Source organism: Streptomyces sp. SAS_270 (assembly GCF_052543295.1).
The window spans coordinates 12608-68672 of record NZ_JBMNDS010000023.1; the positions used below are offsets into that span (position 1 = coordinate 12608).

General features: G+C 71.2%; 54 protein-coding genes (1 of these 54 only partly in view). 21 read left to right on the forward strand and 33 right to left on the reverse strand.

Annotation, left to right across the window (positions count from 1 at the left end; genetic code table 11):
• Positions 1-39 precede the first annotated feature (39 nt).
• Positions 40-2565 (reverse strand): ABC transporter ATP-binding protein/permease, encoded by a 2526-nt coding sequence (locus ACN6LB_RS17725; protein WP_356149408.1) that lies wholly within the window; start codon positions 2563-2565, stop codon positions 40-42.
• Positions 2566-2804: 239 nt separating this feature from the next.
• Between ACN6LB_RS17725 and ACN6LB_RS17730 the strand changes: the two genes are divergently transcribed.
• Positions 2805-4703 (forward strand): streptophobe family protein, encoded by a 1899-nt coding sequence (locus ACN6LB_RS17730; protein WP_445026759.1) that lies wholly within the window; start codon positions 2805-2807, stop codon positions 4701-4703.
• A gap of 143 nt (positions 4704-4846) precedes the next feature.
• The gene (gene serB, locus ACN6LB_RS17735) at positions 4847-6058 is read left to right on the forward strand and encodes a phosphoserine phosphatase SerB (protein WP_356140337.1); all 1212 of its coding nucleotides are present in this window, start codon (positions 4847-4849) and stop codon (positions 6056-6058) included.
• Positions 6059-6159: 101 nt separating this feature from the next.
• Here serB and ACN6LB_RS17740 read toward each other — a convergent pair whose 3' ends face one another.
• The 4 genes from ACN6LB_RS17740 to ACN6LB_RS17755 form a co-directional block, all read right to left on the reverse strand.
• Positions 6160-6678, reverse strand: coding sequence for a SixA phosphatase family protein (locus ACN6LB_RS17740; protein WP_356140338.1), 519 nt, complete (start codon positions 6676-6678; stop codon positions 6160-6162).
• A gap of 118 nt (positions 6679-6796) precedes the next feature.
• Positions 6797-7012, reverse strand: a complete 216-nt coding sequence (locus ACN6LB_RS17745; RefSeq protein ID WP_356140339.1) for a hypothetical protein — start codon at positions 7010-7012, stop codon at positions 6797-6799.
• A 167-nt stretch (positions 7013-7179) separates the two neighbouring features.
• A complete protein-coding gene (locus ACN6LB_RS17750) occupies positions 7180-7296 on the reverse strand; it encodes an SGM_5486 family transporter-associated protein (protein WP_356140340.1) in 117 nt (38 codons plus the stop codon).
• A gap of 78 nt (positions 7297-7374) precedes the next feature.
• The gene (locus ACN6LB_RS17755) at positions 7375-8664 is read right to left on the reverse strand and encodes a CynX/NimT family MFS transporter (protein ID WP_445026760.1); all 1290 of its coding nucleotides are present in this window, start codon (positions 8662-8664) and stop codon (positions 7375-7377) included.
• 46 nt (positions 8665-8710) lie between these two features.
• Here ACN6LB_RS17755 and ACN6LB_RS17760 point away from each other — a divergent pair, with 46 nt between their 5' ends.
• Positions 8711-9406 (forward strand): FadR/GntR family transcriptional regulator, encoded by a 696-nt coding sequence (locus ACN6LB_RS17760; protein ID WP_445026761.1) that lies wholly within the window; start codon positions 8711-8713, stop codon positions 9404-9406.
• Here the strand turns inward: ACN6LB_RS17760 and ACN6LB_RS17765 are convergent.
• From ACN6LB_RS17765 to fabG, 3 genes are all read right to left on the reverse strand, one after another.
• A complete protein-coding gene (locus tag ACN6LB_RS17765; RefSeq protein WP_356140343.1) occupies positions 9390-9734 on the reverse strand; it encodes a hypothetical protein in 345 nt (114 codons plus the stop codon). The two genes, ACN6LB_RS17760 and ACN6LB_RS17765, sit on opposite strands and share 17 nt — an antisense overlap.
• Before the next feature lie 153 nt (positions 9735-9887).
• Positions 9888-10655, reverse strand: coding sequence for an enoyl-ACP reductase FabI (gene fabI, locus ACN6LB_RS17770; protein WP_356140344.1), 768 nt, complete (start codon positions 10653-10655; stop codon positions 9888-9890).
• Positions 10656-10660: 5 nt separating this feature from the next.
• Positions 10661-11380: a 3-oxoacyl-[acyl-carrier-protein] reductase gene (gene fabG, locus ACN6LB_RS17775; RefSeq protein ID WP_356140345.1), complete on the reverse strand. Its 720-nt coding sequence runs from the start codon at positions 11378-11380 to the stop codon at positions 10661-10663.
• Positions 11381-11608: 228 nt separating this feature from the next.
• Between fabG and ACN6LB_RS17780 the strand changes: the two genes are divergently transcribed.
• From ACN6LB_RS17780 to tyrS, 3 genes are read left to right on the forward strand one after another with little or no spacing between them, the layout of a single operon-like run.
• Positions 11609-13132, forward strand: coding sequence for a TldD/PmbA family protein (locus tag ACN6LB_RS17780; protein WP_445026762.1), 1524 nt, complete (start codon positions 11609-11611; stop codon positions 13130-13132).
• Entirely contained in the window at positions 13129-14523 is a 1395-nt protein-coding gene (locus tag ACN6LB_RS17785) for a metallopeptidase TldD-related protein (RefSeq protein ID WP_356140347.1), read from the forward strand. The genes ACN6LB_RS17780 and ACN6LB_RS17785 overlap by 4 nt, the downstream gene beginning before the upstream one ends.
• Positions 14524-14567: 44 nt before the next feature.
• Positions 14568-15836, forward strand: coding sequence for a tyrosine--tRNA ligase (gene tyrS / locus ACN6LB_RS17790; protein WP_356140348.1), 1269 nt, complete (start codon positions 14568-14570; stop codon positions 15834-15836).
• Positions 15837-15950: 114 nt separating this feature from the next.
• On the opposite strand, the gene ACN6LB_RS17795 is transcribed toward tyrS, so the two are convergent.
• A complete protein-coding gene (locus ACN6LB_RS17795) occupies positions 15951-16226 on the reverse strand; it encodes a GlsB/YeaQ/YmgE family stress response membrane protein (RefSeq protein WP_445026763.1) in 276 nt (91 codons plus the stop codon).
• 245 nt (positions 16227-16471) lie between these two features.
• Here ACN6LB_RS17795 and ACN6LB_RS17800 point away from each other — a divergent pair, with 245 nt between their 5' ends.
• Both ACN6LB_RS17800 and ACN6LB_RS17805 read left to right on the forward strand, forming a co-directional pair.
• A complete protein-coding gene (locus ACN6LB_RS17800; protein WP_445026764.1) occupies positions 16472-16879 on the forward strand; it encodes a DUF3099 domain-containing protein in 408 nt (135 codons plus the stop codon).
• A 211-nt stretch (positions 16880-17090) separates the two neighbouring features.
• Entirely contained in the window at positions 17091-17333 is a 243-nt protein-coding gene (locus ACN6LB_RS17805) for a hypothetical protein (protein ID WP_445026765.1), read from the forward strand.
• Between the two features lie 57 nt (positions 17334-17390).
• Here the strand turns inward: ACN6LB_RS17805 and moaA are convergent, their stop codons facing one another.
• The 3 genes from moaA to ACN6LB_RS17820 form a co-directional block, all read right to left on the reverse strand.
• Positions 17391-18380: a GTP 3',8-cyclase MoaA gene (moaA, locus tag ACN6LB_RS17810; protein WP_356140352.1), complete on the reverse strand. Its 990-nt coding sequence runs from the start codon at positions 18378-18380 to the stop codon at positions 17391-17393.
• A gap of 170 nt (positions 18381-18550) precedes the next feature.
• A complete protein-coding gene (locus tag ACN6LB_RS17815) occupies positions 18551-20179 on the reverse strand; it encodes a solute symporter family protein (protein WP_356140353.1) in 1629 nt (542 codons plus the stop codon).
• Positions 20176-20532 carry a DUF485 domain-containing protein gene (locus ACN6LB_RS17820; RefSeq protein ID WP_356140354.1) on the reverse strand — a complete coding sequence of 119 codons (357 nt, stop codon included), beginning with the start codon at positions 20530-20532 and terminating at the stop codon, positions 20176-20178. The genes ACN6LB_RS17815 and ACN6LB_RS17820 overlap by 4 nt, the downstream gene beginning before the upstream one ends.
• A 396-nt stretch (positions 20533-20928) precedes the next feature.
• On the opposite strand from ACN6LB_RS17820, the gene ACN6LB_RS17825 reads away from it, so the two are divergent.
• The 5 genes from ACN6LB_RS17825 (at position 20929) to ACN6LB_RS17845 (ending at position 27162) form a co-directional block, all read left to right on the forward strand.
• Positions 20929-22452: a S8 family serine peptidase gene (locus tag ACN6LB_RS17825; protein WP_445026766.1), complete on the forward strand. Its 1524-nt coding sequence runs from the start codon at positions 20929-20931 to the stop codon at positions 22450-22452.
• 62 nt (positions 22453-22514) lie between these two features.
• Positions 22515-24038, forward strand: coding sequence for a S8 family peptidase (locus tag ACN6LB_RS17830; protein ID WP_445026767.1), 1524 nt, complete (start codon positions 22515-22517; stop codon positions 24036-24038).
• Positions 24039-24123: 85 nt separating this feature from the next.
• Positions 24124-24654, forward strand: a complete 531-nt coding sequence (locus tag ACN6LB_RS17835) for a hypothetical protein (protein ID WP_445026768.1) — start codon at positions 24124-24126, stop codon at positions 24652-24654.
• Positions 24655-24676: 22 nt separating this feature from the next.
• Positions 24677-26047 carry a CoA transferase gene (locus ACN6LB_RS17840; RefSeq protein WP_445026769.1) on the forward strand — a complete coding sequence of 457 codons (1371 nt, stop codon included), beginning with the start codon at positions 24677-24679 and terminating at the stop codon, positions 26045-26047.
• Between the two features lie 101 nt (positions 26048-26148).
• On the forward strand, positions 26149-27162 hold the full coding sequence (locus ACN6LB_RS17845) for a CopD family protein (protein WP_445026770.1): 1014 nt from the start codon (positions 26149-26151) through the stop codon (positions 27160-27162).
• Here the strand turns inward: ACN6LB_RS17845 and ACN6LB_RS17850 are convergent, their stop codons facing one another.
• From ACN6LB_RS17850 to ACN6LB_RS17900, 11 genes are all read right to left on the reverse strand, one after another.
• Positions 27163-28209, reverse strand: a complete 1047-nt coding sequence (locus tag ACN6LB_RS17850) for a zinc-dependent alcohol dehydrogenase family protein (RefSeq protein WP_445026771.1) — start codon at positions 28207-28209, stop codon at positions 27163-27165.
• A 62-nt stretch (positions 28210-28271) separates the two neighbouring features.
• The gene (locus tag ACN6LB_RS17855) at positions 28272-28958 is read right to left on the reverse strand and encodes a lysoplasmalogenase (protein WP_445026772.1); all 687 of its coding nucleotides are present in this window, start codon (positions 28956-28958) and stop codon (positions 28272-28274) included.
• Positions 28955-29827, reverse strand: coding sequence for a sterol desaturase family protein (locus ACN6LB_RS17860; RefSeq protein ID WP_445026773.1), 873 nt, complete (start codon positions 29825-29827; stop codon positions 28955-28957). The genes ACN6LB_RS17855 and ACN6LB_RS17860 overlap by 4 nt, the downstream gene beginning before the upstream one ends.
• A 128-nt stretch (positions 29828-29955) precedes the next feature.
• A complete protein-coding gene (locus tag ACN6LB_RS17865) occupies positions 29956-30678 on the reverse strand; it encodes a VIT1/CCC1 transporter family protein (protein WP_445026818.1) in 723 nt (240 codons plus the stop codon).
• A 94-nt stretch (positions 30679-30772) separates the two neighbouring features.
• Positions 30773-31387, reverse strand: coding sequence for a hypothetical protein (locus tag ACN6LB_RS17870; protein ID WP_356140362.1), 615 nt, complete (start codon positions 31385-31387; stop codon positions 30773-30775).
• Positions 31384-31734: a hypothetical protein gene (locus tag ACN6LB_RS17875; RefSeq protein ID WP_445026774.1), complete on the reverse strand. Its 351-nt coding sequence runs from the start codon at positions 31732-31734 to the stop codon at positions 31384-31386. The genes ACN6LB_RS17870 and ACN6LB_RS17875 overlap by 4 nt, the downstream gene beginning before the upstream one ends.
• Before the next feature lie 7 nt (positions 31735-31741).
• A complete protein-coding gene (locus tag ACN6LB_RS17880) occupies positions 31742-36970 on the reverse strand; it encodes an HD domain-containing protein (RefSeq protein WP_445026775.1) in 5229 nt (1742 codons plus the stop codon).
• Positions 36971-37108: 138 nt separating this feature from the next.
• Entirely contained in the window at positions 37109-38350 is a 1242-nt protein-coding gene (locus ACN6LB_RS17885) for an amidohydrolase family protein (protein WP_445026776.1), read from the reverse strand.
• Positions 38347-39630, reverse strand: a complete 1284-nt coding sequence (locus ACN6LB_RS17890; protein ID WP_445026777.1) for an amidohydrolase family protein — start codon at positions 39628-39630, stop codon at positions 38347-38349. Before ACN6LB_RS17890 ends, ACN6LB_RS17885 begins: the two co-directional genes overlap by 4 nt.
• 11 nt (positions 39631-39641) lie before the next feature.
• The gene (locus ACN6LB_RS17895) at positions 39642-40526 is read right to left on the reverse strand and encodes an SDR family NAD(P)-dependent oxidoreductase (protein WP_445026778.1); all 885 of its coding nucleotides are present in this window, start codon (positions 40524-40526) and stop codon (positions 39642-39644) included.
• Positions 40526-41323, reverse strand: a complete 798-nt coding sequence (locus ACN6LB_RS17900) for an acetoacetate decarboxylase family protein (RefSeq protein WP_445026779.1) — start codon at positions 41321-41323, stop codon at positions 40526-40528. The genes ACN6LB_RS17895 and ACN6LB_RS17900 overlap by 1 nt, the downstream gene beginning before the upstream one ends.
• 107 nt (positions 41324-41430) lie before the next feature.
• On the opposite strand from ACN6LB_RS17900, the gene ACN6LB_RS17905 reads away from it, so the two are divergent.
• The 6 genes from ACN6LB_RS17905 (at position 41431) to ACN6LB_RS17930 (ending at position 47094) form a co-directional block, all read left to right on the forward strand.
• Entirely contained in the window at positions 41431-42066 is a 636-nt protein-coding gene (locus tag ACN6LB_RS17905; protein ID WP_445026780.1) for a TetR/AcrR family transcriptional regulator, read from the forward strand.
• A 161-nt stretch (positions 42067-42227) separates the two neighbouring features.
• Positions 42228-43211, forward strand: a complete 984-nt coding sequence (locus ACN6LB_RS17910; RefSeq protein ID WP_445026781.1) for a DEDDh family exonuclease — start codon at positions 42228-42230, stop codon at positions 43209-43211.
• Positions 43212-43319: 108 nt separating this feature from the next.
• Positions 43320-43553 carry a hypothetical protein gene (locus tag ACN6LB_RS17915; protein ID WP_356140371.1) on the forward strand — a complete coding sequence of 78 codons (234 nt, stop codon included), beginning with the start codon at positions 43320-43322 and terminating at the stop codon, positions 43551-43553.
• A 78-nt stretch (positions 43554-43631) separates the two neighbouring features.
• The gene (locus ACN6LB_RS17920; protein ID WP_445026782.1) at positions 43632-44420 is read left to right on the forward strand and encodes an SURF1 family cytochrome oxidase biogenesis protein; all 789 of its coding nucleotides are present in this window, start codon (positions 43632-43634) and stop codon (positions 44418-44420) included.
• Positions 44421-44521: 101 nt separating this feature from the next.
• Positions 44522-46333 carry a glycoside hydrolase family 15 protein gene (locus ACN6LB_RS17925; protein WP_445026783.1) on the forward strand — a complete coding sequence of 604 codons (1812 nt, stop codon included), beginning with the start codon at positions 44522-44524 and terminating at the stop codon, positions 46331-46333.
• Positions 46334-46338: 5 nt separating this feature from the next.
• On the forward strand, positions 46339-47094 hold the full coding sequence (locus ACN6LB_RS17930; protein ID WP_445026784.1) for an SDR family oxidoreductase: 756 nt from the start codon (positions 46339-46341) through the stop codon (positions 47092-47094).
• 173 nt (positions 47095-47267) lie between these two features.
• Here ACN6LB_RS17930 and amaP read toward each other — a convergent pair whose 3' ends face one another.
• The 5 genes from amaP to ACN6LB_RS17955 are packed head-to-tail and all read right to left on the reverse strand — an operon-like array spanning position 47268 to position 49622.
• Positions 47268-47846 (reverse strand): alkaline shock response membrane anchor protein AmaP, encoded by a 579-nt coding sequence (amaP, locus tag ACN6LB_RS17935; protein ID WP_445026819.1) that lies wholly within the window; start codon positions 47844-47846, stop codon positions 47268-47270.
• Between the two features lie 5 nt (positions 47847-47851).
• On the reverse strand, positions 47852-48541 hold the full coding sequence (locus ACN6LB_RS17940; RefSeq protein ID WP_356141338.1) for a DUF6286 domain-containing protein: 690 nt from the start codon (positions 48539-48541) through the stop codon (positions 47852-47854).
• Positions 48538-48921 carry an Asp23/Gls24 family envelope stress response protein gene (locus tag ACN6LB_RS17945; protein ID WP_445026785.1) on the reverse strand — a complete coding sequence of 128 codons (384 nt, stop codon included), beginning with the start codon at positions 48919-48921 and terminating at the stop codon, positions 48538-48540. Before ACN6LB_RS17945 ends, ACN6LB_RS17940 begins: the two co-directional genes overlap by 4 nt.
• Positions 48918-49103 (reverse strand): hypothetical protein, encoded by a 186-nt coding sequence (locus ACN6LB_RS17950; RefSeq protein ID WP_356141334.1) that lies wholly within the window; start codon positions 49101-49103, stop codon positions 48918-48920. Before ACN6LB_RS17950 ends, ACN6LB_RS17945 begins: the two co-directional genes overlap by 4 nt.
• 33 nt (positions 49104-49136) lie before the next feature.
• Positions 49137-49622 (reverse strand): Asp23/Gls24 family envelope stress response protein, encoded by a 486-nt coding sequence (locus ACN6LB_RS17955; protein WP_356141332.1) that lies wholly within the window; start codon positions 49620-49622, stop codon positions 49137-49139.
• Positions 49623-49718: 96 nt separating this feature from the next.
• Here ACN6LB_RS17955 and ACN6LB_RS17960 point away from each other — a divergent pair, with 96 nt between their 5' ends.
• A complete protein-coding gene (locus ACN6LB_RS17960; RefSeq protein WP_445026786.1) occupies positions 49719-50474 on the forward strand; it encodes a nucleopolyhedrovirus P10 family protein in 756 nt (251 codons plus the stop codon).
• A 40-nt stretch (positions 50475-50514) separates the two neighbouring features.
• Here ACN6LB_RS17960 and ACN6LB_RS17965 read toward each other — a convergent pair whose 3' ends face one another.
• The 3 genes from ACN6LB_RS17965 to ACN6LB_RS17975 form a co-directional block, all read right to left on the reverse strand.
• The gene (locus ACN6LB_RS17965) at positions 50515-51318 is read right to left on the reverse strand and encodes an enoyl-CoA hydratase/isomerase family protein (protein WP_445026787.1); all 804 of its coding nucleotides are present in this window, start codon (positions 51316-51318) and stop codon (positions 50515-50517) included.
• A 156-nt stretch (positions 51319-51474) separates the two neighbouring features.
• The gene (locus ACN6LB_RS17970) at positions 51475-51696 is read right to left on the reverse strand and encodes a helix-turn-helix domain-containing protein (RefSeq protein WP_006123601.1); all 222 of its coding nucleotides are present in this window, start codon (positions 51694-51696) and stop codon (positions 51475-51477) included.
• Positions 51697-52075: 379 nt separating this feature from the next.
• Positions 52076-53674, reverse strand: coding sequence for an ABC-F family ATP-binding cassette domain-containing protein (locus ACN6LB_RS17975; protein WP_356141326.1), 1599 nt, complete (start codon positions 53672-53674; stop codon positions 52076-52078).
• A 301-nt stretch (positions 53675-53975) separates the two neighbouring features.
• Between ACN6LB_RS17975 and ACN6LB_RS17980 the strand changes: the two genes are divergently transcribed.
• A complete protein-coding gene (locus tag ACN6LB_RS17980) occupies positions 53976-54389 on the forward strand; it encodes a VOC family protein (protein WP_356141324.1) in 414 nt (137 codons plus the stop codon).
• A gap of 11 nt (positions 54390-54400) precedes the next feature.
• Here ACN6LB_RS17980 and ACN6LB_RS17985 read toward each other — a convergent pair whose 3' ends face one another.
• Both ACN6LB_RS17985 and ACN6LB_RS17990 read right to left on the reverse strand, forming a co-directional pair.
• A complete protein-coding gene (locus ACN6LB_RS17985; RefSeq protein ID WP_356141322.1) occupies positions 54401-55804 on the reverse strand; it encodes a hypothetical protein in 1404 nt (467 codons plus the stop codon).
• 195 nt (positions 55805-55999) lie between these two features.
• On the reverse strand, positions 56000-56065 hold the 3' end of the coding sequence (locus ACN6LB_RS17990; RefSeq protein ID WP_356141320.1) for an alpha/beta hydrolase family protein. It continues 1062 nt past the right edge of the window; the window shows 66 of its 1128 coding nt (coding positions 1063-1128); its start codon lies beyond the right edge, outside the window — the gene reads right to left on this strand; its stop codon occupies positions 56000-56002.

The following is a 56065-nucleotide window of genomic DNA, read 5'->3' on the forward strand; positions in this document are numbered from 1 at the left end:
CCCACCGGGGTGCCGCCCTTCTCCGTACCTGTAAAACGACTACTTGCGCATGACCTCGGGCTCGTGGCGGCGCAGGAAGCGGGCCACGAAGAAGGCGCAGATCACGCCGAGGGCGATCAGGGCGACCATGTCCATGGTCCAGGCGCCGACCGTGTGCTCCCACAGCGGGTCCGTCTTGCCGGGGTTGTCCTTGTCGGGGTTGACCACGTTGAAGTCCAGCGTGGCACCCGCGGCGCCGACCGCCCAGCGCGACGGCATCAGGTACGAGAACTGGTTGACGCCGACCGCGCCGTTCAGCACGAACAGGCAGCCGGTGAACACGACCTGGATGATCGCGAACATGACCAGCAGCGGCATCGTCTTCTCGGCGGTCTTCACCAGCGAGGAGATGACCAGGCCGAACATCATCGAGGCGAAGCCCAGCGCCATGATCGGCAGGCAGAGCTCCAGCTTGGTGGCTCCACCGAGGATCAGCCCCTCCTTGGGGACATCACGCGTGGCGAAGCCGATGGCGCCGACCAGGGCACCCTGCGCCAGCGTGATCACGCCGAGCACGACGACCTTGGACATCAGGTACGCCGAGCGCGACAGTCCCGTCGCGCGCTCCCGCTCGTAGATCACCCGTTCCTTGATCAGCTCGCGGACGGAGTTGGCCGCACCGGCGAAACAGGCGCCGACCGCGAGGATCAGCAGGACGGTGGTGGCCGTGCCGTTCGGGATGTGCTGACCGGTCTTCGCGTTCACCTGCGGGTTCACCAGCAGGTCGTGGCCCGAGTCGATGAGCAGACTGACCGATCCGAGCACGAGCGGCAGGATCACCGTCAGCGCCAGGAAGCCCTTGTCGGACACGATCACCGACACATAGCGCCGGATCAACGTACCGAGCTGGGAGAACCAGCCCTGCGGCTTCGGCGGCTTCATCGCCTGGGCCGGCGGCATCTGCACCGACTGCGGGGCGATGGCGTCGATGTCCGCGGCGTACATCTGGTAGTGCTGCGAGCCCTTCCAGCGGCCCGCCCAGTCGTAGTCGCGGTAGTTCTCGAAGGCGGAGAAGACGTCGGCCCAGGTGTCGTAGCCGAAGAAGTTCAGCGCCTCCTCGGGCGGGCCGAAGTAGGCGACCGAGCCGCCCGGCGCCATCACGAGCAGCTTGTCGCAGATCGCCAGCTCGGCCACGGAGTGCGTGACGACGAGGACGGTGCGGCCGTCGTCGGCGAGGCCGCGCAGCAGCTGCATGACATCGCGGTCCATGCCCGGGTCGAGGCCGGAGGTCGGCTCGTCCAGGAAGATCAGCGACGGCTTGGTGAGCAGCTCCAGGGCCACCGAGACGCGCTTGCGCTGGCCACCGGAGAGGGAGGTGATCTTCTTCTCTTTGTGGATGTCCAGCTTGAGCTCGCGCAGCACCTCGTCGATGCGGGCGTCGCGCTCGGCGCCCGTGGTGTCGGCGGGGAAGCGGAGCTTGGCCGCGTACTTGAGGGCCCTCTTGACGGTCAGTTCCTTGTGCAGGATGTCGTCCTGCGGGACCAGACCGATGCGCTGGCGCAGCTCGGCGAACTGCTTGTACAGGTTCCGGTTGTCGTAGAGGACGTCACCCTGGTTGGCCGGGCGGTAGCCCGTGAGCGCCTTCAGGAGCGTCGACTTGCCGGAGCCCGACGGGCCGATGACCGCGATGAGCGACTTCTCCGGTACGCCGAAGGAGACGTCCTTGAGGATCTGCTTGCCGCCGTCGACCGTCACCGTCAGGTGGCGCGCGGAGAAGGAGACCTCACCGGTGTCGACGAACTCCTCGAGGCGGTCGCCGACCAGCCGGAACGTCGAGTGGCCGACGCCGACGATGTCGTTCGGGCCGAGCAGCGCGGAGCCGCCCTTGGTGATCGGCTGGCCGTTGACGTACGTGCCGTTGTGCGAGCCGAGATCGCGGATCTCGTAGCGCCCGTCGGGCGTCGCGTGGAACTCCGCGTGGTGGCGGGAGACCTGCAGGTCGGAGACGACCAGCTCGTTCTCCAGCGCACGGCCGATACGCATCACACGGCCAAGGGCCAGTTGGTGGAACGTGGTCGGGCTGCGGTCGCCGTACACCGGCGGCGCCCCCGCGCCACCACCGGGTCCGCCCTGCTGCGGCGGGATGTTGGCGGCCTGTTGCGGCGGCTGCCAGCTCTGTTCGGGCGCCTGCACCTGCGGCTGCTGCGGCTGCTGCTGCGCCCAGCCGGGGCTCGCGCCCTGCGCCGCGAACGGCTGCTGCTGCGGCTGCGCCTGCTGCGGCGCCACGGCCGCGGCGGCACCCGCCAGGTTCAGGCGCGGACCGTCGGTCGCGTTGCCGAGGTTCACGGCCGAGCCGGGGCCGATCTCCATCTGATGGATCCGCTGCCCCTGCACGAACGTGCCGTTGGTGCTGCCGTGGTCCTCGATGACCCAACTGCGGCCACCCCAGCTGATCGTGGCGTGACGCCAGGACACCCTGGCGTCGTCGAGCACGATGTCCCCCTGCGGATCACGTCCGAGGGTGTATGGCCTGGACGCATCCAGCGTCCAGGTCCGTCCATTCAATTCCAGTACGAGTTCCGGCACTCCAGCCCCACTGAGTTGTCCCCCGAGTTACCCCCATCACAGGGAGTCTAGGGATGTCGAACATCGTGGGGAACTATTTCAGTAGGAGCCCCCTGACCGAAAGTCGGGCCTTGTGAAGAGTGCGCACGGGCGGGTTGCCCGTTCCCGTTGACGGGGTTGAAACCGGCCCGGAGAGTGGTAATCCCCCGCGAGGGGGACACCGCGGTCCGAAACCGCGGAGCGGATCGGGGGGTCTGACGATGGGTATCGACAGGGCTGACCACGGCCGGAGGGTTCCGTGGGGCGACGTGCTGCTGGCCGCGATCGCCTCCGTGAGCTGGGCGTTGATCGGGATGGCGGGCGTCGCCGCGCTCGGACTGCATCTGCTGGAGGCGGACACGGCGGGCTCGCTCGGCCCGATGACCGCGGCTGTTGTGGCGCTTGGTGCGGGTGGTTCGGTCACACCGGCCGGCGACGTCTCCGCCTTCGGCCTGAAAGGAGCGGAGGCGCACACCGCCATCCAGATCACGCCACTCGGTGTGGGACTGGTGGGGGCGCTCCTGCTGTCCTGGTTCTTCTTACGGTCCCTGCGCGGGGCGGGAGTTGTGATCGCGCCCTTCGAACTCGCGGCGCGCGCGGTCGCGGTGGTCGCCCTCTTCGTGGCGACCCTGGGCGGGCTCGCCTGGGCCGGTCACGACATCATCACGATCGACGGAAACAAGCTCGGGCTCGACAAGGCGGGCGGCGGCCTCGGCGACATCACGGACAAACTCCCCGGCGGGCTCGGGGACATCGGCGGGCTGCTGCCGGGCAAGATCGGTGATCTCGTGAACGCCAAGGCCGCGGTGGGCTTCACCGTCGACACCGTGCCCACGCTGCTGGGGGGCGCGGCCTGGGCGGCCGGGGTCCTGGTGATCGCGCTGCTGGCCTCGCGCCGCACTCCGCTGCCGCGCGGCTGGGAGGCCGTGCACCGCACGGTCCGGCCCGCCGCTTCCGCGCTGGTCACGGTGTTGCTGGTGGCGGTCGCGGCGGGGTTCGCGGCGGCGGCGTACGCGGCGATCGGCGACGCCCACCCCAAGCGGATCGCGGGAGCGGCCCTGCTAGGGGCGCCCAACGGCGTGTGGCTGGGCATTCCCATCGGCCTCTTCGTGCCCTGGGACGGCAAGGCCACCGGCGAACTGGCCAAGTTGCTGCCCGACCCGCTCGACAAGCTGCTCAGCGTCGACTCCGGTCGGCCCGTCACGGTGGGCCGCCTGGCCGAACTGGACAGCCGTGTCTGGCTGTTGGCGGTCGCGACCGCGGTCATGATGCTGTTCGCGGGCGTCCTGACGGCCGCGCGTACACCGTTCGTACGGTTCGTACGAGAAGGGGTCGCCGCCCCCTCGGGGGACCCGGACGCGGCCACCGTACGGCCCGGGGGCGCGCTCGGTTTCGCGGGGCGCTGCGCGCTGCCGCTCGGGATCGTGACGGCTCTGGCGCTGCCTTTGCTGGCGTGGCTGACGGATGTCTCCGCGGACGCCTCCCTGTCGGTGCTCGGCTTCGACGCCTTCGGCGCCGGCATCGAACTGCACGGCCATCTGGGCACAGCCCTGCCCCTCGGCGCCGCCTGGGGCGCGGGCGCGGGGGCGGCCGGGGCGCTGCTGGCGTACGCGAGCGGGGCCGCCGGGCGGCGGGCGGCGCCCCTGGCACGGGGTGACGCGGGGGCGCCGGGACCGGCGGCGGCTCAGCCCGACCTACTGCACCCGTCGGGGCCGTACCACCCGGGCACCCCGTTCCGTCCGGCGAACCCCGACACCAACCCGTATCTGCGGCTGCCCGACGAGCTCCGGGAACCGGACCACCGACGCCCACCGGGGGCACGCGGGGCGCGGCAGTCCGGGGCGCCCGGAGGTACGTGGCCGTCGGGGAGCGGGCGGCCGCCCGAACCCACCCGGTCGTCGGAGGGACCACGCCGACCCGGCAACGTGTACGGCGCACCGACGGTGGCGGGGCCCGTCACACCGCCGTCACGGCCGCCGAAGCCGCGAGGGTCCCGGTCCGGGAGCGTTCCGCCCCCGCCACCGCCGCCTCCCTCCTCCTCGTCGTCGTCCTCGTCCTCGTCCGAGGAGGGGCCGCCGCCTCCGCCACCGCCGCCGGGGAGGCCTCGGCGGCGGGATTGAGCGACGGGCCGGGCCGGGGTCCGGGAACCGGCCCGACACTCCCGGGCAAAGCGCACGCCACCGCGGTGACACCAAGTGTTCCCTGTCCGTCAGGCGGACCTCAGGGGCGGGAGGCACTGGGTGCCGGATACGGTGGGAACACCATGAGCGCTTCGCAGACCTCTGATGTCCCCACCCTCCTCGTCAAGATCTTCGGCAAGGACAGGCCGGGCATAACGGCCGGTCTCTTCGACACCCTGGCCGCCTACTCCGTCGACGTGGTCGACATCGAGCAGGTCGTCACCCGTGGCCGGATGGTGCTGTGCGCGCTCGTGACCGAGCCGCCCGCCGGGCTGGAGGGTGATCTGCGGGCCACCGTCCACAGCTGGGCGGAGTCGATGAAGATGCAGGCGGAGATCATCTCCGGCCTGGGCGACAACCGGCCGCGCGGCCTCGGGCGTTCGCTCGTCACCGTGCTCGGGCATCCGCTCACCGCGGAGTCGACGGCCGCGATCGCCGCGCGGATCACGAGGACCGGCGGCAACATCGACCGGATCTTCCGGCTCGCCAAGTACCCGGTGACGGCGGTCGAGTTCGCCGTGTCCGGTACGGAGACCGAGACGCTGCGCACGGCCCTGGTGACCGAGGCCTCGGCACTGGGTGTCGATGTCGCGGTGGTGGCGGCCGGACTGCACCGGCGGGCCCAGCGTCTGGTCGTCATGGACGTGGACTCGACGCTCATCCAGGACGAGGTGATCGAGCTCTTCGCCGCGCATGCCGGGTGCGAGAAGGAGGTCGCCGAGGTGACGGCGGCCGCGATGCGCGGGGAGCTGGACTTCGAGCAGTCGCTGCACGCGCGCGTGGCGCTGCTGGAGGGTCTCGACGCCTCGGTCGTGGACAAGGTGCGCAGCGAGGTCCGGCTGACGCCGGGGGCGCGCACTCTGATCCGTACGCTCAAGCGGCTCGGCTTCCAGGTCGGCGTCGTCTCGGGTGGATTCACGCAGGTCACCGATGATCTCAAGGAGCGGCTCGGCCTCGACTTCGCGCAGGCCAACACCCTGGAGATCGTCGACGGGAAGCTGACGGGCCGGGTCACCGGGGAGATCGTGGACCGTGCGGGCAAGGCGCGGCTGCTGCGCCGGTTCGCCGCGGAGGTGGGTGTGCCGCTGGCCCAGACCGTGGCCATCGGCGACGGCGCGAACGACCTCGACATGCTGAACGCGGCCGGGCTCGGCGTCGCGTTCAACGCCAAGCCCGTGGTCCGTGAGGCCGCGCACACCGCCGTGAACGTGCCCTTCCTGGACACCGTTCTGTATCTGTTGGGCGTCACCCGCGAAGAGGTCGAGGCCGCGGACATGCACGTGGGCGAGCACTGAACGTCGTATGAGCATGAGCCGACGTTCATGACGGCGTCCGACGGGGCCCGGCACCATCGCGGTGCCGGGCCCCGTCCACGTAGGGATACGCGGGGGTCGGCCTACTCGGCCGGCGCCCAGTAGTCGAGGAGCGTGCTCACTCCGGGCTCCAGGGATTTCCAGGAGCCTTCGAAAGAGAGCACCGCGAAGGCGGCGGCGGGGAAGCCGCGGCCGTTCATCCGGGTGCGTGCGTCACCCTCGGCCTGGCCGGCCAGGATGTCGGCGAGGCCCTGCACGCCGGGATTGTGCCCGATGAGGATCACGTTCTGCGCGTCATCGGGGGTTTCGTTGAGCACGGCGATCAGTTCGCCGGGTGAGGCCTCGTAGAGCCGCTCCTCGTAGACCGTTTTCGGCCGGTGCGGGAGCTCCTGGACGGCGAGCTTCCAGGTTTCGCGGGTCCGGACCGCGGTGGAGCAGAGAGCCAGATCGAAGGGGATTTTGGTGTCGGCCAGCTTGAGTCCGGCGACGGCGGCGTCCTTGCGGCCCCGGTCGGCGAGCGGCCGCTCGTGATCGGACACCTGTGGCCAGTCGGCCTTCGCATGCCGGAAGAGGACAATCCTGCGGGGTTCTGCGACGCTCATGGGTCCCAGCTTCGCATGAAACACGCCATGGGGCGCAGGGAGTTGACCGGGTCTCCCGGCATGGGTGACGCGGTCCCACGACGGGCCCAAACAGGGGTGCTCAGGGTGCCTCGGTGACTCAGGGCGCCTGGTGCACGACCGCCTGCTGGATACGCTCGAAGACGTGGGTGATCGCCGGGTCGCCGCCGGCGGCCTGCGCGTCCGCCGGGTTGAGTATCAAAAGCAGCAGCGCGACGAAGGCGAGGGCGGGGAGGACGACGGCCCACCATGGCAGCCGACTGTCGAGGCCGCCCGTGGTCGCCGGGTGGGGCCGGGTGTACGTACGGGCCGACATGCCGCCTCCGTGGGTCTTCGGGTGGTCCGTGCTCCGCGTCCTCGCGGGCACAACTCGAAGTTACGGAATCCGGAGCCCTCAACCCATCCGGAGATCCACCCACTTGACCCTGACACTCACCCCCTAGGGGATGGGGGGTTAGCCCCACCTCCGGCGGCGGCGCACGGTCACGGCGAGGCGATGGTCGCGATGATGCTGATGATCACGGTGATGGCCAGCATCGCGCCGAGCACGAGCAGCATCTTCTTCTGGCCGTTCTGGGGGTTCGGGTCGAGCAGAGGCATACGGCCAGTCTCGCACCGTTCGTCCGCCCTGCCTCCGCCGGGGGCCGGTTCGCCGTGGGTCGGCCCCGCGCCCGGGTTTCAGCGGGCCGCCTCCTCCTCCACCGTACGGTCGCGTCCCGCCAGGACGCCCACCACGATCTGCGGGACCATCAGCCCGGCCATGAGCGCGATCGGCAGGCCCCAGCCGCCGCTGTGCTGATAGAGCACGCCCACCAGGAGCGGGCCGGGGATCGAGATCAGGTACCCGGTGCTCTGCGCGAAGGCCGACAGCTTGACGACGCCGGCGCCTGTCCTGGCCCGCATGCCGACCATGGTGAGGGCCAGCGGGAAGGCGCAGTTGGCGACGCCGAGCAGCAGGGCCCAGGCCCAGGCGCCGCCCGCCGGGGCCAGGTAGAGGCCCGCGTATCCGGCGAGCCCGCAGACACCGAGCGCGACGACGATCGGTCCCTGGTGGGGCAGGCGGGTGGCGAGCCGCGGGATGACGAAGGCGAGCGGCACGCCCATGACCATGGTGACGGCGAGAAGCAGTCCGGCGGTGCCTGCGGAGACGCCCGCGTCCCGGAAGATCTGCGCCATCCAGCCCATGGTGATGTACGCGGCGGTGGCCTGCAGTCCGAAGAAGACGGCCAGCGCCCAGGCCGTACGGCTCCGGGTGATCCGCAGCGTGGCGGGCTCCTCCCTGACGGGGGCGCCCGCGGCCGGGTCCGACCCCCTTTCGCGTGCGAGGAAGGCCCAGGGCACCACGGCGGCCGCCGCGAGTCCCGCCCAGACGGCGAGGCCGGACTGCCAACTGCCGCCGAGGGAGTCGGTCATGGGCACGGTCAGCGCGGCGGCGGCCGACGTGCCGAGCGCGAGAGCCATCGAGTACAGGCCGGTCATGGAGCCGACCCGGTCCGGGAACCAGCGTTTGACGATCACCGGCATCAGGACGTTGCTGACGGCGATGCCCATGAGGGCGAGCGCGCTGGTGACGAGGAAGCCCACGGTGTTCCCGGCGTAGGGACGGATCGCCAGGCCGGCCGTGATGGCGACCATCCCCGCGCAGACCACCGTGCCGGGCCCGAAGCGGCGGGCGAGCCGCGGTGCCATGACGCCGAAGACGGCGAAGCAGAGCGGCGGCACGGAGGTGAGCAGTCCGGCCACGCTGCCGCTCATGCCGAGCCCGTCGCGCACCTCTTCGAGGAGGGCGCCGAGGCTGGTGATCGCGGGGCGCAGGTTGAGGGCGCTGAGGACGATTCCCACGACCACCAGTCGCATCGCCCACGCGCGCGTGGCGGGTTCCTGGGACTCGCCCCCGGTTCCGGCAGAGCTGCGTATGGGCGGGGACTTCATCGTGCGGGTTTCCTCGGTGGCCATGCCACCCATCATAGAATCATGGGATGATCGGGTGTCCACTCGCGTACGAAGGAATGCCATGGCGCTGAACCACCCCCGCCGTTCGGCGCTGTCCGAGCAGGTCATCGCCGAGCTGCGGAACCAGATCACCTCGGGCGAGTGGCCGGTCGGCTCGCGTATCCCGACCGAGCCGGAGCTGGTCGAGCAGCTCGGCGTCGCCCGCAACACGGTGCGCGAGGCCGTCCGCGCGCTCGCGCACAACGGCCTGCTGGACATCCGCCAGGGTTCGGGCACCTACGTCGTGGCGACCAGCGAGCTGGCCGGCGTGATGCACCGCCGCTTCGCCGACGCCGACCCGCGGCACATCGCCGAGCTGCGCTCCACGCTGGAGTCGAGCGCCGCGAAGCTGGCCGCCGAACGGCGCACCGAGCGCGACCTGAAGCAGCTGGACGCCCTGCTCGTACGGCGCGAGGAGGCCTGGGAGTCCGGGGACGCGGAGGCCTTCGTGACCGCCGACACGACCTTCCACATGGCCGTGGTGGCCGCCTCCCACAACGACGTGATGACGGCGATGTACGCGGACCTGGGCGAAGTGCTGCGCGACTGGCTGCGCGAGGACGTCGGCGAGGAGCTGACGCCGGAGACCTGCATGGACCACACGGGGCTCGTCGACGCGATCCGCACGGGCGACGCTGCCGCGGCCGCCACGGAGGCCGCGGGCTACCCGTTCCTGTGCCGCCTCGGACGGCCGGGCTCCGCTAGCGCTGGTGGCTGACCCACACCGAGCGGATCTCCTTCCAGCACCGCCCGCTCAGTCGCACGGTCGCCGCGGGTCCCGCCTCCACCGGCGGACTGTCGCTGTCGATGTCCCACCAGCGGTCGCACTCGATGTGCAGGCGTACGCGATCGGAGTCCACGTAGGGGTTGTGGCAGTACGCGACCGCGTGCGAGCCGGTCACGGTGGTACGGCACTCGGAGCCGAACGGGCGTGGTCCGACGGGCTTTTCGGCGCCCACGCGCGCGTGGGGAGTGGCGTCGTACGGCAGGGCCATCAGGAGGGCGAGCGCGGCGAACACCGGGGCGAGGCTGCGGAAAAGGCGCACAAGGAGACCTCCTCGGCCGTACGGCTGCGGGGCGGTGCGTCCTCCCAGCGTGCGCTTTGCGCCGTCCCGGCCGCCCGGTCAACTGCTCCGAACGGGCGACGCCCCGCTCCCCGCGCAGGGCGGGAAACGGGGCGTCACAGCCGCGGGGGGTGCTTACGCGCCGATCGCGTGCAGACCGCCGTCGACGTGGATGATCTCGCCGGTGGTCTTCGGGAACCAGTCGCTCAGCAGCGCGACGATGCCCTTGCCGGCCGGCTCCGGGTCCTTGAGGTCCCACTCCAGCGGGGAGCGGTTGTCCCACACGGCGGCCAGCTCGCTGAAGCCCGGGATGGACTTGGCGGCCATCGAGCCGAGCGGGCCCGCGGAGATGAGGTTGCAGCGGATGTTCTGCTTGCCCAGGTCGCGGGCGAGGTAGCGGCTGGTGGCCTCCAGGGCGGCCTTGGCCGGGCCCATCCAGTCGTACTGCGGCCAGGCGTACTGCGCGTCGAAGGTGAGGCCGACGACCGAGCCGCCGTTCTGCATCAGCGGCAGGCAGGCCGTGGTCAGCGACTTCAGGGAGAACGCCGAGACGTGCATGGCCGTGGCGACCGACTCGAAGGGCGTGTTGAGGAAGTTGCCGCCGAGGGCGTCCTGCGGTGCGAAGCCGATGGAGTGCACGACGCCGTCGAGGCCGCCCAGCTCCTCGCCGACGATCTCCGCGAGCCGTCCGAGGTGCTCGTCGTTGGTGACGTCGAGCTCGATGACCTTGGTGGGCTTGGGGAGCTTCCTGGCGATGCGCTCGGTCAGCGTGGGCCGCGGGAACGCGGTCAGGATGATCTCGGCACCCTGCTCCTGGGCCTGCTTGGCGGCGTGGAACGCGATGGAGGACTCCATCAGCACACCGCTGATCAGGACGCGCTTGCCCTCGAGAATTCCGCTCATGGTGATCAGTGACCCATTCCCAGTCCGCCGTCAACAGGGATGACGGCTCCAGTGATGTACGAAGCGTCGTCGGAGGCCAGGAACCGCACCGTTGCGGCGATCTCCTCAGGCTGCGCGTAGCGACCGAGCGGCACCTGCTTCACGATGCCGTCGCGCTGCTCGTCGGTGAGCGCCTTGGTCATGTCGGTGTCCACGAAGCCGGGCGCGACGACGTTGAAGGTGATGTTGCGCGACCCGAGCTCACGGGCGAGGGAGCGGGCGAAGCCGACGAGGGCGGCCTTGGAGGCGGCGTAGTTCGCCTGGCCGGGACCGCCGTACAGACCGACTACCGACGAGATGAGCACGACACGGCCCTTCTTGGCGCGCAGCATGCCGCGGTTGGACCGCTTCACGACGCGGAAGGTGCCGGTGAGGTTGGTGTCGATGACCGAGGTGAAGTCCTCCTCGGACATACGCATGAGGAGCTGGTCCTTGGTGATGCCGGCGTTGGCGATCAGCACCTCGACCGGGCCGTGCTCGGCCTCGATCTCCTTGTAGGCCTGCTCCACCTGCTCGCTGTCGGTGATGTCGCACTTGACGGCGAGGCAACCCAGCTCGACCAGGGCGGCCGGGGGCTCGCCCGAACGGTACGTGATCGCGACCTTGTCGCCGGCCTCGGCGAACGCGCGGGCGATGGCGAGGCCGATGCCCCGGTTGCCTCCGGTGACGAGAACCGAGCGGCTCAACGGATCACCCTTTCGATAGCGGTCTGTTTCCTCTGCAAGACAGGTGCCTTCTTCGAAAACCTATCGGTCCCGTCCCCCGGGCGGAGAATCGGGCACCGACAGTGGCTCGGGGGACTCGCTGTCGGGTCCCTACAGAAAGATTGCGGACGGCGGCCGGAAAGCTGTGGCCGCCGGGCCCGCCCGCGCGACATGATCGGTCGGACAGGCCACGACAGCAGGGAGACCTCCGTGCCTCATTCCATCGACGAAGCCTTCTTGGCACTGCCGCTGCGGTCCCTGGCCGATGCGGCGCTCGCCCGCGCCCGGGCGCTGGGCGCCGAGCACGCGGACTTCCGGTTCGAGCGGGTGCGCAGTGCCGCCTGGCGGCTGCGGGACGCGAAACCCGCGGGGTCCTCGGACACCACGGACCTGGGGTACGCGGTGCGGGTGGTGCACGGCGGGACCTGGGGGTTCGCCTCGGGGGTGGATCTGACGATGGACGCCGCCGCCAAGGTGGCGGGCCAGGCCGTGGCGATGGCGAAGCTCTCCGCGCAGGTGATCAGGGCCGCCGGTGCCGACGAGCGCGTCGAGCTCGCGGACGAGCCGGTGCACGCCGAGAAGACCTGGATCTCCTCGTACGACATCGACCCCTTCTCCGTACCGGACGAGGACAAGTCCGGGCTGCTCGCGGACTGGAGCGCGCGGCTGCTGGCGGCGAACGGCGTGAACCACGTCGACGCCTCACTGCTGACCGTGCACGAGAACAAGTTCTATGCCGATACGGCGGGGACCGTGACCACGCAGCAGCGGGTGCGGCTGCATCCGCAGCTGACGGCCGTCGCGGTCGACGACTCCAGCGGCGAGTTCGACTCGATGCGGACCATCGCTCCGCCGGTCGGGCGCGGCTGGGAGTACCTGATGGGCACCGGCTGGGACTGGGAGACCGAGCTGGGGCGGATCCCGGAGCTGCTCGCCGAGAAGATGCGGGCGCCGAGCGTCGACTCCGGTGTCTACGACCTGGTCGTCGACCCCTCCAACCTGTGGCTGACCATCCACGAGTCCATCGGACACGCCACCGAGCTGGACCGCGCGCTGGGCTACGAGGCCGCGTACGCCGGAACGTCCTTCGCCACCTTCGACCAGCTGGGCAAGCTCCGCTACGGCTCCGAGCTGATGAACGTCACCGGTGACCGCACCGCCGAGCACGGTCTCTCGACGATCGGGTACGACGACGAGGGCGTCGAGGGCCAGTCCTGGGACCTGGTGAAGGACGGCACGCTGGTCGGCTATCAGCTGGACCGGCGGATCGCGAAGCTGACCGGGTTCGAGCGGTCCAACGGCTGCGCGTACGCCGACTCCCCCGGGCACGTGCCCGTGCAGCGCATGGCCAATGTGTCGCTCCAGCCGGATCCCGCGGGACTCTCGACCGAGGACCTGATCGGAAGCGTGGACCGCGGTATCTACGTGGTCGGTGACCGCTCCTGGTCGATCGACATGCAGCGCTACAACTTCCAGTTCACCGGCCAGCGGTTCTTCAAGATCGAGAACGGTCGGATCACAGGGCAGCTGCGGGATGTCGCGTACCAGGCGACGACCACCGACTTCTGGGGTTCCATGGCCGCGGTGGGCGGCCCGCAGACGTATGTCCTGGGCGGTGCCTTCAACTGCGGCAAGGCCCAGCCGGGTCAGGTCGCGGCGGTCTCGCACGGCTGCCCGTCGGCCCTCTTCAAGGGCGTCAACATTCTGAACACCACGCAGGAGGCCGGTCGATGAGCGCGCGTACGAACAAGCCGCACGAGGTCGTCGAGCGTGCCCTCGAACTGTCCAGGGCCGACGGCTGCGTGGTGATCGCCGACGAGCAGTCGACCGCCAACCTGCGCTGGGCGGGCAACGCGCTGACCACGAACGGGGTCACGCGCGGGCGCACGCTCACCGTCATCGCGACCGTCGACGGCCGCGAGGGCACGGCGTCCGGAGTCGTCTCCCGCGCGGCCGTCACCGCGGACGAACTGGAGCCGCTGGTACGGGCCGCCGAGGCCGCCGCGCGCGGGGCGGGGCCCGCCGAGGACGCCCAGCCGCTGGTCACGGGCGTACCGGAGTCCCCCGACTTCACGGACGCGCCCGTCGAGACGTCGTCCGCGGTCTTCGCGGACTTCGCGCCGGCGCTCGGCGAATCGTTCGCACGCGCGCGTGCGGGCGGCCGCGAGCTGTACGGCTTCGCCAACCACGAACTCGTGTCGAGCTATCTGGGTACGTCGACAGGGCTGCGGCTGAGGCACGACCAGCCCAACGGCACGCTGGAGCTCAACGCCAAGTCGCCGGACCGCACGCGTTCGGCGTGGGCGGGGCGCTCCACAAGGGACTTCAAGGATGTCGACCCGGCGTCCATGGACGCGGAGCTGGCCGTCCGGCTCGGCTGGGCCCAGCGGCGCATCGAGCTGCCCGCGGGGCGCTACGAGACGCTGCTGCCGCCGACCGCCGTCGCGGACCTGCTGATCTATCAGCTGTGGTCGGCGGCGGCCCGGGACGCGGCCGAGGGGCGGACGGTGTTCAGCAAGCCCGGCGGCGGTACGCGCCTCGGCGAGAAGCTCACCGAACTGCCGCTGACGCTGCGCAGCGACCCGAACGAGCCGGGGCTGGAGTCCGCGCCCTTCGTGCTGGCCCACTCCTCCGGGGACACCGCGTCGGTCTTCGACAACGGGCTGCCCCTCAAGGCGACCGACTGGGTCCGCGAGGGCGAGCTCGCGCATCTGTCGACGACCCGGCACAGCGCGGGCCTGACCGGCCTGCCGGTCGCCCCGTCGATCGACAACCTCATCCTCGACGGCGGCGAGGACCGTTCCCTGGAGGAGATGGTCGCGAGCACCGAGCGCGGGCTTCTCCTGACCTGCCTCTGGTACATCCGCGAGGTCGACCCGGCGACGCTGCTGCTGACCGGTCTGACCAGGGACGGCGTGTACCTCGTGGAGAACGGCCAGGTCACGGGCGAGGTGAACAACTTCCGGTTCAACGAGTCACCGGTGAACCTGCTGGGTCGGGCGGTCGAGGCCGGGCGCACGGAAAAGACGCTGCCGCGCGAGTGGAGCGACTGGTTCACTAGGGCTGCGATGCCCGCCCTGCGCATCCCGGACTTCAATATGAGCTCTGTCAGCCAGGGCGTATAACCTCGTACGAGATTCACCGGACCTTTCAAGGAGATACGAGAACCGTGACGGACATCGTCGACGAGCTGAAGTGGCGTGGGCTGATCGCCCTCTCCACTGACGAGGACGCATTGCGCAAGGCGTTCGCGGACGGTCCCGTCACGTTCTATTGCGGCTTCGACCCGACCGCGCCCAGTCTGCATCTCGGCAACCTCGTGCAGATCCTCACGATGCGCCGGATCCAGCAGGCGGGCAACCGCCCGCTGGGCCTGGTCGGGGGTGCCACGGGCCTGATCGGCGACCCGAAGCCGAACTCGGAGCGCACGCTCAACGCCCCTGAGGTCGTGGCCCAGTGGGTCGAGCGGCTGCGCGCGCAGATCGCACCGCTGCTGGACTTCGAGGGTCCGAACGCCGCGATCATGGTCAACAACCTGGACTGGACCCAGGGCCTGTCGGCCATCGAGTTCCTGCGTGACGTGGGCAAGCACTTCCGGGTCAACAAGATGATCGCGAAGGAGGCCGTCTCCCGGCGCCTCAACTCCGACGCGGGCATCAGCTACACGGAGTTCAGCTACCAGATCCTGCAGGGCATGGACTTCCTGGAGCTGTACAGAAGGCACGGCTGCACGCTGCAGACCGGCGGCAGCGACCAGTGGGGCAACCTCACCTCGGGCACCGACCTGATCCACCGGGTCGAGCCGGAGGCCGCGGTGCACGCGCTGGGCACGCCGCTGATCACCAAGGCGGACGGCACGAAGTTCGGCAAGACGGAGTCGGGCACGATCTGGCTCGACCCCGAGATGACCACGCCGTACGCCTTCTACCAGTTCTGGCTGAACGCGGACGACCGTGACGTCAGCAAGTTCCTGCGCATTTTCAGCTTCCGGTCGCACGAGGAGATCGAGGAGCTGGAGAAGCAGACCGAGGAGCGTCCGCAGGCCCGCGCCGCGCAGCGCGCGCTGGCCGAGGAGCTGACGACGCTGGTGCACGGCGCCGGTCAGACGGCCGCCGTGATCGCCGCGTCCAAGGCCCTCTTCGGGCAGGGCGAGCTCGGTGAGCTGGACGACGCGACGCTGACCTCCGCCCTCTCCGAAGTGCCGCACATCAAGGTCGCGGAGCTGGGCCAGGTGGTCGACCTGTTCGCCGAGGTCGGTCTGGTGGCGAGCAAGTCGGCCGCGCGGCGCACGGTCAAGGAGGGCGGTGCCTACGTGAACAACGTGAAGGTCACCGCCGAGGACGCGGTCCCCGCGCCGGAGGATCTGCTGCACGGGCGCTGGCTGGTACTGCGCCGCGGCAAGAAGAACCTGGCCGCGGTGGAGGTCACGGGCGCCTAGGGTGCGTGCCGGACGCCGTGGGTGCTGTGCGGGACTTTCACAACACCCCCCAGTGCGTACGACGAAGGGGGCGGTCTCCCGTGCGGGAGGTCGCCCCCTTCGTCGTACGTACGCTCAGGCCCGCCGCTTGTTGCCGCGCACCGCCATGTAGGCCATGTCGCCCAGGAAGACAATGACGACCGCTGCCGCGAGCTGAAGCGCGTGCCGGCCCCAGTCGATGCCGCTGGTCTCGTCGATGCCGATCCCGCGCGCAATGGCGTTTCCGACGATGGCGCCGAGAATGCCGAAGACGGTCGTCAACCAGAGCGGGCTGTGCTGCTTGCCCGGAATGATCGCCTTGGCGATCAGACCCAGCACGAACCCGACGATGATCGCCCACAACCAGCCCATGGCTGCCTCCTAGTACGGCTCTACGTGAGCATTACGCACAGTCTCGACCTGCCCGTCATACGGCGCATGTCGGGCAGGGCCGTACGCGGTACGGCGCATTTCGTTCAGCCGTGCGGCGCCTGCCCCGGTCTCGAAGCCGACGCAGTCGCGGCGTAACGTGGAGGGTGTTCGGGCCTGGGTCCCTGACCGGGTACGGGGCAGGTACGGGCCGGGGAGAGTCCGACACAGGCAGGTGGTGGAATGTGATGCGGAAGCAGAGCAACAGCCAGGTCTTCCGGATCACCGGAGCCAGGCAGGGGCTCGAGGACGATGTACGGGGCAGGCAGCGCCGGTACGTCATCTCCATGTCCGTCCGCACGGTCTCCGTGATCCTCGCCGCCACGCTGTGGAACGTCGAGCGGCACGTCGCGATTGTCGCGCTGGTACTCGGCGCGCTGCTCCCCTACATCTCGGTGGTGATCGCCAACGCGGGGCGGGAGAACGTGCCGTCGCTGCCGTCGACGTTCGTCAACGCTCCCCTGCGGCCGATGATCGCATCGCCCCGGCAGGACGACTTCACCGTGCCTAGCGGCGGCTTCGCGGAACCCGTCCCGGAGGACGTCGCGGCCGACCCCGGGGCGGGCCTGCGGGGCGAACCACAGGAGCGGACCTGACCAAGGGGGATCCGCCGGAAACGGAATCCAATCGCTCACCAAGCTCAAGAAAAGCTCAGATCAATCATGAAGTTCAGGTGCCGGGCACCGGGTCCCCCGTGACATACTTCGTACGCGCTCCGCATCCCCCGTCGGAGCGACAGACCGACGCCGGGCAGCTCCCCCCGTGGCTGCTCGGCGTCGCCTTTTCGGAGCCGTTTAGGGTTGCGGTGTGAACCTCCCCTTCCCTGACTCCTCCCCCGCCGATCCGCAGTGCTCCGCCAAGGGCTGTCGCGCCGACGCGGAGTGGGTGCTCGCCTGGAACAACCCGAAGCTGCACACGCCGGAGCGCCGCAAGACCTGGCTCGCGTGCGAGGAACACCGGGAGCATCTGTCCCAGTTCCTCGGCGTGCGGGGGTTCCTCAAGGACGTGGTGCTGCTCGCGGAATGGGAGTCCGGCGAGGCCGACGGCTGAGGCCTGTCCGGCGGATCATGCCGCAGGCGCGGGGCCGCGAAGATCCGTCAGAAGCCCCTAGCCGCCGATCGCCGACATCGGTCGGTCGGGCTGAACGAACGAGGGATCGTCGAGGCCCGCGCCTGCCTTCTTGCCCCACATGGCGAGCTTCCATATGCGGGCGATGTCCTCGTCGGGGGCGTCGGAGCGCAGAGCGGCTCGCAGGTCCGTCTCCTCGGTGGCGAAGAGGCAGGTGCGGACCTGGCCGTCGGCCGTCAGTCGCGTACGGTCGCAGGCCGAGCAGAAGGGGCGGGTGACCGAGGCGATCACACCCACCCGGTGCGGACCGCCGTCGACGAGCCAGCGTTCGGCGGGGGCGGAGCCGCGCTCGCCGGCGCCCTCCTCGGTGAGCTCGAAGCGCGTACGCAGTGAGGTGAGGATGTCGCCCGCGGTGACCATGCCCTCGCGCTTCCAGCCGTGCTGGGCGTCCAGGGGCATCTGCTCGATGAAGCGCAGTTCGTAGTCGTGCGCCACGGCCCAGGCGAGCAGGTCGGGGGCCTCTTCCTCGTTGAGTCCGGGCATCAGGACCGAGTTGACCTTGACGGGGGTCAGGCCTGCGTCGCGGGCGGCTTCGAGGCCTTCGAGCACGTCTTTGTGGCGGTCGCGGCGGGTGAGGGTCTTGAAGACGTCCGGGCGCAGCGTGTCCAGCGAGACGTTCACCCGGTCCAGGCCCGCTGCCTTCAGGGCGGTCGCGGTGCGCTTGAGGCCGATGCCGTTGGTCGTCAGGGACATCTGGGGGCGCGGGGCGAGGGCCGCGACGCGCTCGACGATGCCGACGAGGCCGGGCCGCAGCAGGGGCTCGCCGCCGGTGAAGCGGACCTCGGTGATGCCGAGGCTCGTCACGGCGATGTCTATGAGGCGGACGATCTCGTCGTCCGTGAGCAGATCGGGCTTGGCCAGCCACTGCAGGCCCTCTTCGGGCATGCAGTACGTGCACCGGAGATTGCACCGGTCGGTCAGCGAGACCCGCAGGTCGGTGGCCACTCGGCCGTACGTGTCGATGAGCACGTGGGCCCCCTCCCTCGTTCAGGATCACAGGTGCTGACAAGACCGAGCCTACGTGACGCGACTGACAACAACACCGGCCCGATCCCACGAGAGACGGCGCGGCCCCGTCGTAGAGACCTACCAGCAGGGGTCTGCCGGAGGCCTACGGCGGGGCCGCGCGGTGCCGGGACTCAGTGCGCGCCGGTACCCGTGAGGGAGCGGACCTCGAGCTCGGCGTACTTGCCGGTGTCGGGCTCCTCCTTGGACAGGAGCGTGCCGAGCCAGCCCAGCAGGAAGCCGACCGGGATGGAGATGATGCCGGGGTTCTCCAGCGGGAACCAGTGGAAGTCGGCGTCCGGGAACATCGAGGTCGGCTTGCCCGAGACCACCGGCGAGAACAGCACCAGGCCGACGGCGGTGACCAGGCCGCCGTAGATCGACCACAGCGCGCCGTTGGTGGTGAAGCGCTTCCAGAAGAGGCTGTAGAGGATCGTCGGCAGGTTGGCGGAGGCGGCGACCGCGAAGGCGAGCGCGACGAGGCCGGCGACGTTCAGGTCGCGGGCGAGGGCGCCGAGCAGGATGGACACGGCGCCGATGCCCACCGTCGCGTACCGGGCTGCGGTCATCTCCTGCTTCTCGGTGGCCTTCCCCTTCTTGATGACGTTGGCGTAGATGTCGTGCGCGAACGACGAGGACGAGGCCAGCGTCAGGCCGGCGACGACCGCGAGGATCGTGGCGAAGGCGACGGCGGAGATGGAGGCGAGCAGGATGGCGCCCCAGTTGGAGTCGACGCCTCCCAGGTGCAGTGCCAGCAGTGGCGCTGCCGTGTTGCCCGCCTTGTTGGAGGCGATGATCTCGTCGGGTTTGATGAGCGCGGCGGCGCCGAAGCCGAGCGCGAGCGTCATCAGGTAGAAGCCGCCGATGAGGCCGATCGCCCAGTTCACGGACTTCCGCGCGACCTTGGCCGTGGGCACCGTGTAGAAGCGGATCAGGATGTGCGGCAGGCCGGCGGTGCCCAGGACCAGGGCGACGCCGAGGGAGATGAAGTCCAGTTTGGTGGTCGAGGTGGCGCCGTACTTGAGGCCGGGCTCCAGGAAGGGGCTGCCCTTGCCGCTGTTCTCGGCCGCCTTGCCGAGCAGGTCGGAGATGTTGAAGTTGAACTTCAGCATGACCAGGAAGGTGAGCAGCAGGGCCCCGATGATCAGCAGGACGGCCTTGACCATCTGCACCCAGGTGGTGCCCTTCATGCCGCCGATGGTGACGTAGACGATCATCAGAACGCCGACCAGGGCGACGATGCCGATCTTGCCCGCGTCGCTGGTGATGCCGAGGAGCAGCGAGACGAGGACGCCGGCGCCTGCCATCTGGGCCAGCAGGTAGAAGATCGAGACGACGATCGTGGAGGTGCCGGCGGCCGTGCGCACCGGGCGCTGGCGCATGCGGTACGCGAGGACGTCGCCCATGGTGTAGCGGCCGGAGTTGCGCAGCGGTTCGGCGACCAGGAGAAGGGCCACCAGCCAGGCGACGAGGAAGCCGATGGAGTAGAGGAAGCCGTCGTAGCCGAAGAGGGCGATCGCGCCGGCGATGCCGAGGAACGACGCGGCGGACATGTAGTCGCCGGAGACGGCGAGACCGTTCTGGAAGCCGGTGAACTGGCGGCCGCCCGCGTAGAAGTCGGCGGCGTCCTTGGTCTGGCGGCCCGCCCAGACGGTGATGACGAGGGTCGCGACGACGAACACCGCGAAAAGGCTGATGATCAGCGGCCGGTGCTCGCTCGCCTCACCGGCGGCCAGCTGGACCTGGGTGATCGCGGGGCTCATGCGCCGCCCTCCATCCGGGACTTGATCGCATCGGCCTTGGGGTCGAGCTTGGCGGCGGCGTGCCGCGAGTACCACCAGGCGATGAGGAACGTGGTGAGGAACTGGGCCAGACCCAGCACCAGGGCGACGTTGATGTTGCCGACGACCTTGGTGCCCATGAAGTCGCCCGCGTAGTTGGAGAGCAGGACGTACAGCAGGTACCAGGCGATGAAGGCGATGGTCAGCGGGAAGGCGAAGGAGCGGTGGGAGCGGCGCAGTTCACCGAACTCCGCGCTCTCCTGCACCGCGACGAACTCCTCGGTGGAGGGCAGTCGGGTGGGGGCTTTCGAGGGAGGTGGTGCGTCGGTGGCCACGGAGTCTCCTCGCGTTGCGGGGGCGGTTGCGACGGTGGACGCCCGCGAGTCGGGGTTCGCGGACGTCGGGTGCGAGTGGGGGCTCGCGGACGGCTGGTTGGGCATGGACATGACTGATCTGACCTCACAGTGACGTGGATCACGTGAGCCGGGGGCGATGTTAGGACCCACGGACGTGATCCGACAGGGGGCACGATCGTGCTCGCGCTCCCTGCTCAAGGTCACGGCGCCACGCGAGGAGCGGTTCAACCGGTCGCACTTCTTTCGGAAGTCGTCGGCGGTAGCCATTGCTGGCCAGGTCGGGCGGGAGATAGCTTCGGCCTGCACCCCGTCATGTACCTGCCCGAGCACCACCTGTGTTCGGGCCGTTCCGTTTCCGGATGATGTGGAGACCCCATGGCTCATCTGCGCCCAAGACACCGCCTCGCCCTCGCCGTTCCGGTGGTTCTGTCCCTGACCGCCTCGCTCGGCTTCCTGCCCGGCGCCGCGTCGGCCGCCCCGCTCACCACGGCCGAGTCGACGACCGCGGACAGCCCGAACCTGGCGTACGTCGTCAACACCACGACCGACCACCGCACGATCGAGTCGGTGAAGAAGGCGATAGCGGACGCCGGCGGGACCGTCGTGGTCGCGTACGAGAAGATCGGCGTGATCGTCGCCCACTCGGCCAACCCCGACTTCGGCAAGCGACTTCGCGCGGTACGCGGAGTGCAGTCGGCCGGCGCGACGCGGACGGCGCCCCTGACGGCGGCCGGTACGACGGACGAGGGCGCGGTGCAGAAGCTGTCCGCCTCCGAGGCCGCCAAGGTGACCCGGGCCGCCACCGCGGGCGAGGAGCCGCTCGAGGCCGACCAGTGGGACCTGCGCGCGATCGGCGCCGACAAGGCCGCGGAGATCAACCCGGGCAGCAGCAAGGTGACGGTCGCCGTCATCGACACCGGCGTGGACGACACCCATCCGGACCTCGCCGCGAACTTCTCCGCCTCGCAGTCCGCGAACTGCGTCGGAGGAAAGGCGGACACCTCGCCGGGCGCCTGGCGTCCCGCGAACGCCGACCACTACCACGGCACACACGTCGCCGGTGAGATAGCCGCCGCCCGCAACGGCATAGGCGTGGCGGGCGTCGCCCCCGGCGTGAAGGTCGCCGGCATCAAGGTGGCCGACCCGGTCAGCGAGCTGTTCTACCCCGAGAGCGTCGTCTGCGCCTTCGTGTTCGCCGCCGACCATGGCGTGGAGATCACCAACAACAGCTACTACGTGGACCCGTGGCTGTACAACTGCATGGACGACCCCGACCAGCGGGCCATCGTCGACGCGGTCAACCGGGCCCAGCTCTACGCCCAGCACAAGGGCACCCTCAACCTGGCCTCGGCGGGCAACTCCGCCCACGACCTCGACGCGGACGCGCTGGTCGACGCCTCCAGCCCCGACGACTCGACCGCCGTCACGCGCACGGTCGACCCGCACAAGTGCTTCGACGTGCCCACCCAGCTGCCGGGTGTCGTCACGGTCAGCGCGACGGGCGTACAGAACCTCAAGTCGTACTACTCCTCGTACGGCAAGGGCGTCATCGACATCGCGGCGCCGGGCGGTGACCGGCTCTACCAGATCCCGGACACCCCCTCGAAGAACGGCCGTATCCTCTCGACCCTGCCGAACAACCAGTACGGCTTCCTGCAGGGCACGTCGATGGCCTCGCCGCACGCCGCGGGCGTGGCCGCGCTCCTGAAGTCCACGCACCCGCGGGCGACCCCGGCCCAGCTGCAGGCGCTGCTCAAGGCGCAGGCGGACAACCCGGGTTGCCCGGCCTCCTACGACCAGGACGGCGACGGCACGCAGGACGCGATCTGCAAGGGCGGCACCCGGGTGAACGGCTTCTACGGCTTCGGCATCGTCAACGCGCTCAAGGCGGTCAAGTAGGCCGTCGAGCAGGCCGTCCAGCATCCCGACACAGCTCGTCACGTCAGCGAACTGGAGATTTCATGACAGCGCCTCACCCGCGCTCCCGCCGCGCGATAGCCGTCCCCCTCGGGATGGCTGTGGCGACGGCACTCGCCTTCCTGCCGAACGTCAGCGCGTCGGCGGCCCCCGCGGCCGCTCCGCAGGCACCGGCGGCGGACGCACGCTCGCTCAGCTATGTCGTCAACGTCCGCCCCGGGCACGGCACTTCCTCCCACATGAAGAAGGCGATCGCCGAGGCCGGCGGCACGATCGTGACGTCGTACGACCGGATCGGCGTGATCGTCGTCCACTCGTCGAACGCCGACTTCGCGAAGACCGTCCGCACCGTGCGCGGTGTGGAGTCGGCCGGTGCCACGCGCAACGCGCCGCTGCCCGCGCAGTCCACCACGGACGTGGGCACGCCGAAGGTGCTGACCGCCGACCAGGTGGCGAGCGCCGAAGCCGTCGACGGGCAGGACCCGTTGGAGCCTCTGCAGTGGGACCTGCCCGCCATCAAGGCGGACAAGGCACACGAGGTGACGCTCGGCAGCAGGAAGGTGACGGTCGCCGTCATCGACACCGGTGTCGACGACACGCACCCCGACATCGCGCCGAACTTCGACCGCGCCGCGTCGGCCAACTGCGTGTCGGGCAAGCCGGACACGACCGACGGGGCCTGGCGGCCCAGCGCCTCGGAGAGCCCGCACGGCACACATGTCGCCGGTGAGATCGCGGGCGCGAAGAACGGCGTCGGCATCACGGGGGTCGCGCCCGGCGTGAAGGTCGCCGGCATCAAGGTGGCCAACCCGGACGGCTACTTCTACACGGAGGCCGTGGTCTGCGGCTTCGTGTGGGCGGCCGAGCACCACGTCGACGTGACCAACAACAGCTATTACACCGACCCCTGGTACTTCAACTGCAAGGACGACCCGGACCAGAAGGCCCTGGTCGACGCGATCACCCGCGCCTCGCAGTACGCGGAGAGGAAGGGCACGGTCAACGTCGCCGCGGCGGGCAACGAGAGCTACGACCTGGCCGCCGACTCGATCACCGACCCCGTCTCCCCCAACGACGGGACGCCGAGCGACCGGGTGATCGACCCCTCCAAGTGCTATGACATCCCGACCCAGTTGCCGGGTGTCGTCACGGTGGCGGCGACCGGCGCGAAGGGCATCAAGTCGTCCTTCTCCAACCACGGCCTGGGCGTCATCGACATCGCCGCGCCGGGCGGTGACTCGACGCGCTTCCAGACCCCGGCCCCACCGGCCACCAGCGGCCTGATCCTGGGCCCGCTGCCCGGCGGCAAGTGGGGTTACATGGCCGGTACGTCGATGGCCTCCCCGCACGTCGCGGGCGTCGCCGCGCTCATCAAGTCGACCCACCCGCACGCTCCCGCCGCCCTGGTGAAGGCGCTGCTGTACGCGGAGGCCGACGCGACGCCGTGCACCGACCCGTACGACATCGACGGTGACGGCAAGGTCGACGCGGTGTGCGAGGGCACGAAGAACCGCAACGGCTTCTACGGCTGGGGCACCGCGGACGCGCTGGACGCGGTGACGAAGTAGCGAGAGGTAACGACAGGCACGCGTGTGTGAAGGGGTCGGGGACGGTTTCCCCGGCCCCTTTGCGCGTAAGGAAAGATCTCCTGCCATGGATGTCTACGAAGATCCCGCCACCTGGGCGCCCGAACGGGTCCGGCCCAAGGGGCAGTTGGTGGTCCGTTTTGTCCTCACGGTTCTTTACACCCCCGTGCAGATCGTGATGTGGATCGCGGCTCTGGCGGTCTTTCTGGCCGTAGGCCTCGTCACGGAGATCATCACCATATTCAGCACCTCGTACGAGCAGGGCCTCTTCAAGGCCATGGACCGCGTACTGGACCCCCTGTCGAAATGGCCCTCCTGGTGCGTCAGCTGGCCGGAGCTGCGACACGAGGGCGACACCGCGTACTACAGGGCCCGCGTCGAGAAGGCGGTCGGCCGCTGGACCGCGAAGGCTTCCGCTCCGCGCGACTCCAAGAAGACGAGGCCGCCGGTCGAGTGCGCGATACCGCTGCGCGACTACCGGGGCGTGGGCGGGGGTTACGTCGCCCAGGTCGCCCTCGCCCAGGGATGGGAGCTGCGCCCGACGGACGTACGCAAGGAGGTACGGCTGTGGTGGACGGCCGCCTCTCATATTGATTGAGTCAACACTGCATAGTGCTGTCATGACTGACATCAAGTTCGTGTGGTCCGTGCTGGGCGGGGACCCCGCACTGCCGTCCCGGGTCTCGACGGTCATGCGGGAAGGGGCGCTCGACGCCCGGCTGCCCGTACGGGAACTGGCCCGGGCCTGCGTGGGCACGTGCACGCTGGCCGCGGCCGAGCTCGCGGCGCGGCGGGCCGGGCGTTCGCAGGTGCCCGAGGTACGGGTCGACGACGGGGCCCTCGCCACGGCGTTCGTCAGCGAGCGGCATCTGCAGATCGACGGGCGGGCGCCGGTCACCTTCGCGCCCCTGTCGCGCTTCTGGCGCACCGCGGACGGCTGGGTGCGCACGCACGCGAACTATCCGCACCATCGCGCCCGGCTCCTCGACGCGTTGGGACTGTCCGCCGGTGCCTCGGTGGAGACGGTCGCCGCCGCGCTCGCGGAACGGCCCGCGAAGGACGTGGAGGACGCCGTGTACGCCGCCGGGGGCCTCGCGGTGGCGCTGCGTACGGCCAAGGAGTGGGCGGCGCACGAGCAGGCGGTCGCGGTGGCCGACCGGCCGCTGATCGAGCACGAGCGGCTGGGCACCGCCCACGCGCGCGTGCTCGCGCCGATCGGCGGCGATCGGCTGCTGCCCGCCGCCGGAGTGCGCGTCCTCGACCTGACCCGGGTCATCGCGGGCCCGGTCGCCACCCGCACCCTCGCCCTGCTGGGCGCGGACGTCCTGCGGGTGGACGCGCCCCGGCTGCCCGAACTCCCCGACCAGCACGCGGACACGGGCTTCGGAAAGCGCTCGGCGGCCCTCGACCTGGCGGGCGACCGGCGCACCTTCGAGGAACTGCTCGCCACCGCCGACGTGGTGGTCACCGGCTACCGGCCGGGCGCACTGGATCGGTTCGGGCTCTCGCCCGAGGCGCTGGCCGAGCGCCGTCCCGGCCTGGTCGTGGCGCAGCTGTCGGCCTGGGGCGCGTACGGACCGTGGGCCGAGCGGCGGGGGTTCGACAGTCTGGTGCAGGTCGCCACCGGTATCGCGGCGATCGAGGGGACGCCGGAGCAGCCGGGCGCCCTGCCCGCCCAGGCGCTCGACCACGGCACGGGCTATCTGCTGGCGGCAGCCGTGCTGCGCGCGCTGACCGAGCAGTTGGAGCAGGGCGACAGCCGGGTCGTACGGCTGGCGCTTGCGCGGACCGCGCACTGGCTGCTGAACGGGGTGGCGCGGCAGGGCGTGGGCGATGCGGCCCACGCCGGACCGGATGCCTGGCTCGCCGAGAGGGACAGTGCGCTGGGGCGGCTTCGGTACGCCCTTCCGCCGGTTTCGTTCGAGGGCGGGCCGGCCGACTGGGCGCGGCCGCCGGGGGCCTTGGGAGCGGATTCCGCGCGCTGGGGCTGAGTCGCGGGACGGGCCGGAACCGTATGAATGGGCGGAATGCCGTTCCGCCAGTTGTTTCCCTGCACTTGCCCGGATCTGTGACGCCTGGTGAAGATCCTGGGGTGACCTTGATGAGACCCACCGCCGAGGCGGCCGACGCGGACGACGCGGGGCGCCACTCCGGTGCCGTCCGGGCCGTCGCCGTCCTCGCCCTCGTGGGACTCGCCGCACTGATCCCGCTGCTCGGTCCGCGCGCCGCGCTGCACGGGACGGGTGAGGCGGCGGCTCCGGGCGTCGGCGGGATCGCCCTGCTGCGGATGATCCTGTTCGCCGCGCTGTGCGTTCCCGCGGGCGAGCTGCTCGTGACCCGGCTGGCCCGCCGGGTGCCGGGCGCGCCCCGGGAGCAGGCGCCGCGCAGTTGGGCGGCCTGCGCGGCCGCCGCCGGTTTCGTGGCCGCGCTGGGGCTCGCCTCGGTCGTGGCCACCGGCAACCTGCTGCCGCACCAGCTCTCCGACATCGACGTCGGCGGGCTCTACCGGACACGGGACGGGAAGCTGGCGCTGCTGGAGGTCAACGCGTTCATGGCCGCCGGTCTGTGCGCGGCCTCGCGACGGCCCGGCACCCAGGTGTGGCCGCTGGCCGCGGTGGCCGCCGCGGAGGCGCTGCGCGCGCACCCGCCGACGGAGCACGGTCCGCTCGTCGGCTCCGGCCTGACGCTCGTTCACGTCACCTGCGCGGCGCTGTGGGCGGGCGGACTGCTGTACGTGCTGCGCATGCTGCGGAAGTGGCGCGGAGGGCGGGCGGGCGCCGCGTTGTTGGGGCTCTACGCGCGCGTGGCGGTCGTTCTCCTCGCGGCGATCACGGCGACGGGGCTGTGGAGCGCGCTGCGCCGGATGCCGCCGAGCACGGTCGTGGATCAGCTGACGACGACGGCGTACGGGCGCACCCTGCTCGCCAAGGTGCTCCTCGTGGCCGCCGTCGCCGTTCTCGCGCTGTGGGCCCGCGTCCGTCTGCGCCGCGCGCCCGACCCGCTCAGCGCCTGCTCCCCCGCCCGTGCGGAGGTGGTGGCGCTGGGCCTGGTCGTCGCGGTCTCGGCGCTGCTGACGGCGCTTCCGCTGCCGATCCGCTGGTCGTGATCAGCTGCCCGCGACCAGGACCTTGAGCGCGGTGCGCTCGTCCATCGCCTTGTAGCCCTCGGGGACCTCTTCGAGGCCTACGGTCCGGTCGAAGACGGGCGAGGGGTCGATGGTGCCGTCGAGGACGTCCGGGAGCAGCTCCGGGATGTACGCGCGCACCGGCGCGACGCCGCCGCGCAGGGCGATGTTCCGGTCGAAGAGCACGCCCAGGTCCAGGCCGGTGCCGCTGCCGTGCGGCACGCCGACGAAGCCGATGGCGCCGCCGTCGCGGGTGATGTTCACGGCCGTCCGCATGGACTGCTCGGTGCCGACCGCTTCGACGACGCCGTGCGCGCCCTGTCCTCGGGTCAGCTCGCGGACTGCCTCGACGGCCGCGTCGCCCCGCTCGGCGACGACGTCCGTGGCGCCGAAGCGGCGCGCGATGTCGGTACGCACCTTGTGGCGGCCGAGCGCGATGATCCGCTCGGCGCCGAGCCGCTTGGCGGCCAGGACGGCGCACAGGCCGACGGCGCCGTCCCCGACGACGGCGACGGTCGCGCCCGGCCGGGCGCCCGCTCCCAGGGCGGCGTGGTGCCCGGTGCCCATGACGTCGGAGAGGGTGAGCAGGGCCGCCAGCATGTGGTCGTCGGAGGCCGCGTCCTTGGGCAGCCGGACGAGCGTGCCGTCGGCGTAGGGGACGCGCACGGCCTCGCCCTGCCCGCCGTCGGATCCGACGGAGCCCCAGAAGCCGCCGTGCTCGCAGGACGTGGTCAGACCCTCGCGGCAGTAGTCGCACACGCCGTCCGACCACATGAACGGCGCCACGACCAGGTCGCCGCGCCGGACGGCCGACACCTCGGAGCCGGTCTCCTCGACGATGCCGAGGAACTCGTGCCCGATCCGCTGGCCCGGCTTCCGTGCGGCCTCGCCGCGGTACGCCCACAGGTCGCTGCCGCAGATGCACGAGCGCAGCACCCGCACGACCGCGTCGCCGGGCTCCCGCACCTCGGGCTCGGGCACGTCCTCCACGCGCATGTCGAACGGGGCGTGAATGGTGGTGGCGCGCATGGCGGGGTCCTTCTGGTGCGGTGCACGAGGGTCTTTCTCGTGCGGACGTCGGTGAGATGCGCTCAGGGGGTGGTTGAGCGCATCTCACCGTACGCCGCCGCCGGCGCGGGTCGCGCGCCGAGGGCGCCCAGCACCCCGCGGACCAGCAGGTACTGGGCGGCGGCGTACGTGAGCATGATCCAGAAGTCCGGCCTGGGGAGCTGTGGCCAGTCGGCGACGCCGGTGGCGATGAGCGTGTCCGAGACCATGAAGAGGGCTCCGCCGAGACCGGCGACGAGGCCGAGCCGCGTGGCCCCGTACGCCATCGCGGTCAGCAGCAGGCTGTAGCCCGCGACCGGCACGCGCAGCCCGGCGGGGAGGCCTGGCCACAGGAGGGCGACGGTGGCGACGACGGCCACGCCGTAAGCGCCGACGACGAACCAGGGAGCACGCGCGCGTGCCACCACGCGTGCCGTCCGCCGAAAGAGGACGAGGTAGCACACGTGGCCTGCCGCGAAGGAGGCCATCCCGGCGAGGAAGGCGGGGTCGGCGTCGGAGAGCAGAAGGGTGTCGCCGCCCCATCCGAACAGGAGCGCGGCGACAAGGAGCCGGGGTCCGCCGCCTGCGACGACGAAGAGCGCGAGCAGGGGCATGAGGAGCGGCTTGGCCACGAGGTGGCCGGGGGTGAATCCGGCGACCAGCGAGACCAGGTCCACGGCGGCGGCCACGCCGAAGGCGATGAGCAGCACGCGCGCGTGGCGTGGGTTCACGCGACGGGCTCCGTGACGGGCTGCTCCACGGCGGCCGCCTGCGCCGGCCGCCAGCCCGGACCGCCGAAGACCCGCCCCGCGCGCTCGCGCCAGCTCGCGGCCTTCCTCACGTCCCTGGCGATGGCGGCGTACTCGTGAGTGGCCACGCGCAGCGGGTTGTACGTGGCGATGTTCTTGGTCAGCCCGTACACCGGCCGCTCGGTCTCCGCGACGAACGACCCAAAGAGGCGGTCCCAGACGATGAGGATGCCGCCGAAGTTGCGGTCCAGGTAACCGCCCTGGGAGGCGTGGTGGACGCGGTGGTGCGAGGGCGTGTTGAAGACGAACTCGAACGCCCGGGGCAGCTTGTGGATGCGCTCGGTGTGGATCCAGAACTGGTAGACGAGGTTCGTGGACGAGCAGAAGGCGAGCGCCGCCGGGTGCACCCCGAGGGCGATCAGCGGGACGTAGAAGGGCCAGACGGTCCAGGTGGTCCAGGGCTGGCGCAGGGCGGTGGTGAGGTTGAAGTTCCGGCTGGAGTGGTGCACCACGTGGCAGGCCCACAGGAGCCGGATCACATGGTGCCCGCGGTGGGACCAGTAGTAGAAGAAGTCCTGGCCCAGGAGCATCAGCGGGACGGTCCACCACAGGACCGGGACGCGCAGCGGGGTCAGTTCGTGGACCGCCGTGTAGATCGCCACGATCGGGATCTTCCACAGGAAGTCGAAGACGAGGCTGCCGAGCCCCATGCCGACGCTGGTCGCGGCGTCCTTCGTCTCGTACCCCGCGTCCTCCTCGTCTGGATGGAGCCGGACGCTCACCATCTCGATGACGGTGAGCAGCACGAAGGCGGGTATCGACCAGACCACGACGTCGGGGAGGTTGGGCATGGATGCACCGTAGAGCCGCCGGTCGGCCGCGGCTAGACGTTGTTACCCACAAGTATTACCGGCGGTACGCGCTTGCTTGTTGGTGATCTCCGCCAATCGGCCCCGCAATGCCCCGGCCGTACACGTACTCAGACCCCCGCCGCCCCCAGCAGCGCTCCGGCCGCATACGTCACCCCCATGGCCAGCGCCCCGCCCGCCACGTTGCGCAGTACCGCGCGCCGCACCTCGGCCGCGCCCAGCCGCGCGCTCACCCACCCCGTGACGACGAGGGCGGCGAGGACCGAGACCACGGTGACGAGCAGGCGCCAGCCGCTCGGCGGGAGCACGATCGCGAGCAGGGGCAGAAGCGCGCCGACGGTGAAGGCCAGGAAGCTCGCCCATGCCGCGTGCCACGGGTTGGTGAGGTCGTCGGGGTCGATGCCGAGCTCCACGCGCGCGTGGGCCCGCAGCGCGTCCCGTTCGGTGAGCTGCAGCGCCGCCTCCCGGGCCACCTCCCGCGACAGCCCCCGGTCCTCCAGCAGCCCGGTCAGCTCCAGGAGCTCCGCCTCCGGCTGCTCCCGCAGCTCCCGACGCTCCAGGGCCAGCGCGGCCATCTCCGAGTCCCGCTGCGTGGACACGGAGACGTACTCCCCCGCCGCCATCGACATGGAGCCCGCCAGCAGCCCCGCGAGGCCCGCCGTGAGCAGCGCGGAGCGGTCGTCGGTGGCTCCGGCCACGCCCACGACGAGTCCCGCCGTGGACACGATGCCGTCGTTGGCGCCGAGGACCGCGGCCCGCAGCCAGTTCAGCCGCGCACCGAGGGTGCCGGCGTGGGCCTCGCCGTGGGGCGGCCCACTCGGGGAACCGTTCATGGGTGCCTGATCGCTCACCCGGGGAGGGTCTCACCCCGGGCGGGTCGGGGCAGCGGACCACGCCGACATGTGCCGGTGCCCGGGCGCGACCCGGTCAGCAGCCGTCCACCGGAGTGACGGAACGGACCTGTCCGGCAGGAATCCTGTGCCACTTCTTCCCCCGGCCCGTTCTGAGCTCCACCGCCTGACGGTCGCTCAGCACCAGTTCCCCGCACCGGACACCCGCGACCGTGTCCACCAGGACGTAGGGCCCGGAACCCGTGGAGTCCGCGGGGTCCTCGGCCGGCACGACCCAGGTGACCGCGACGGCGGCGACGATCGCGCACAGCCCGACGACCGACCGGCGCCGCGCCGAGGTCAGCGCGTCCTGCGTCCGCTCGACCTCGTCGAGGACGGCGGCGAAGAGCCGGTCCCCACTCAGCCAGCTCTGCTGCCCCAGCTGTCCGTGGGCGGCGCGCACCGCGCACAGGGCTCCCGACAGCAGGAGCAGGAAGGCAAGGACGAGCAGCGCCGCGGTGGTCCAGCGCCATACGTCCGGCATCCCGGTGACGCTCTCCGGGCCCTTGAGCACGAAGACCGCGCCGACGAGTCCGGTGAGCCCGGTCAGCCCGTTGCGCCAGCCCTCGGCCTGCCGCCGCACGGTGCCGAGCTGGTCGTACTGGAGCTGCTGCCCGAGCTGGGCGAACCGCTTCCTGGCGAGGTCGGTCACGTGGCCGTGCCCGGGGCGGGCGCGGGCACGGCCACGTCCCAGAAGGCGCCGCAGCCCGTGTCGAGGGACTCCGGCGGCTTGTCCGCGTGGGGGTAACCGCACTGGCAGTACACGGGGATGGTGCCCGTGAGGGGTTCGGGGCCGCTTCGGCGGCCCCAGCGCCTCTTGGACTTGGACGGTCCCAGCACTCCGTACGCGACCCGGAAGACGACGGTCGCCCTGCAGGTCGGGCACGGGCCCGTCACCGTGTACCAGCGGCCGTCGTCGGACCGTACGACGGTGAAGTCGTCGGTGGCCCGGACGGCCGCCTCGTGTTCGCGGAAGCCGGTCGGTTCGTGGTCGGGCATGGGGTCCTCACTCGGCGTCGGCCCGGTAGGGCGGCTCGGGGGCCGGCGTGGCGGCCGGTTCGGCGGGGAAGTCGCGGGGCACCACGAGGCCGAAGAGCGACGCGTACAGCGTGAGTCTGTCGTGGACCCAGCCGGTCGTCCGCTCCAGCTCCCTGGCCGTGACGGCGATGCGCCGGGCCGTCACCGCTCCGCTCAGCGGCGGCGCGCTGCCCGTGTAGTGCTCGGTCAGCAGGATCAGGTCCTGCCAGGTCGGTACGGTGTCGAACTCCGGGCGGCCCACGAGGAGTTCCAGCCCGAACGGGCGGTACAGCGCCAGCCGGTCCCACGCCCGGTCGATCCGCCAGCCGAACCTGGCGGCGACGCGGAGCAGTTCGAGGGCGCCTGCTGTGAGGCCGCCCACCAGGTCCGGTTCAAAGAGCGCGCTGTCGCACGCGGTGGGCCGGTGTTCGCGCCAACTGCCGGACCCCTCGCAGTCCTCGGGTTCGGACCACTGGGCGCCCAGGAACGCGTACCGGCTCAGGATGGTCATGCTCTCGCCGAGCGTACGGTCGTCGGCGCGAGCGTGGGCCACCAGACGGGCGGGGCTGGGGGTTGTCCAATCGAGCTGCGCGTACGAATCCTCACAGCATGCCTCGACGTCCGCCGCGGTCGGCCGCACCGTCTCGGGGGACGGCTCGGGAGGCAGGACCAGCTCCGAGGTGTCCAGCCCGAGGAGAGGGCCGAGGGCGTTCAGTCTCGCCGCGACAGAACCGATCGTCATCCTGGCGGACGCCGCCATCACGAAGGCGTACAGCACGTCGATCCCACCGTCGAGGGTCGAGCGGCGTGCCCCCCTGACGCGGTGGTCGTACCCGGTCGTCTGCAGGGAGTCGGCCCCCGGGAAGAGCCCCCAGTCGCCGACCGGAACGGCCATCCAGTGCTCGACGAGAGCCGATGCCTCGGGCCGCACGAGACCGAGGGTGGCGAGCTTGCCGAGGCTCTTCGTCACCTCCTCCTTGGGCGCCTGCACCTCGCGCACTGCGAGGGCCGTGTCGAACAGCGGAGCAGGACAGGTCCTGGTATCCGTTTCATAGGCGGAGATCACTTCGCGCAGAGCGGCGCCGAGCAGATCGCTGTCGAGACGCGTGAAGGTCCGGTCGGCCAGGTCGCCAAGGTCCGGAGTGCGCATCTTCCGCTCAGCAAGGACATCGGTGTACCGCGCGACCACCTCGGCGAGAGTCACGTCCAGCGCACCGGAGGCGCGGGCGAGTTGACGGAGCGACAGTTCCTCGGACCAGGTATAGGGCCTGGCTCCGAAGAACCGTTGAAACTCCTCGTTCTCCTCCCGCGACCAGTCTCGGGCCGACGGACTCCCCTCCGAAGAGGCCTGCGCCCGAGCCTCGACGGACTGTCCGGGCAGGCTCTCCGGAGACAGTCCGAGCCAGCCGTACCGGCCCACGACCTCTTCGTACTCCGCCCACGACGGCGCGTTCTCGGCCTCCTCCTGGCTGCGCGAGGAGATCCGAGGATGCCAGGACAGCACGTGAAGATCGCGCGCGGTGGCGATCTCGTCGGCCGGAGGTTCGGCGACGGTCTGCGGGATGCCCAGCGCAAAACCCCCGGCAGCGAAACGCCGGGCTCTCTTCAAGGCCTCGCCCAAGGGAAGGTCCGCGTCCGTGCTGAAGATCTTGAGCACGGAGGTCACCGTTTCGCCCGACTCGATGCGGTTCGGAGAGAGCAGACCCCTCCGGTAGACGTCCCCCTTGAGGATCCGGCAGTCCACGGAGTCCAGGGTCAGGCTGTACGACGCGTCGACGTCGGCCATCGGAGCCAGTTCGAGTCCTGTGATGGCATACCTTCGCAGCCGCCGCAAGACGTCCCCCAAGGTGAGCCCGCCGTCCGGAGGGAGTGCCAACGCCGCCTCACGCACCCCGTCGTGGACGCGATAGCCCTCCTTGGTCAGCCGGGACTCCCAAGCTTGTGGCTGTGGATAGCCCTCGACCGACTCCGGCATCGGCAGACTCGACTGGTCTCCACCCAGGAAAATGCCCTCCGCCCGCAGTACAGCGGCCCGCCAGGCCGTCACCGCGTCGGTCTCGTGGAAGCTGCGGCGCATGGAGAACCCGGTCTCGTCCCGGAGCGCCGCCACGCTCGCGTCCCGCGGAAAGCAGCCGATCCGGCGGAAGTCGATCGTGTGAACTCTGTTCCATCCGATGCGACACGTGACGCGCGCGTCGGCGGCGAGCAGCCGTTCCGTCAGCCGCTCCACACCGCCGGGGTGCATCTTGGCGAAGGCCCACAGCCACTCCAGGGTGAGCCACTCCGGTGCCGTGAAGTGCGCGCAGGCTTCCTGGATGCGGTCGTCCACCCAGGCCTCGTCGTAGGCGAGCATCCTGTTTCTGTCGGTGGTGATGTCGGGTGCGCGCGTCTCCCGGAGGTCCACCACACAGCCGAAGGGGTGTCCGCCCTTTCGATGCCAGTCGAGCGCGTCCTCGTCGGGGGAGGTCCACGTGCGCTCGCGCTCAAGCAGCCATTCCCGGGCACTGGCTTCGGACGCGTCCATCGCGCCCGGATTCACCTGCACCCCGTCCGCCAGCAGGCACCCCTTCCCCTCCACCCACCACAGGTCCGGCCCGGCCGCCACGGGCCCGGTGTGGTCGCCGAAGTAGTAGAGGGCCTTCTCCTGCCAGGTCCGTCGGATCTCCCCGTCGCGCTCCACCCGCATCGCGAAGTCCGAGCGCCAGATGTGCTTGCCGAGTTCCTCGGCCGCGTCCACGTCGTCCGCCTGGAGGTAGAGGCGTACGCGGGTGCCGGACCCCGGCTGGGCGTCCTCGCTCTTCCTGATCCGGAACAGGCTTCCGCTGGAGGCGATGTCGACCCGCAGTCCGCCGCCGGCGTCCGCGCGCCCGTACTCGTCGGTGGCCCGGGTCCAGATGCTGATCTCGTCGGCCAGCATGAAGTAGCTGAAGACGCCCACGCCGAAACGGCTGTTGGGGTAGATCTTCAGGTCCGGGTCGGCCCGGCGCCAGCGGGCCTGTTCCGCGCGGTACTCGCGGGACTGCTCGAAGCGGCGGCCCGCCCGCGAGAAGGTGCCGCGCAGGGTCTCGTGCCCCATGCCGACGCCGTTGTCCTCGCACTCGACGTAGGGGCGGCCCGCGTCGTCCGTGCCCTGCCTGAAGACGATCTCGCCTTCCCAGCCGTACGGGATCTTCCTGGCCGCCTTCCCGTAGCGCAGCCGGGCCTGCCGGTAGCGGCAGGCGTCGAGCGCGTTCTGGTACAGCTCCCGCAGGGCAAGGGCGCGGTCGCCGTACAGGCGGGTGCCCATGAGGAGTTCACGCATCTCGTCCTCGGCGAGGCCGAACCGCATCAGAGGCACCCCGTAGGCGTCACCCTTGGTGCTGATGTCGTACTGCGGGCGCAGTCTGCCGCAGGTGACCCGGTCCGGCAGGTGGACGAGGAGCTCCGCGGGTTCGGCGGGGCCGACATGCCGGCGGATGTTCTGCACGGCGTCGTCGGTCCAGCCTGTCAGTGCCTCCAGGGCGGCGTGGACGGCGGGGTGCGGGCAGGGCAGGTCCAGGTCCAGCGACTTGCTCAGGCGGTCCCGGGCCCAACGCAACTCCCGTACGCTCGCGACGGCTTGAGCGGGGAGCAGCCCGTCGGTGATACCGATGTTGTCGACCAGGACGCCGGGCAGCTGCCGCAGATCTCCGCCGAGCAGGCCCGCGACCCCGATCAGCCAGGACAGTTCACGAGGGCGCCACCGCTCCACCGCCCCGTCCGGGCGCACGAGTTCATCGAGGCGCCAGCGGGTGTCGGCGGTGTCCCGCTCTCCCTGGTACGGCTGGGCGGGGGCGATCGCGGTCTGCCGGCAGACGCGCACGAGTTCGTCGGTGAGCTCCCCGATCCGGGCAGGGGCCGCGGCAGCGCCGATGAGTGCCTTGGCGAGCGGGGCGAGCAGTTGGGGGGCGTAGGTGTCCCACAGCTCCTCCTTGGCGCTGACGTGCCGGTGCAGGAGCCAGGCGGCGACCGCCCCGGCGTCCTCGTCGCGGCCGCGGCCCGCCAGCTCACGGCCCTTGCGCCAGAGCAGGGCGTGCGCGGCGAAGGTGTGCTCCAGGTCCACGCGCTCGGGTTCGCGTGCTGCGTCGCCGACGGCCGGGTCGAGCCGGAACGGTGCCACGGCGGTCACGCTCTTGACCCCCATGGCGTACACCGCCTCCCGTACGAAGGGGGCCGCGGCGAGCACCGCGAACTCGCCCGCCCCGAGGAGCGGACCGCCCTGGGTGTGCGACGGCGCGATCAGCGGCCTCAGCCCGCGCGCCAGGACCCGCACGGGGTAGTCGTCGTCCGCCCAGGGGTCCGGCACCTCCGCGAGGGCGGTCGCCCGCCACCGCGCGCACTCACCCGACAACCGCACGAGAGCCTGCTGGAGTTCCCCGCGACGTGCGTCGTCGCAGTCGACCGCCGCCCACAGCTCGGGGTCGCGAACCGCCACCGTCCACTCCTCCTGGAGGGTGCGGCCCGCGCAGAGTTCCGCATCGCCGATGGCGGCCGGGCCGCTCGGCGCGTAGTGCGGTGTAGGGGTCTGCTCCTCCCGGGCGGCGCGGGCGAACTCGGTGGTCCTGCGGATCGTGTGGGCGATGACGTCGGCGACCGTGCGAGGAGAGGTGTCGGCGTGCAGGGCGTCCGCAAGAGCGCGTGAGAAGTGGCTGCCGAGTGCCTCGTCGGAGCCGCAGGTCTGGCCCGGTCCGCAGCCGAAGAGCACGGCGACCCGGTCCCGCCAGGCGGGGAAGTTCGTGGCGGGACCGCCGTACGAGGCGCTGTCGGCGCTGTCGCGGCAGGCGTCGACGGTGAGCAGCACGGTCTCGGCACGGCAGCCGCGCAGCAGCTCGGCGAGATCGAGTCCGATGAGGCTGTCGAGCGCGACCTGCGGCGGTGTGGTCGCCCAGGTCAACTGGGCGTCCGCCGGTACGAGATAGTCGGCGCCTCCCACCGACAGGCCGTGCCCGGTGAAGTGGATGAGGACCGTGCCGTCCTCCGGTGCGGTGGCGCAGACCCGGCTGATGGTGCTGCGGATGCGCGAACGCAGGGCGGGTTCGTCGGGGGTCGCGCCGATGAGCTCGACGCTGAATCCGGAGGAGCGCAGCGCCTGGGTCATCAGCTCGATGTCCCGGCCGACCGTCTGCGTCAAGTCCTCGAAGTGGTCGGAGAGTTCGTACTGCGGGACCGCCACGATCAGCGCCCGCCTGCTCTCCCCCATACTCGGCCGCCTCCCCCGTCGGTCCGTCCGCGACGCAGGTCAGGATGGCACAGACAGGGCCTGAGGATCACCGGTTCCGCCCTACAACTCCCGTGAGGGGAAGCGGTTTCGGGCGGAGCCGGAGTGGCTTCGGCTGGGTCACCAGACCCGTACCGACCCTCCCTTCGCGAACGCCGGGCTCGTCGCGTCGGGCGGCGGTTCCTCCAGGGGCTCGGTCAGTTCCTCGACGGTCGGGCCGACCTTCGCCGCGATCGGGTCGAGGAGGTCGAGGTCGAAGCCGTACACGCGGGCCGCGTTGCCGCCGGCCATCGCGGCGATCTCCTCGCGGGGCAGGCCGGCGTAGGCGATGCGCAGGCCCTCGCGGGAGTACGGGTAGGTGCCCTCGTCGTGCGGGTAGTCGCTGCCCCACATGATCTTGTCGAGGCCGATGCGGTCGCGCAGCGGCACCTCGTGCGGACGCATGAAGCTGGCGCCGACGAAGCAGTTGTCGCGCCACACCTGCGAGGGGCCCTTACCCATGGAGTCGGCGAGGCCCGCGCCGAACTTCGACTCCGCGGTGGAGGACTTGGCGGCGGAGGACTTCGTGGCGGCCGCGACCAGCCTGCCGTGGTAGTAGTCCAGCATGTCCAGCACCCCGGGGATCCAGCCCGAGCCCTGCTCGGTGAGGATCAGCCTCAGCTCGGGGTGGCGGCGGAACGCGCCGCCGAACACCAGGTGCCACAGCGCCCGGTGCGAGAACCAGGTGGTCTCCACCATGAACACCGCGCGGGCGGCCGGCTCGTCGCCGAGGGGCGGCGAGGCCGAGCCCGCGTGGTGGTTGACGGGCACGCCCAGTTCGGCGCAGACGGCCCAGATCGGGTCGTACGCCGACGAGTAGAGCTCCGGCAGCCCCGAGCCCGGCGGTGTGCCGGGCAGCAGCAGCCCGCCCTTGAGGCCCGTCCCCGCGGCCCGGCGGATCTCCTTCACGGCCTCCTCGACGTCGTTCAGGAGGATCTGGAACACGCCCGCCCGGCGGCCCGGCGCGGCCGCGCAGAAGTCCGCCAGCCAGCGGTTGTGGGCCCGCAGCCCCTCCCACCGCAGCGCGAACTCCTCGGCCGTGGGCGCCGGCGCCATCAGGGAGGCCGACGGGAAGAACGGCGGGATCGTGTTGGGGAAGACGACCTCCGCAACGATCCCGTCCTGCTCCAGCTCGGCGAGGCGCCGCTCGGAGTTCCAGTTCTTGTCGGCCGTGTCGGCGAGCAGGTCCTCGTAGGGGTTGACGTAGGTGGCCGCCCACGCGTCGAACTCGTCGTGGTGGCGCCTGGGCAGATACGGCTTGTAGTCGAGCAGGTCCGCGCCCGCATGGCAGTCCGCGGAGATCACCGTGTAGCGGTCGGTCATGAACTCGCCCCCAGTACCGGGAAGTCGTGGTCGGTCAGCCAGTGGCGGCCCACCTCGCGCGAGCGCGCCCAGGACGCCTCGACGGCGCTCTGGTCGGCGCTCTGGCCGAGCTCGGCCGGGGTGGGGCCGATGCGGCGGGCAAGCGGCGCGAGCTTCTGTGTGTCGAAGCCGAAGACGTCCGCCGCCGCGAGGCCCAGCATCCGGCGCGTCTCGGCGACGGGGATGTCGTGGAAGGTGCGCGACAGCCACGCGCGCGTGTCGGGCCAGGTGCCCTCGGGATGCGGGAAGTCGCTGCCCCAGAGGATGTTGTCGACGCCGATCTCGTAGCGCTGGGCCAGCTCGCGGCGCTTGGTGTTGGTCGCGCAGATGAAGATCTGGCGGTCGAGGTACTCGTGCGGCGGGCGCTTCAGCTCCGCGAAGGGGGACAGCTTCTTTCCGCCGTGCGCGCCCAGGTAGAGGCGGTCCATGAACCAGAGCAGGTTCGGCAGCCACCAGCACCCGGACTCCGCGACACCGAACCTGAGGCCGGGGTGCCGCTCGAAGACCCCGGACCAGAGCAGGAACCACAACGGCCGGGCGGGCCACCAGGTCACCTCGCTGACGTAGATGCCCAGATGGTCGCCGTACTCGTGGCGCGGCGCCGCCCCGGAGTGGGTGAGAACCGGCATCCCGCACTCGGCGGCCGCCGCCCACACGGGGTCGTAACGGCGGTCGTGGTAGGGCTCCTTGTCGACCCACATGGAGGGGATCATCAGGGCGCCGAGGCCCGACTCCTTGGCCCGGTGGACCTCGGCGACCACACGCGCGGGCTCGGCGGTGACGGGCAACAGGGCGACGCCGCAGTGCCGTTCGGGGTTCTGGCCGACGAACTCCGCGAGCCAGCGGTTGTGGGCCTGGGCGCCCGCCATGCCGAGGTCGGGGTCCTGGTCGCCGGAGAGGCCGAGGCCCACGCCGAACGGGGCGGCCGTCCGGCTGTCCACGGCGTCGGCGTCCGGGAAGACGACCTCGGCGGCCACCCCGTCGCCGTCGAGCTCCTTGAGACGCTGCGCGGCGTCCCAACCACCGCGCAGGCCTTCCTCGTTGTCGTGGAACCACTTGCTCGCGAACGCCTCGTTCCTGATGCCCAGGCGGGTCATCTCCTCGCGGCGGCGGTCGCGCCCCGCGAGGAAGTCGTCGAAGTCCCGGTGGAAACGGGCGTCCAGGTAGGGCCGGTACTCCTCGGTGGGCAGTCCGGCGTGGCAGTCGGAGGAGATGATCAGATAGGGGTCCTGCACGGTCATCGCCTGCCTCCTCAGTCCAGAATGAAGTTCTCCAGGTACGACGGGTCGGCCCGGTCGAGCATCGACTGCGAGCGCGCGCGGATCTGCCGGTCGCTGTGCTCGCTCTCGGGCAGCAGCCAGAAGCGGTCCGCCGCGATGCCGTCCGCGACCAGGTCGGCGACCTCCTCGACCGGCGTGAACCGCACTTCGTGGCCCGCCTCCTGCATCGCCGCCTCCCACTGGCCGAGGCTGCGGTACGGGGTCCTGCGCGGCCGCTCCTTCGCATACCGCTCGGGCCGGTTGCGGTGCGACTCCCACAGGCCGGTGCGGAGCATGTGCGGCCCCGGGAAGAGCACGGAGGCGCCCACGCGCGCGTGCTCCGCCTTGAGGTGCGCGTACAGCGACTCGGTCATCGTCACGACGGCCGCCTTGGTGACGGCGTACACGGAGGCGGTGGGCAGTGGGGCGATCCCGCCGTCGCCCGACGAGGTGTTGACGACATGGCCCGGTTCTGCCGAGGCGATCATCCTCGGAACGAAGGCCTGGACGCCGTGGAAGACCCCCCAGACGTTGACGGCGAAGGCCCACTTCCAGTCGTTCGGGTCGTGCTCCCACATGCGGCCCTCCGCGCCGGAGCCGACGCCCGCGTTGTTGCACAGCACGTGCACCGCGCCGAACCGGTCGAAGACGTCCTCGGCGAGCGCCATGACCTCCGCGCGCTCCCCGACGTCCACCACGCGCGCGTGCACGACGGCTCCGTCCTCGCGCAGCGCCGCGGCGGCCTTCTCCAGCGCGCCTTCCTCGACGTCCGCGAGGACCACCTTCAGCCCGTCGGCGGCGAACCGCCGCGCCATGGCGAGCCCGATACCGCTCGCGGCACCCGTGACGACCGCGACACGGCCTTCGCTGAGGTCCATCAGGCACTCCCCGCGGGCGGCCCGTCGAGGATCTGCTGCGGGTCGTCGTAGCGCTGATGGATGTACGGCAACAGGGCCTGCCCGCTGACCCGTTCGACGACCCTGCCCTGCTGGTCGGTGGTCTTCTCGCCGATGGTGATCTCGACGAGTTCGCGTACGGGGAGGTCGGCGACCGGGTCGTACATCGACTCGCGCAGCACGACGTCCCCGGTGACGCGCTCCAGTTTGCGCACCTTCTCGTTGCGCACGCAGTGCACGAGGACGGGGTCGGCGTCGAAGCCCGAACCGTCCACCGCGGGAAGGAACTTGAAGTAGAAGTCGGTCTTGCGCGTCGGCTCGGGCAGCGGCAGGGCCCCGCTCACCGCGCCGCGCACCTCGACGAACGCGATGCCGTGCCGGGCGAGTGCGGCGCGTACGACGAGGCCGTCGCGCTCCACCGTCACCTCACCGAGCTTCTTGGGCTCACCGAAGACCTCGCGCCCACCGATCAGGGCCCGCTCGTGGGTCATCGGCATGACCAGCGGATACCAGCCCTCGACGCCGTCGTGCCGGGCGGCGACGCCGAACGAACCGGCGCCCAGCGGGTATCCGGGCAGGTCGACCCTGCTGATGTTCACCCGCACCAGCGGGCGCCCGGTGGGTTTGAGCGGGGGCGGCAGGACCGCCGCGACCGCGTCCGGATCGCTCTCCCAGACGGCCACCACTCCGGTGGACCAGATGTCGGGGAGCTTGGAGCTCGCGGTGCGCGCGGCGGCGATCTCCGCCTCGGTCCGCGCGCCGTACCGCACTCGTGCCATGTGTGCCGCCCTTCGTAGGTCGTGCCTCTCGCCGGGGGTCTGTAACAGAGTTACAGCACAGTGCGCGATGGGTAAATACGCGTGCACGAGCGAGACTTGGGGGCACCATGGCAAGACCGGCACTCACCCGCGAAGAGGTCCTGGAGACCGCCGCGAGCCTGGTGAAGCAGCACGGCCCCGAGTCCCTGACGATGCGCAAGCTCGCCGCCGAGCTGGGCACCGCCGTCACCTCGATCTACTGGCACGTCGGCAACCGTGAGTCCCTGCTCGACGCGCTCGTCGAGCGGACCGTCGCCGACCTCGGCGAGATCCGCCCCGCCGGGCGCACACCGGCGCAGCGCGTCGTCTCCGTTGCGCGCGCCCTGCGCCGGCGGCTGCGCGACCATCCGCATCTCGTCGCGATGGTGCACGAGCGCGGTCTGACGGAGCGGATGTTCCTGCCCGCGCAGCAGGCCCTGGTGCACGAGGTGCACGCGGCGGGGCTGCGGGGCGCCCGCGCCGCCGAGGCCGTACGGGCCGTGCAGTTCCAGGTCGTCGGCTTCGTCCTGGTCGAGCGCAACCGTGAGCGTGCGCCCGTGCAGCGGCCCGCCGAGGAGGAACTGTGGGACGCGGGCACGGCCGAGGACGACGGGGCCCTGGCCCGCGCGCTGGCTCGCCCGGTCGACCAGGAGAGGCTGTTCACCGTCTCCGTACGGGCGCTGGTGGAGTCGCTGCTCGGGGCAGAGCCGAGGTCACCGTCCTGAGCCCGGGACGCGCCTGTCTCCCGGGCGGGCCGTCAACTCGGCGGTGCTCTGGCACCATTACGGGCTCCACGCGCGCGTGGCCGTCCGACGTGCCGCGAAGGTCCCCCGTTCGAGGACGGCGGCGACCGGGCTGTCAGTCGTGGCCCGTATCCTCAGGGACCATGCTCGAAGACCTGACGACCGCAGCGTCCCCAGCCTCCTGGCCGGCCGCGTATCCAAAGGGGTACGCGGTCGTCGACGTGGAGACCACCGGCCTGGCCCGGGACGACCGGATAATCTCGGCCGCCGTCTACCGGCTGGACGCGCGCGGCGAGGTCGAGGACCACTGGTACACGATGGTCAACCCGCAGCGGGACCCGGGCCCGGTCTGGATCCACGGTCTGACGAGCGACGTGCTCGAAGGGGCGCCCCTCTTCCAGGACATCGCCGAGGAGTTCGCCGGCCGGCTCGCGGACCGTGTGCTCGTCGCGCACAACGCGGTCTTCGACTGGTCGATGATCGCCCGTGAGTACGCACGCGCACAGCGCGAGGCGCCGGTACGGCAACGGCTGTGCACGATCGCCCTCTCCAAGGAGCTGAGGCTTCCGCTGCCCAACCACAAGCTGGAGTCGCTCGCCGCGCACTTCGGCGTCGTCCAGCAGCGCGCGCACCACGCGCTGGACGACGCGCGCGTGCTCGCCGAGGCGTTCCGGCCCAGCCTGCGCGCCGCCGCACAGGGCGGGGTACGGCTGCCGCTCCTCGAGTGCCTGCCGCTCAAGGAGTGGTCCGACAGCACCTCCCCGCGCATCGGGCAGCAGTCCTCCGGGGGGTACCGGCCGACCAGTTGGCGCCCCTCCCGCAAACGCCCCGCATGCCCCTATCCCAACCCAGGGCGGTACGAAGACGGCAAACCGCTCAAGCAGGGCATGCGCGTCGCCTTCTCCGGAGACACCTCGGTCGACCGCGAACTGCTGGAGGACCGCGCCGTCGAGGCCGGGCTGCATGTCGCGACGAGCGTGTCCCGGCTGACCAGCCTCCTCGTCACGAACGACCCGGACTCCAGTACGTCCAAGGTGGTCAAGGCCGCACAGTTCGGGACCCCGGTGCTCGACGAGGCGGCGTTCGGCCAGCTGCTGCGGGACGTGGCCCCGGCGTCGGGCACCTGACACGGGCGGCAGCCGACACGCTCCCACTGACGGACGTACGGGTGATTGCCGGGCGACTCGCCCGGCGCCCGCTCGCCCGGGCCGCCACGGCACCCCACCCTGTGGCGCATGGCGAGATGCGAAGTATGCGGCAATGACTACGGCATGACGTTCGAGGTGCACGCGCAGGGCGCGGTGCACGTCTTCGACTGCTTCTCCTGCGCGATCCACCGGATGGCCCCCATCTGCGAGCACTGTCGCGTCCAGGTCATCGGCCAGGGAGTCGAGGTCGACGGCCACTGGTACTGCGGCGCGCACTGCGCCCGGGCCGAGGGGCAGGTGGGGATCATCGACAAGGTGTGAGCCCCGCGAAAGCGGGCCCGCGGCACCCGGCGGGACCCTCCCGTCGGGAGCCGATTCGCGCCGAGTACCGTCAATGGGGTGTACCGCTTCCTGTTGTCCCGGCAGTGGGTGATCCTCACCCTTGTGACGCTTCTGCTGATCCCCACCATGATCAGACTGGGCTTCTGGCAGCTGCACCGGCACGAGCACAAGGTCGCTCTGAACAAGGTGATCTCCGACTCGCTGTCCGCGAAGCCGGTCCCCGCCGAGTCGCTCACCTCCCCCGGGCACCACATCAGGCACGACGACCTCTTTCGCCGCGTGAGTGCGAAGGGCACCTTCGACACCGCGCACGAGGTCGTCGTACGCCGCCGCACCAACTCCGACGACGAGGTCGGCTTCCACGTCCTGACCCCGTTCGTCCTGGACGACGGCCGGGTGCTCATGGTCAACCGCGGCTGGATCCCCGCGAACGGCGCGCAGACGGCGTTCCCGAAGATCCCGAAGCCCGCGAAGGGTGAGATCACCGTCACCGGGCGGCTGATGGCCGACGAGACGAGCGCCGACAGCGGCATCAAGAACATCCAGGGCCTGCCGGACCGCCAGGTGATGCTGATCAACAGCGCGCAGCAGGAGAAGTCGCTCGGCAAGCAGGTCCTCGGCGGCTACATCGAGCAGACCTCACCCGAGTCCAAGGGCGACTCCCCCGAGCTGATCCCCGACCCCGAGCACAGCGACATCGGCCCGCACATGGCGTATGCGATCCAGTGGTGGCTGTTCTCGGCGGGTGTGCCCGTGGGCTGGGTGGTTCTCGTCCGCCGCGAGCGCCGGGACCGCGAGGCCGCCGCCGCGAAGGACGTCGTGGCGGAAGCTCCCGTCGCCGTCTGACGTCGGAACAACTCCCCGCGTCCCCGACAGCCCGCCCCTCCGCCTCACCCGCCCGGCCGCCGGGCGGATTGCCCCCGCCCGCCGCAGGGAACCCGGCACTCGTGCATCGACGCATCGAGGACTACGCGCTCATCGGCGACGAACAGACGGCGGCCCTGGTGGGACGCGACGGCTCCGTCGACTGGCTCTGTCTGCCGCGGTTCGACTCGGGGGCCTGCTTCGCGGCGCTCCTGGGCGACGAGGACAACGGCCACTGGCGGATCGCGCCGAAGGGAGCGGGCCCGTGCACCCGGCGCGCCTACCGGCCGGACACGCTCGTGCTCGACTCCGAGTGGGAGACGGACGAGGGCGCGGTCCGCGTCACCGACCTGATGCCGCAGCGCGACAAGGCCCCCGACCTCGTACGCGTGGTGGAAGGGCTCAGCGGCCGCGTGACGATGCGCAGCACGCTCCGGCTGCGCTTCGACTACGGCTCGATCGTGCCGTGGATGCGCAGGTCGGACGGTCACCGGGTGGCGGTCGCGGGCCCGGACTCGGTGTGGCTGCGCAGTGAGCCGGCGGTACACACCTGGGGCAAGGACTTCGGCACCCACTCGGAGTTCACGGTCGCCGAGGGCGAGAAGGTCGCCTTCGTGCTCACCTGGCATCCCTCGCACGAGCCGCGCCCACAGCTCGTGGACCCCTACGACGCGCTGCGCGCCAGTGTCGAGGACTGGCAGGAGTGGGCGGCACGCTGTCGCTACGACGGGCCCCACCGGGACGCCGTCGTCCGCTCGCTGATCACTCTCAAGGCCCTCACCTACGTGCCGACCGGCGGCATCGTGGCCGCCCCCACCACCTCCCTCCCGGAGGAACTCGGCGGCGTCCGCAACTGGGACTACCGCTACTGCTGGCTGCGCGACTCCACGCTCACCCTCGGCGCACTCCTCGCGGCCGGCTACCACGACGAGGCCGAGGCCTGGCGCGACTGGCTGCTGCGCGCGGTCGCGGGCGACCCGGCGGACCTGCAGATCATGTACGGGCTCGCCGGTGAGCGCCGTCTCCCCGAGCAGGAGCTGCCGTGGCTGTCCGGTTTCGGTGACTCGACCCCGGTCCGGCTCGGCAACGACGCGGTGAACCAGCTGCAGTTGGACGTGTACGGGGAGGTCATGGACTCGCTGTCGCTGGCCCGGGAGTCGGGCCTGTCCGTGAAGCCGCACATGTGGCGGCTGCAGTGCGCCCTCCTGGAGTTCCTGCGCACGGCGTGGCGGCAGCCGGACGAGGGGCTGTGGGAGGTGCGCGGCGGACGGCGCCACTTCGTCTACTCGAAGGTGATGGCGTGGGTGGCCGCCGACCGCGCGGTCCGCGCCCTGGAGGACAATCCGAAGCTGCACGGCGACCTGGACGGCTGGCGCGCGATGCGCGAGGAGGTGCACCGAGAGGTGTGCGAGCGGGGCTACGACACCGAGCGCAACACCTTCACGCAGTCCTACGGTTCGCGGGAGCTCGACGCCGCGCTGCTGCTCATCCCGCGCGTCGGCTTCCTGCCGCCCGACGATCCGCGGGTGATCGGCACCATCGACGCGGTGCGCGAGGAACTGGGCCACAAAGGGTTCCTGCGCCGCTACAGCACGGACGAGACGGTGATCGACGGGCTGCCTGGCGGCGAGGGCACGTTCCTGGTCTGCTCGTTCTGGCTCGCCGACGCGCTGCACATGACGGGCCGCAAGAAGGAGGCCCGCGAGCTGTTCGACCGTCTGGTGGGCGTCGCCAACGACGTCGGCCTGCTCGCGGAGGAGTACGACCCGGTCGGCCGCCGCCAACTCGGCAACTATCCGCAGGCGTTCAGCCACATCGGCCTGGTGAACACGGCCCTCGCCCTCTTCCACGGGGAGGGGCAGGATGGGGCCGACGACGCCGAGAAGGCAGGATAGGGGCCATGGATCTTGGACTGAAGGACCGTGTGTACGTCGTCACGGGAGCCACCCGCGGCCTGGGCAGCGCCGCCGCGCGTGAACTCGTCGCCGACGGCGCGAAGGTGATCATCACCGGGCGGGACGAGAAGAGCGTCACCGACGCCGCGTCCGCGCTCGGCCCGAACGCTGTCGGTGTCGCCGCGGACAACGCCGATCCGGCGGCCGCTGCCCGGCTGATCGCGGCCGCGCGTGAGCACTTCGGCGGCTTCGACGGCATCCTGATCAGCGTCGGCGGCCCGGCGCCCGGGTTCGTCGCCGACAACACGGACGACCAGTGGACGGCCGCGTTCGAGTCCGTCTTCCTGGGCGCCGTCCGGCTGGCCCGCACCGCCGCGGCGGAACTCGACGAGGGCGGTGTGATCGGCTTCGTGCTGTCCGGTTCGGTGTACGAGCCGATCCCGGGCCTGACCATCTCCAACGGTCTGCGCCCCGGCCTCGCGGGCTTCGCCAAGTCCCTCGCGGACGAGCTCGGTCCGCGCGGCATCCGCGTGATCGGCCTGCTCCCGTCCCGTATCGACACCGACCGCGTCCGCGAACTCGACGGTCTGTCCGCCGACCCGGAGGCCACCCGCGCCGCCAACGAGTCCCGCATCCCGCTGCGCCGCTACGGCACCCCGGAGGAGTTCGGCCGCGCGGCAGCGTTCCTGCTCTCACCGGCCGCGTCGTATCTGACGGGCATCATGCTGCCGGTGGACGGCGGTATGCGCGCCGGGTTCTAGGGGGTGTTTTGAAAGTCCCGCACAGCACCCACGGCGCCCGGCACGCACCCTCGCCGCACCGGCCGAAGCCCCAAGTACGTCCAGTACGAGGGCCTTCGTCCGGCACGCCGAGGGCACGCACCGAACACCGCGGGCACCGCACAGGACTTTCAAAACACCCCCTAGTCCGCGCGTCAACTGACCCGTTCGGCCCGGTGCTTGACCCCGCGCAGGCGTACCTCCGCGGGGAGGGCGGCGAGGCCTGCCGAGTCCCGCGCGTGGGCGAGGGCTTCCGTGGTCAGCAGGTGCAGAGCCTGGCCGGGGTCCACGTGGGGCTCCAGCAGGAGCTGCACCCGGGCCTCGGGGGTGCTGCGCCGCCCGGTCAGCAGGACCTGCGCCCGCTGGACGCCGTCCGCCCGGCCCGCCTCGTCGGCGAGTACGCCCTCCAGGGCCCGTCCGCGCAGCAGGGCGCCCTCGCCGTCGCCGGTGTCGACGAGCACCTCCGCGAGCCGGCGCCGGCGCAGCACCGCGGTCAGCCACCACAGGGCGAGCAGCACGCAGAGGGCGAGTACGCCGATGACGGTCGGCCACCACCAGCCGTCGTCCCGCCAGCGGGCGCGGGCGGTGTCGCTCAGCAGCACGTCGTGCCGCCCGTCGTGGATCCACCAGGACGGCGGCTTCAGGCCGAGTCCCACGGCGAGCACGGAGCCGCCGAGCAGGACGAGGACCAGCCCGGCGAACCCGAGCAGGACGCGGTTGACGATCCTGAGCATCACGCTCACCCCTTCCGGCGCGGACGCCCGACATGCACCGACAGGGCGGGCTGCCGGGACAGCCCGAGCCCCCGGATGCCGTCGGCGAGCGTGGCGTCCAGGTCGGCGCGTACGTCGTCGAGTTCACGGAAGTGCGAGACCGCGCGGACGTCGACCCGGGTGCGTCCCATCCGGACCCGGACCGACTGGACTCCGGAGACCTCCATGGCCCGGTCGCGCAGCGCGGTCGCCGCGGCGCCGCGGTGCAGTCCGGCCCGTACGTCGGCGTGGGCGCGCCGCATGGGCAGGACGTCACGCAGTCCGGGGGTCGCCGCGAGCACGAGCAGCCAGAGGCCGAGGGCGGTCGCGCCTGCGGCCCCGACGAGCACCCAGGTGTCGTCGAGGGGGCGCTCGGCGAGCTGCCGGGCGAGGCTCCGGCGCCACTGCATGGCGGGCCGGTGGGCGCGGACGGCGGCGATGTCGTAGAGCAGGAGGCCCGCGCCGGACAGGATCAGCAGCGCGAGGATTCCGGCGGGGACACGGCGCGCCGACCAGAACCGGCCCTCGCCGTCGTCCTCGTCGTCCGCGGTCGGCAGCGGTTCGTACGCCGCCGCGGAGGCCGACTGGCCGAGTTCGTTCTCGGCCGTCTTCTCCAGGACGGGCAGCCACTGTGTGCTGCTCTCGGACGGGTCCTCGGAGCCCTGGGGCTCGGTCATCGCGCCCTCCCCTCTGCCGCGCCGGGTGCCGCTCTCAGGTGCAGCCGCTCCACGTGAACGGCCACCTCCGGGACTTCCATCCCCGCCAACGCCTTTACCCGCTCGGCGACTTGGCGACGCACCGCGTTGCATCGGCCACCGATGTCGGAGGGGTAGCCGAGTTCGACGCTGACACGGACGCGGGCACTTTCGTGGTGCACGACGACGGTGGCGTGCGGGGGCACGGCGCCGGGGGGCAGCACGTCGAGCGCCTCCCGGGCCGCCTGCGAGGCGATCTTGGCGACGACGCGGTCGGCGATGCGGGTCGCACCGCGTTCGGCCGCGGCGACGGCCGGCGGGGGCCGACGGGTCTCACCGAGCCGATCGGTCACGGGCGTCACCGGCGCCGGTCGTCGCGGGTGCGGAAGAAGTCACCGACGTCCAGGTCCCCCTCCAGGAACCGTCCGACGACGAAGCCGATGGCGCCCAGCGCGGCCACCAGCAGGAAGGCCCCGAATCCGCCGAAGTAGCCGGCGAAGCCCAGCGCCATTCCGGCGATCATGCCGATCACGGCTGTGCTCATGGTGCGCTCCTCAGCGGTTCGGTGGCCGGGGTGTCACTGGAGCCGGGACTCGGGCTCGTCGTCCTCCTCGTCCGGCAGCTTCACGTCGCTGACGGCGATGTTCACCTCGACGACTTCGAGGCCCGTCATGCGCTCCACGGCCGCGATCACGTTCTCCCGTACGGCCTGGGCGACATCCGCGATGGACACCCCGTAGTCGACGACGATCTCCAGGTCGAGCGCGGTCTGCAGCTCGCCGACCTCGACCTTGACACCCCGGGTGACGGATTTCGAGCCGCCGGGCACCCTGTCGCGCACCGCTCCGAAGGTCCGGCTCAGTCCGCTGCCCATCGCATGGACGCCGAGGACGTCACGGGCGGCCAGCCCGGCGATCTTCTCCACGACACCGTCGGCGATCGTGGTCCGTCCCCGGGTGGCGGGATCGCCTCCGCCACGCCTGGTGGGCTTACGGGTCCCCAGCGGTTCCGCCGTCTCGCCCTCAGGAGTCTCCGGTCGCTTTCGTTCGGTCATGTCGGTCATCGCCGTGCGTCCCTTCCGGTCGTCTCCGGTTGTCTCCTTTGCCCACACTAAGTGGGGTTGCCCGGCCGCGCGCCGGGGATGCGGCAGGCTGGAGGAATGACGGCGGATCAGTGGGCGCACGCGGTGCGGCGGCAGCTCGGGCTCGGCAGGGTACTGCCCCTCGGTGGAGCGGGCGACGGCGCGTGGATCACGGAGGAGGCGGCCGGGGCGGTGCTGCGGCGCGCGGCGGCCGCTGTGCGCGGTGTGCGGCTCGGCGCGCTGCGGATCGCCCTCGCCGATCCGGCGGACACCACCTCCGCCGTCGTACCGCCGCCTCCGAGCGCGCTGCCTTCGGGCCCGCTGCGCGTCGGCGCGGAGTTCGCGGCCTCGGCGGACCCCACGGCTGCAGGGGCCGAGCCGCTCCCGGCGACCGCGGCCAGACTCCGCGCCGCTCTCGCCGCGGCGGCGACGGAGCGGCTGGGCCTGACGGTCACGGACGTGGACCTGGGGGTGACCGGGCTGCTGGACCGCGAAGAACCCGTCGTCACCGGCGCGGACGAGAAGCCGGCGACGCCGCCCGGGCGCGCACCCGAGGGCATCGCGGACACCGACGAGTCCCGGGTGGCCGCCGCCGCGCTCTCCGTCCCGGGCGTGACGCGCCTGACCGGCGTCCTGGGCGGCCCCGGCCGTGCCGTGCACATCGAGGACCGCCCCGGCCGGGAAGCCGCTCTGCCGCGTCGGCACGTCCGCGTCGAGCTGGCGGTCGCACCCCACCTGCGCACCCTTGACGTGACGCACGAGGTCCGCACGGCGGTCACCGCCGCCCTGCGGGACCACCCGTCGGTGGCGGTGCTGGTGACGGCGGTGGAGTAGGGCCCTGCGACCGGGCTGCGTGCTGTTCGGGCTGATCGCCCTATTCGCCGACGCCGGCCAGGTCGCGCAGTCGCCGTGCCTGGGCGGCGCGCTCGGCGGCGCGCTGCTCCTCATAGGTGCGGTCCTGGGCGCCGCGCAGAAGCGCCTTCGTCTCGATGACCGCGTCGCGGGGCGCGGCGAGCAGCGCGGACGCCAGATCGCGTACGGCGTCGTCGAGCTGGTCGGCGGGCACGGACAGGTTGGCCAGACCGGTGCGCTCGGCCTCCTCGGCCTGGACGAAGCGGCCTGTCGCGCAGATTTCGAGCGCGCGGGCGTACCCCACGAGACCCACCAGAGGATGCGTGCCCGTGAGGTCGGGGACGAGACCCAGGCTGGTCTCGCGCATGGCGAACTGCACGTCGTCGGCAACGACGCGCAGGTCACAGGCGAGCGCGAGCTGGAAGCCCGCGCCGATGGCATGCCCCTGCACGGCGGCGATGGACACGACGTCGCTGCGCCGCCACCAGGTGAACGCCTCCTGGTACTCGGCGATGGTCGCGTCGAGCTCACCGTCGGAGCCGCGCGCGAGGTCGATGAACGACGGTTCGCCGTCGAAGCCCTCGGGCGTGAACGCCTGTCGGTCGAGCCCCGCGGAGAACGACTTGCCCTCCGCGCGGAGCACCACGACACGGACGGTGCCCGGCAGCAGCCTCCCGGCCTCCGCCAACGCCCGCCACAGCGCGGGACTCTGAGCGTTGCGTTTGTCCGGGTTGGCCAGCGTCACCGTGGCGATCGTCTCGTCGACGGTGAGCCGTACGCCGTCCTTGTCGAGTACCGGACCGAGGTCCGTGCCGAACGAAGCCATGGGGCGCCTCCGATGGGTGCGGTCAGAGTGGATCCCGTACGACCTGCCTCACGGCATGCCGTACGAGGAAATCCTTAAGTGACTGCACAGTAACCACCCGGTCGGTCAGCCGACCGACCGGGTGGTCACCACCGAAGCCGATGGGGACGCCCGGCCTCAGGCCGAGGCGGCCTTCTTACCCCGTGTCGCGCCGCCACGCCCTCGGAGCGTGACGCCCGACTCGCTGAGCATCCGGTGCACAAAGCCATACGAGCGGCCGGTTTCTTCGGCCAGCGCCCGGATGCTCGCACCGGAGTCGTACTTCTTCTTCAGGTCTGCCGCGAGCTTGTCGCGCGCGGCGCCGGTTACCCGGCTGCCCTTCTTCAGAGTCTCGGCCACCCGTGCCTCCTCATGGGAAGTGCGCTCTGGACTTCTCATGATCACCCCTCCCGGCCTTCATGGCCACCCATTCGGCAAGGTCCGTAAGACAAGGTTTTGACGACAGGAGCCGGTCCCCACAACCGGAATACGATCTTCCGGGCAGTCGTGTCCGTACGGCCGAACGGGTAGTTCCACGAAACAGCAGGTCAGCGACGCGCGACGGCCGAGCCCTTGGCAACAAAGGGCTCGGCCGCGAATTCGATGTAGGACACACCTCGGTACGAGGAGATCTCACACAGATGATGGATCACGGATCGGCCGAATGATCCATACGCAGTGGATCAGTCATTCGATCAAGAAGGGACGACTCCTGAAGTGACCCCTTACAAGTGCACGCTCAGGCGAGGGCGACCAGGTCGGCGTAGTCGGCGCCCCACAGGTCCTCGACGCCGTCGGGCAGCAGGATGATGCGCTCCGGCTGGAGCGCCTCGACGGCTCCCTCGTCGTGGGTGACGAGGACGACGGCGCCCTTGTAGGTGCGCAGTGCGCCGAGGATCTCCTCACGGCTGGCCGGGTCGAGGTTGTTCGTCGGCTCGTCGAGGAGGAGGACGTTCGCCGAGGAGACCACGAGGGTCGCGAGGGCGAGACGGGTCTTCTCGCCGCCGGAGAGGACCCCGGCGGGCTTGTCGACGTCGTCCCCGGAGAACAGGAACGAGCCGAGCGTCTTGCGGACCTCGACCAGGTCCAGGTCGGGGGCGGCGGAGCGCATGTTCTCCAGGACCGTGCGCTCGGGGTCGAGGGTCTCGTGCTCCTGCGCGTAGTAGCCGAGCTTGAGGCCGTGGCCCTCGACGACCTCACCGGTGTCGGGCGTCTCGACGCCACCGAGGAGCCGCAGGAGGGTCGTCTTGCCGGCGCCGTTCAGGCCGAGGATGACGACGCGGGAGCCCTTGTCGATGGCCAGGTCGACGTCGGTGAAGATCTCCAGGGAGCCGTACGACTTCGACAGACCCTCGGCCATCAGCGGGGTCTTGCCGCAGGGCGAGGGCTCGGGGAAGCGGAGCTTGGCGACCTTGTCCTGCTGGCGCACCGCGTCGAGGCCCGCGAGCAGCCGGTCGGCGCGCTTGGCCATGTTCTGCGCGGCGACCGTCTTGGTGGCCTTGGCGCGCATCTTGTCGGCCTGCGAGTGCAGGGCGGCGGCCTTCTTCTCGGCGTTCTGCCGCTCACGCTTGCGGCGCTTCTCGTCGGCCTCGCGCTGCTGCTGGTACAGCTTCCAGCCCATGTTGTAGACGTCGATCTGGGCGCGGTTGGCGTCCAGATAGAAGACCTTGTTGACGACCGTCTCGACGAGGTCGACGTCGTGGGAGATCACGATGAAGCCGCCGCGGTAGGTCTTCAGGTAGTCGCGCAGCCAGACGATCGAGTCGGCGTCGAGGTGGTTGGTGGGCTCGTCGAGGAGCAGGGTGTCCGCGTCCGAGAACAGGATGCGGGCCAGCTCGATACGGCGGCGCTGACCACCGGAGAGCGTGTGCAGGGGCTGGCCGAGCACCCGGTCGGGCAGGTTGAGCGCGGCGGCGATGGTGGCGGCCTCGGCCTCGGCGGAGTAACCGCCCTTGGTGAGGAACTCCGTCTCCTGGCGCTCGTACTGCCGAAGGGCCTTCTCCCGGGTGGCGCCGCTGCCGTTCGCGATGCGCTGCTCGTTCTCGCGCATCTTGCGGATCAGGGTGTCCAGGCCGCGGGCGGAGAGGACGCGGTCGCGGGCGAGTACGTCGAGGTCGCCGGTGCGCGGGTCCTGCGGGAGGTAGCCGACCTCGCCGGAGCGGGTGACGGCACCGGCGGCCGGCTGGCCCTGACCTGCGAGAACCTTGGTGAGGGTGGTCTTGCCCGCGCCGTTGCGGCCGACCAGGCCGATGCGGTCGCCCTTCGTGATGCGGAAGGTGGCGGACTCGATGAGGATGCGGGCGCCGGCACGCAGCTCGATACCGGAGGCGGAGATCACGGACAGACTCCAGGGCAGGGTCGTTGGCGGGGTGGACGGCTGAGGACGTTCCCGCCGTCTAATGCGCGAGGAGAATGGCCATGGGCCAAGTCTAACGGGGCCGTGCAACCACTTTCTCTGCGTGCGGGCGTCCGGCACTGTGATGCTCGCCCCGCAGCGCGCCGGACGTCGGGGCCTGCGCCCGGCGCCCGGCTCCGACCAGCCGGGGATCCCCTTCGGCTCCCAGGAGCGTTGTCAGTGGCCGGTGCAAGACTGTGGAGCAGCTCACATTCCGGCCGCGAGACGAGAGGAAGTGATCGGTATGGCAGGCACGCACGGCGCACGACCGAGCATCTACCCGTCGCTGCTGTACGCGAACGCCAAGGCGGCGATCACACAGCTGACTGAGGCCTTCGGCTTCACCGAGCTGTCCGTGTACGAGAGCGAGGACGGCACGGTGCTGCACGCCGAGCTGGTGCAGGGCAACGGCGCGGTCATGCTCGGTTCGAAGGGGCGGGGCGGCCGGTTCGACGAGGCGATGAAGAACGCCGGCCCCTGCGGGATCTACATCGTCGTGGACGACGTCGACGCCCACCACCAGTGCGCCGTGGACCACGGCGCGGAGATCCTGATGCCCCCGACGGACCAGGACTACGGCTCGCGGGACTACATGGCCCGGGACGCCGAGGGCAACATATGGAGCTTCGGCACGTACGCCCCCGAGATAGGGAGCTGACGCACCGGGGTTCAGCTCCCTCCGGTGTGCACCTGGAAGGCGGCACGGCGTACGGCCTTGGCCAGCGCCGGATCGGGGTGGGCGGCGGCGAGCGCGACCAGGACCTGCACGGTGCGGGGGTGACCGACGGCGCGCACCTCGTCGAGGAGGGCGGGCACGGTGGGCTGGACCGCGGACTCCAGATGCCGTACGAGCAGCGGGGCCTCGCCGTGGTCGGCGACGGCCGCGGCGGTGTCGACCCACAGCCAGGTGGCCTCGTCGCGGGTGAGGACCTCGTGGGCGTCCTCGGGGTCGTGCCCGTCGTGCTCGGCGAGCCAGAGCAGGGCGTAGGGGCGCAGCGAGGTCTCCTCGGCCGCGGCGCTCACATCGGGCTCGGCGGGGGCGCCGACCACGCGCAGCGCCTCGAAGGCGAGGCCCCGGCTGAGGGCGTCGTCGCCCCGGGCGGCGTCGAGGAGTTCGGTGACCGCGCCGCCGACGGGGCGCGCGGCGAGCCAGGCGCGGTACTCGGCACGGGCCGCGTTCGGGCGCAGCTGGGCGCAGCCGCGGAGCATGTCCTCGGCGGACGCCTCGATGTTCCCGGCGGGGCTCTGCGCGGCCACGCAGATCTGCTCCAGCTTGACCCAGACCGCCCAGCTGCCGAGCGGGGTGAGCGTGGCCTGTCCGTCGGCGCAGGTGAGTGCGCCCACCGAGGCGAGGGCGTGCAGGGCCCAGGCGAGGAGGGGGGCGAGCGGGGTGTCGGTCACCTGGTCCGCGGTGGCCGCCGGTTCGGGCTCGGGGCCGTAGGGGACCTCGCAGCGCTCGGTGCGCAGTTCGGTGACGCGTTGTTCGAGGAGGTCGAGAAGTTGCTCCACGGGGACGGGCCCCGCGGAGAGCTGAAGGAAGGAGAGCACCTGGGGCATCGCGGAGACGACCTCGGCGACGGCCGCGGGCTCGCGGTCCGCCGGCTCCGGATACGCGAGCGACCAGGCGTCGAAGAGGGCGACCCAGCCGCGCAGTACGGCGCTGTCGTCACGGTTCCAGGCGCGCAGCCGCCAGCCGGGGCGGGCGCTGTCGCCGTGCACCTCGACGAGGCCCGCGAGGCGGGCGGTGTCCCAGTCCGCGCGGACCTGAGCCGGGGTCAGCCCCAGGTCCTCGGCGGCCCGTTGGGCGGTGGCATCGGAGAGGGAGCCCTTGCCGTCGGGCGCCGCACCGTCTCGCCCGGGGCGGAGTGCGGCGTCGGCCCAGCGGGCGACGCGGGCCGCGCCGGCCAGGCCGGTGCGTGCCATGCGGGCCAGTTCCGAGGGGGCCGGGGTGCCCTCGGGGGGCCGGGGTGCGGGCCGGCGCGAGCGGCGCTGGGTCACCGCTCGGGGGACGGCGGCCAGGGGCCGTGGGCCGACGAGTCGGAGCCTGGAGTCGCGCGGGTTACGGGACGTCACAGGTGCAGTCTTCCGGTTGACAGTGCGAAAACCCAAACGGAATGCCTCGGCGGGCGACGGGGCCGGTGGACACACCGGGCCAACCGGGCGCTCGACACGAGTGAGCGATCAGTTGACCGAGCCACAACCGGAAGGAGCCGAGGGCTTCGGCGGCCCGGCCTGGGCGGGGTCGCCCGGGACGTCTGCGTCAGACGTCTACATCAAAGGGATGAGGAAGCGGCGCAGGGCTTCCTCGTAGCCGGCGGGGTCGGCGTTCCACAT

Bases quoted from the DNA above. Each gene is read 5' to 3' on its own strand.
- ACN6LB_RS17930 (WP_445026784.1), top strand. From the start codon at position 46,339: ATGGATCTTGGACTGAAGGACCGTGTGTACGTCGTCACGGGAGCCACC.
- ACN6LB_RS17915 (WP_356140371.1), top strand. From the start codon at position 43,320: ATGGCGAGATGCGAAGTATGCGGCAATGACTACGGCATGACGTTCGAG.
- ACN6LB_RS17785 (WP_356140347.1), top strand. From the start codon at position 13,129: ATGAGCGCGCGTACGAACAAGCCGCACGAGGTCGTCGAGCGTGCCCTC.
- ACN6LB_RS17955 (WP_356141332.1), bottom strand. From the start codon at position 49,622: ATGACCGACATGACCGAACGAAAGCGACCGGAGACTCCTGAGGGCGAG.
- ACN6LB_RS17760 (WP_445026761.1), top strand. From the start codon at position 8,711: ATGGCGCTGAACCACCCCCGCCGTTCGGCGCTGTCCGAGCAGGTCATC.
- ACN6LB_RS17895 (WP_445026778.1), bottom strand. From the start codon at position 40,526: ATGGACCTCAGCGAAGGCCGTGTCGCGGTCGTCACGGGTGCCGCGAGC.
- ACN6LB_RS17840 (WP_445026769.1), top strand. From the start codon at position 24,677: ATGACTGACATCAAGTTCGTGTGGTCCGTGCTGGGCGGGGACCCCGCA.
- ACN6LB_RS17800 (WP_445026764.1), top strand. From the start codon at position 16,472: ATGCGGAAGCAGAGCAACAGCCAGGTCTTCCGGATCACCGGAGCCAGG.
- ACN6LB_RS17860 (WP_445026773.1), bottom strand. From the start codon at position 29,827: ATGCCCAACCTCCCCGACGTCGTGGTCTGGTCGATACCCGCCTTCGTG.
- ACN6LB_RS17965 (WP_445026787.1), bottom strand. From the start codon at position 51,318: ATGGCTTCGTTCGGCACGGACCTCGGTCCGGTACTCGACAAGGACGGC.
- ACN6LB_RS17795 (WP_445026763.1), bottom strand. From the start codon at position 16,226: ATGGGCTGGTTGTGGGCGATCATCGTCGGGTTCGTGCTGGGTCTGATC.
- ACN6LB_RS17950 (WP_356141334.1), bottom strand. From the start codon at position 49,103: ATGAGCACAGCCGTGATCGGCATGATCGCCGGAATGGCGCTGGGCTTC.
- ACN6LB_RS17890 (WP_445026777.1), bottom strand. From the start codon at position 39,630: ATGACCGTGCAGGACCCCTATCTGATCATCTCCTCCGACTGCCACGCC.
- ACN6LB_RS17900 (WP_445026779.1), bottom strand. From the start codon at position 41,323: ATGGCACGAGTGCGGTACGGCGCGCGGACCGAGGCGGAGATCGCCGCC.
- ACN6LB_RS17750 (WP_356140340.1), bottom strand. From the start codon at position 7,296: ATGCCTCTGCTCGACCCGAACCCCCAGAACGGCCAGAAGAAGATGCTG.
- ACN6LB_RS17830 (WP_445026767.1), top strand. From the start codon at position 22,515: ATGACAGCGCCTCACCCGCGCTCCCGCCGCGCGATAGCCGTCCCCCTC.
- ACN6LB_RS17865 (WP_445026818.1), bottom strand. From the start codon at position 30,678: ATGAACGGTTCCCCGAGTGGGCCGCCCCACGGCGAGGCCCACGCCGGC.
- ACN6LB_RS17745 (WP_356140339.1), bottom strand. From the start codon at position 7,012: ATGTCGGCCCGTACGTACACCCGGCCCCACCCGGCGACCACGGGCGGC.
- ACN6LB_RS17960 (WP_445026786.1), top strand. From the start codon at position 49,719: ATGACGGCGGATCAGTGGGCGCACGCGGTGCGGCGGCAGCTCGGGCTC.
- ACN6LB_RS17730 (WP_445026759.1), top strand. From the start codon at position 2,805: ATGGGTATCGACAGGGCTGACCACGGCCGGAGGGTTCCGTGGGGCGAC.
- ACN6LB_RS17815 (WP_356140353.1), bottom strand. From the start codon at position 20,179: ATGAGCCCCGCGATCACCCAGGTCCAGCTGGCCGCCGGTGAGGCGAGC.
- ACN6LB_RS17755 (WP_445026760.1), bottom strand. From the start codon at position 8,664: ATGATGGGTGGCATGGCCACCGAGGAAACCCGCACGATGAAGTCCCCG.
- ACN6LB_RS17905 (WP_445026780.1), top strand. From the start codon at position 41,431: ATGGCAAGACCGGCACTCACCCGCGAAGAGGTCCTGGAGACCGCCGCG.
- ACN6LB_RS17875 (WP_445026774.1), bottom strand. From the start codon at position 31,734: ATGCCCGACCACGAACCGACCGGCTTCCGCGAACACGAGGCGGCCGTC.
- ACN6LB_RS17740 (WP_356140338.1), bottom strand. From the start codon at position 6,678: ATGAGCGTCGCAGAACCCCGCAGGATTGTCCTCTTCCGGCATGCGAAG.
- ACN6LB_RS17850 (WP_445026771.1), bottom strand. From the start codon at position 28,209: ATGCGCGCCACCACCATTCACGCCCCGTTCGACATGCGCGTGGAGGAC.
- serB (WP_356140337.1), top strand. From the start codon at position 4,847: ATGAGCGCTTCGCAGACCTCTGATGTCCCCACCCTCCTCGTCAAGATC.
- ACN6LB_RS17825 (WP_445026766.1), top strand. From the start codon at position 20,929: ATGGCTCATCTGCGCCCAAGACACCGCCTCGCCCTCGCCGTTCCGGTG.
- ACN6LB_RS17910 (WP_445026781.1), top strand. From the start codon at position 42,228: ATGCTCGAAGACCTGACGACCGCAGCGTCCCCAGCCTCCTGGCCGGCC.
- ACN6LB_RS17880 (WP_445026775.1), bottom strand. From the start codon at position 36,970: ATGGGGGAGAGCAGGCGGGCGCTGATCGTGGCGGTCCCGCAGTACGAA.
- ACN6LB_RS17980 (WP_356141324.1), top strand. From the start codon at position 53,976: ATGGCAGGCACGCACGGCGCACGACCGAGCATCTACCCGTCGCTGCTG.
- ACN6LB_RS17940 (WP_356141338.1), bottom strand. From the start codon at position 48,541: ATGACCGAGCCCCAGGGCTCCGAGGACCCGTCCGAGAGCAGCACACAG.
- fabI (WP_356140344.1), bottom strand. From the start codon at position 10,655: ATGAGCGGAATTCTCGAGGGCAAGCGCGTCCTGATCAGCGGTGTGCTG.
- amaP (WP_445026819.1), bottom strand. From the start codon at position 47,846: ATGCTCAGGATCGTCAACCGCGTCCTGCTCGGGTTCGCCGGGCTGGTC.
- ACN6LB_RS17885 (WP_445026776.1), bottom strand. From the start codon at position 38,350: ATGACCGACCGCTACACGGTGATCTCCGCGGACTGCCATGCGGGCGCG.
- ACN6LB_RS17835 (WP_445026768.1), top strand. From the start codon at position 24,124: ATGGATGTCTACGAAGATCCCGCCACCTGGGCGCCCGAACGGGTCCGG.